Origin of the sequence: Paenimyroides ummariense (assembly GCF_900115115.1) — a bacterium.
Classification (GTDB): domain Bacteria; phylum Bacteroidota; class Bacteroidia; order Flavobacteriales; family Flavobacteriaceae; genus Flavobacterium; species Flavobacterium ummariense.
Window position 1 is genome coordinate 1 of the sequence record NZ_FOVI01000012.1, and the last position, 57671, is coordinate 57671.

General features: G+C 35.6%; 50 protein-coding genes and 1 tRNA gene (1 of these 51 running past the window's edge). 35 read left to right on the top strand and 16 right to left on the bottom strand.

Annotated elements, in window-relative coordinates; all coding sequences use genetic code 11:
• Nucleotides 1–158: 158 nt before the first annotated feature.
• Nucleotides 159–1475, bottom strand: coding sequence for an adenosylhomocysteinase (gene ahcY / locus BM253_RS09825; RefSeq protein ID WP_091523414.1), 1317 nt, complete (start codon nucleotides 1473–1475; stop codon nucleotides 159–161).
• An 88-nt stretch (nucleotides 1476–1563) separates the two neighbouring features.
• On the opposite strand from ahcY, the gene BM253_RS09830 reads away from it, so the two are divergent.
• The 4 genes from BM253_RS09830 (at nucleotide 1564) to BM253_RS09845 (ending at nucleotide 3506) form a co-directional block, all read left to right on the top strand.
• Nucleotides 1564–2199: a 4'-phosphopantetheinyl transferase family protein gene (locus BM253_RS09830; RefSeq protein ID WP_091523123.1), complete on the top strand. Its 636-nt coding sequence runs from the start codon at nucleotides 1564–1566 to the stop codon at nucleotides 2197–2199.
• Nucleotides 2200–2334: 135 nt separating this feature from the next.
• Complete coding sequence (gene arfB, locus BM253_RS09835; protein WP_091523127.1) at nucleotides 2335–2733, top strand: alternative ribosome rescue aminoacyl-tRNA hydrolase ArfB; 399 nt, start codon at nucleotides 2335–2337, stop codon at nucleotides 2731–2733.
• A 13-nt stretch (nucleotides 2734–2746) separates the two neighbouring features.
• Nucleotides 2747–3268 (top strand): hypothetical protein, encoded by a 522-nt coding sequence (locus BM253_RS09840; protein WP_091523130.1) that lies wholly within the window; start codon nucleotides 2747–2749, stop codon nucleotides 3266–3268.
• A gap of 49 nt (nucleotides 3269–3317) precedes the next feature.
• Nucleotides 3318–3506, top strand: a complete 189-nt coding sequence (locus BM253_RS09845) for a hypothetical protein (protein ID WP_091523133.1) — start codon at nucleotides 3318–3320, stop codon at nucleotides 3504–3506.
• Nucleotides 3507–3546: 40 nt separating this feature from the next.
• On the opposite strand, the gene BM253_RS09850 is transcribed toward BM253_RS09845, so the two are convergent.
• On the bottom strand, nucleotides 3547–6789 hold the full coding sequence (locus tag BM253_RS09850; protein WP_091523137.1) for a choice-of-anchor Q domain-containing protein: 3243 nt from the start codon (nucleotides 6787–6789) through the stop codon (nucleotides 3547–3549).
• Nucleotides 6790–7077: 288 nt separating this feature from the next.
• Here BM253_RS09850 and BM253_RS09855 point away from each other — a divergent pair, with 288 nt between their 5' ends.
• The 3 genes from BM253_RS09855 (at nucleotide 7078) to BM253_RS09865 (ending at nucleotide 9851) form a co-directional block, all read left to right on the top strand.
• Nucleotides 7078–9258: a TonB-dependent receptor gene (locus BM253_RS09855; RefSeq protein WP_091523139.1), complete on the top strand. Its 2181-nt coding sequence runs from the start codon at nucleotides 7078–7080 to the stop codon at nucleotides 9256–9258.
• A 129-nt stretch (nucleotides 9259–9387) separates the two neighbouring features.
• Nucleotides 9388–9579, top strand: coding sequence for a hypothetical protein (locus tag BM253_RS09860; RefSeq protein ID WP_091523142.1), 192 nt, complete (start codon nucleotides 9388–9390; stop codon nucleotides 9577–9579).
• Nucleotides 9558–9851 carry a type II toxin-antitoxin system RelE/ParE family toxin gene (locus tag BM253_RS09865; protein ID WP_091523146.1) on the top strand — a complete coding sequence of 98 codons (294 nt, stop codon included), beginning with the start codon at nucleotides 9558–9560 and terminating at the stop codon, nucleotides 9849–9851. The genes BM253_RS09860 and BM253_RS09865 overlap by 22 nt, the downstream gene beginning before the upstream one ends.
• Nucleotides 9852–9889: 38 nt before the next feature.
• On the opposite strand, the gene BM253_RS09870 is transcribed toward BM253_RS09865, so the two are convergent.
• Complete coding sequence (locus tag BM253_RS09870) at nucleotides 9890–10315, bottom strand: Rieske (2Fe-2S) protein (protein WP_091523149.1); 426 nt, start codon at nucleotides 10313–10315, stop codon at nucleotides 9890–9892.
• 135 nt (nucleotides 10316–10450) lie between these two features.
• Between BM253_RS09870 and greA the strand changes: the two genes are divergently transcribed.
• The 3 genes from greA to BM253_RS09885 all read left to right on the top strand — a co-directional run bounded on the left by greA (nucleotide 10451) and on the right by BM253_RS09885 (nucleotide 11936).
• The gene (gene greA / locus BM253_RS09875) at nucleotides 10451–10927 is read left to right on the top strand and encodes a transcription elongation factor GreA (RefSeq protein ID WP_091523153.1); all 477 of its coding nucleotides are present in this window, start codon (nucleotides 10451–10453) and stop codon (nucleotides 10925–10927) included.
• 11 nt (nucleotides 10928–10938) lie between these two features.
• Entirely contained in the window at nucleotides 10939–11325 is a 387-nt protein-coding gene (locus tag BM253_RS09880) for an HIT family protein (protein ID WP_091523156.1), read from the top strand.
• Nucleotides 11326–11390: 65 nt separating this feature from the next.
• A complete protein-coding gene (locus BM253_RS09885) occupies nucleotides 11391–11936 on the top strand; it encodes a GNAT family N-acetyltransferase (protein ID WP_091523159.1) in 546 nt (181 codons plus the stop codon).
• Between the two features lie 178 nt (nucleotides 11937–12114).
• On the opposite strand, the gene BM253_RS09890 is transcribed toward BM253_RS09885, so the two are convergent.
• A complete protein-coding gene (locus tag BM253_RS09890; RefSeq protein WP_091523163.1) occupies nucleotides 12115–13260 on the bottom strand; it encodes a sensor histidine kinase in 1146 nt (381 codons plus the stop codon).
• 124 nt (nucleotides 13261–13384) lie between these two features.
• Between BM253_RS09890 and BM253_RS09895 the strand changes: the two genes are divergently transcribed.
• The 4 genes from BM253_RS09895 (at nucleotide 13385) to BM253_RS09910 (ending at nucleotide 16256) form a co-directional block, all read left to right on the top strand.
• Entirely contained in the window at nucleotides 13385–14263 is an 879-nt protein-coding gene (locus BM253_RS09895; RefSeq protein WP_091523165.1) for a flavin reductase family protein, read from the top strand.
• Nucleotides 14264–14266: 3 nt separating this feature from the next.
• Complete coding sequence (locus BM253_RS09900) at nucleotides 14267–14767, top strand: DUF3127 domain-containing protein (protein ID WP_091523168.1); 501 nt, start codon at nucleotides 14267–14269, stop codon at nucleotides 14765–14767.
• 392 nt (nucleotides 14768–15159) lie between these two features.
• Nucleotides 15160–15819, top strand: coding sequence for a leucyl/phenylalanyl-tRNA--protein transferase (gene aat / locus BM253_RS09905; protein ID WP_091523171.1), 660 nt, complete (start codon nucleotides 15160–15162; stop codon nucleotides 15817–15819).
• A gap of 32 nt (nucleotides 15820–15851) precedes the next feature.
• Nucleotides 15852–16256: a putative signal transducing protein gene (locus tag BM253_RS09910; RefSeq protein ID WP_091523175.1), complete on the top strand. Its 405-nt coding sequence runs from the start codon at nucleotides 15852–15854 to the stop codon at nucleotides 16254–16256.
• 5 nt (nucleotides 16257–16261) lie between these two features.
• On the opposite strand, the gene BM253_RS09915 is transcribed toward BM253_RS09910, so the two are convergent.
• Nucleotides 16262–16825: a DNA-3-methyladenine glycosylase I gene (locus BM253_RS09915; protein WP_091523178.1), complete on the bottom strand. Its 564-nt coding sequence runs from the start codon at nucleotides 16823–16825 to the stop codon at nucleotides 16262–16264.
• A 44-nt stretch (nucleotides 16826–16869) separates the two neighbouring features.
• Here BM253_RS09915 and BM253_RS09920 point away from each other — a divergent pair, with 44 nt between their 5' ends.
• Nucleotides 16870–17334: a hypothetical protein gene (locus BM253_RS09920; protein ID WP_091523181.1), complete on the top strand. Its 465-nt coding sequence runs from the start codon at nucleotides 16870–16872 to the stop codon at nucleotides 17332–17334.
• A 46-nt stretch (nucleotides 17335–17380) separates the two neighbouring features.
• Here BM253_RS09920 and BM253_RS09925 read toward each other — a convergent pair whose 3' ends face one another.
• The 5 genes from BM253_RS09925 to rplM all read right to left on the bottom strand — a co-directional run bounded on the left by BM253_RS09925 (nucleotide 17381) and on the right by rplM (nucleotide 22709).
• Nucleotides 17381–19762: a TonB-dependent receptor domain-containing protein gene (locus tag BM253_RS09925; RefSeq protein ID WP_091523184.1), complete on the bottom strand. Its 2382-nt coding sequence runs from the start codon at nucleotides 19760–19762 to the stop codon at nucleotides 17381–17383.
• Between the two features lie 136 nt (nucleotides 19763–19898).
• Nucleotides 19899–20864, bottom strand: coding sequence for a translation elongation factor Ts (tsf, locus tag BM253_RS09930; RefSeq protein ID WP_091523188.1), 966 nt, complete (start codon nucleotides 20862–20864; stop codon nucleotides 19899–19901).
• A gap of 103 nt (nucleotides 20865–20967) precedes the next feature.
• Nucleotides 20968–21711, bottom strand: coding sequence for a 30S ribosomal protein S2 (gene rpsB, locus BM253_RS09935; RefSeq protein ID WP_091523191.1), 744 nt, complete (start codon nucleotides 21709–21711; stop codon nucleotides 20968–20970).
• A gap of 156 nt (nucleotides 21712–21867) precedes the next feature.
• Nucleotides 21868–22254: a 30S ribosomal protein S9 gene (gene rpsI / locus BM253_RS09940; RefSeq protein ID WP_091523194.1), complete on the bottom strand. Its 387-nt coding sequence runs from the start codon at nucleotides 22252–22254 to the stop codon at nucleotides 21868–21870.
• Entirely contained in the window at nucleotides 22254–22709 is a 456-nt protein-coding gene (rplM, locus tag BM253_RS09945; RefSeq protein ID WP_091523197.1) for a 50S ribosomal protein L13, read from the bottom strand. Before rplM ends, rpsI begins: the two co-directional genes overlap by 1 nt.
• 341 nt (nucleotides 22710–23050) lie before the next feature.
• On the opposite strand from rplM, the gene BM253_RS09950 reads away from it, so the two are divergent.
• The gene (locus BM253_RS09950) at nucleotides 23051–29767 is read left to right on the top strand and encodes an Ig-like domain-containing protein (RefSeq protein WP_091523201.1); all 6717 of its coding nucleotides are present in this window, start codon (nucleotides 23051–23053) and stop codon (nucleotides 29765–29767) included.
• A gap of 72 nt (nucleotides 29768–29839) precedes the next feature.
• Here the strand turns inward: BM253_RS09950 and polA are convergent, their stop codons facing one another.
• A complete protein-coding gene (gene polA, locus BM253_RS09955) occupies nucleotides 29840–32656 on the bottom strand; it encodes a DNA polymerase I (protein ID WP_091523205.1) in 2817 nt (938 codons plus the stop codon).
• A gap of 168 nt (nucleotides 32657–32824) precedes the next feature.
• Here polA and BM253_RS09960 point away from each other — a divergent pair, with 168 nt between their 5' ends.
• The 4 genes from BM253_RS09960 (at nucleotide 32825) to BM253_RS09975 (ending at nucleotide 35195) form a co-directional block, all read left to right on the top strand.
• Entirely contained in the window at nucleotides 32825–34045 is a 1221-nt protein-coding gene (locus BM253_RS09960; RefSeq protein WP_091523208.1) for a metallophosphoesterase, read from the top strand.
• Nucleotides 34046–34100: 55 nt separating this feature from the next.
• Complete coding sequence (locus BM253_RS09965) at nucleotides 34101–34397, top strand: thioredoxin family protein (protein ID WP_091523211.1); 297 nt, start codon at nucleotides 34101–34103, stop codon at nucleotides 34395–34397.
• An 86-nt stretch (nucleotides 34398–34483) separates the two neighbouring features.
• Nucleotides 34484–34873 carry a DUF1398 domain-containing protein gene (locus BM253_RS09970; protein WP_091523215.1) on the top strand — a complete coding sequence of 130 codons (390 nt, stop codon included), beginning with the start codon at nucleotides 34484–34486 and terminating at the stop codon, nucleotides 34871–34873.
• Between the two features lie 34 nt (nucleotides 34874–34907).
• Nucleotides 34908–35195: a hypothetical protein gene (locus BM253_RS09975; protein WP_091523218.1), complete on the top strand. Its 288-nt coding sequence runs from the start codon at nucleotides 34908–34910 to the stop codon at nucleotides 35193–35195.
• A gap of 26 nt (nucleotides 35196–35221) precedes the next feature.
• On the opposite strand, the gene yihA is transcribed toward BM253_RS09975, so the two are convergent.
• Both yihA and BM253_RS09985 read right to left on the bottom strand, forming a co-directional pair.
• Complete coding sequence (yihA, locus tag BM253_RS09980; RefSeq protein ID WP_091523221.1) at nucleotides 35222–35842, bottom strand: ribosome biogenesis GTP-binding protein YihA/YsxC; 621 nt, start codon at nucleotides 35840–35842, stop codon at nucleotides 35222–35224.
• A gap of 2 nt (nucleotides 35843–35844) precedes the next feature.
• Complete coding sequence (locus BM253_RS09985) at nucleotides 35845–36612, bottom strand: alpha/beta fold hydrolase (RefSeq protein ID WP_091523226.1); 768 nt, start codon at nucleotides 36610–36612, stop codon at nucleotides 35845–35847.
• Between the two features lie 341 nt (nucleotides 36613–36953).
• Between BM253_RS09985 and mraZ the strand changes: the two genes are divergently transcribed.
• The 15 genes from mraZ to BM253_RS10060 all read left to right on the top strand — a co-directional run bounded on the left by mraZ (nucleotide 36954) and on the right by BM253_RS10060 (nucleotide 53190).
• Nucleotides 36954–37415 (top strand): division/cell wall cluster transcriptional repressor MraZ, encoded by a 462-nt coding sequence (gene mraZ, locus BM253_RS09990; protein ID WP_091523228.1) that lies wholly within the window; start codon nucleotides 36954–36956, stop codon nucleotides 37413–37415.
• On the top strand, nucleotides 37405–38316 hold the full coding sequence (gene rsmH, locus BM253_RS09995) for a 16S rRNA (cytosine(1402)-N(4))-methyltransferase RsmH (protein WP_091523231.1): 912 nt from the start codon (nucleotides 37405–37407) through the stop codon (nucleotides 38314–38316). The genes mraZ and rsmH overlap by 11 nt, the downstream gene beginning before the upstream one ends.
• A 1-nt stretch (nucleotide 38317) precedes the next feature.
• Nucleotides 38318–38656 (top strand): FtsL-like putative cell division protein, encoded by a 339-nt coding sequence (locus tag BM253_RS10000; protein ID WP_091523233.1) that lies wholly within the window; start codon nucleotides 38318–38320, stop codon nucleotides 38654–38656.
• Nucleotides 38647–40641, top strand: coding sequence for a penicillin-binding protein (locus tag BM253_RS10005; protein WP_091523236.1), 1995 nt, complete (start codon nucleotides 38647–38649; stop codon nucleotides 40639–40641). The genes BM253_RS10000 and BM253_RS10005 overlap by 10 nt, the downstream gene beginning before the upstream one ends.
• Nucleotides 40638–42101 (top strand): UDP-N-acetylmuramoyl-L-alanyl-D-glutamate--2,6-diaminopimelate ligase, encoded by a 1464-nt coding sequence (locus BM253_RS10010; RefSeq protein WP_091523237.1) that lies wholly within the window; start codon nucleotides 40638–40640, stop codon nucleotides 42099–42101. Before BM253_RS10005 ends, BM253_RS10010 begins: the two co-directional genes overlap by 4 nt.
• 1 nt (nucleotide 42102) lies before the next feature.
• Complete coding sequence (gene mraY / locus BM253_RS10015; RefSeq protein ID WP_091523240.1) at nucleotides 42103–43311, top strand: phospho-N-acetylmuramoyl-pentapeptide-transferase; 1209 nt, start codon at nucleotides 42103–42105, stop codon at nucleotides 43309–43311.
• Nucleotide 43312: 1 nt separating this feature from the next.
• Complete coding sequence (gene murD / locus BM253_RS10020; protein WP_091523242.1) at nucleotides 43313–44644, top strand: UDP-N-acetylmuramoyl-L-alanine--D-glutamate ligase; 1332 nt, start codon at nucleotides 43313–43315, stop codon at nucleotides 44642–44644.
• Between the two features lie 5 nt (nucleotides 44645–44649).
• Nucleotides 44650–45921, top strand: a complete 1272-nt coding sequence (locus BM253_RS10025; protein ID WP_091523245.1) for an FtsW/RodA/SpoVE family cell cycle protein — start codon at nucleotides 44650–44652, stop codon at nucleotides 45919–45921.
• 3 nt (nucleotides 45922–45924) lie between these two features.
• Nucleotides 45925–47019 (top strand): undecaprenyldiphospho-muramoylpentapeptide beta-N-acetylglucosaminyltransferase, encoded by a 1095-nt coding sequence (murG, locus tag BM253_RS10030; RefSeq protein ID WP_091523248.1) that lies wholly within the window; start codon nucleotides 45925–45927, stop codon nucleotides 47017–47019.
• Nucleotides 47019–48374, top strand: a complete 1356-nt coding sequence (gene murC / locus BM253_RS10035) for a UDP-N-acetylmuramate--L-alanine ligase (RefSeq protein ID WP_091523251.1) — start codon at nucleotides 47019–47021, stop codon at nucleotides 48372–48374. The genes murG and murC overlap by 1 nt, the downstream gene beginning before the upstream one ends.
• 4 nt (nucleotides 48375–48378) lie before the next feature.
• Nucleotides 48379–49104 (top strand): cell division protein FtsQ/DivIB, encoded by a 726-nt coding sequence (locus BM253_RS10040; RefSeq protein ID WP_091523253.1) that lies wholly within the window; start codon nucleotides 48379–48381, stop codon nucleotides 49102–49104.
• Nucleotides 49105–49110: 6 nt separating this feature from the next.
• Nucleotides 49111–50532, top strand: a complete 1422-nt coding sequence (gene ftsA, locus BM253_RS10045) for a cell division protein FtsA (RefSeq protein WP_091523256.1) — start codon at nucleotides 49111–49113, stop codon at nucleotides 50530–50532.
• Nucleotides 50533–50553: 21 nt separating this feature from the next.
• Complete coding sequence (ftsZ, locus tag BM253_RS10050) at nucleotides 50554–52569, top strand: cell division protein FtsZ (RefSeq protein WP_091523259.1); 2016 nt, start codon at nucleotides 50554–50556, stop codon at nucleotides 52567–52569.
• A 91-nt stretch (nucleotides 52570–52660) separates the two neighbouring features.
• The gene (locus tag BM253_RS10055; RefSeq protein ID WP_091523265.1) at nucleotides 52661–53110 is read left to right on the top strand and encodes a GatB/YqeY domain-containing protein; all 450 of its coding nucleotides are present in this window, start codon (nucleotides 52661–52663) and stop codon (nucleotides 53108–53110) included.
• A gap of 7 nt (nucleotides 53111–53117) precedes the next feature.
• Nucleotides 53118–53190 (top strand) — tRNA-Arg (locus tag BM253_RS10060).
• A 100-nt stretch (nucleotides 53191–53290) separates the two neighbouring features.
• Here the strand turns inward: BM253_RS10060 and BM253_RS10065 are convergent.
• The 3 genes in view from BM253_RS10065 to BM253_RS10075 are tightly spaced (each overlapping or abutting the next) and all read right to left on the bottom strand, a layout consistent with a single transcriptional unit that may run on beyond the window.
• Complete coding sequence (locus BM253_RS10065) at nucleotides 53291–54343, bottom strand: phytase (protein ID WP_091523268.1); 1053 nt, start codon at nucleotides 54341–54343, stop codon at nucleotides 53291–53293.
• A complete protein-coding gene (locus tag BM253_RS10070) occupies nucleotides 54340–55335 on the bottom strand; it encodes a metallophosphoesterase (RefSeq protein ID WP_091523271.1) in 996 nt (331 codons plus the stop codon). Before BM253_RS10070 ends, BM253_RS10065 begins: the two co-directional genes overlap by 4 nt.
• On the bottom strand, nucleotides 55335–57671 hold the 3' portion of the coding sequence (locus BM253_RS10075) for a TonB-dependent receptor (RefSeq protein ID WP_091523276.1). Its footprint extends 462 nt past the window's final position; 2337 of the gene's 2799 nt are visible here — the last part of the coding sequence; its start codon lies beyond the right edge, outside the window — the gene reads right to left on this strand; its stop codon occupies nucleotides 55335–55337. The genes BM253_RS10070 and BM253_RS10075 overlap by 1 nt, the downstream gene beginning before the upstream one ends.

Below are 57671 nucleotides of genomic sequence, written 5' to 3' on the forward strand. Positions count from 1 at the left end.
AAAAATTAGTTGCAAATCTGGTGTGGAAACTAAAATCAAACAAATGAGAAGTCTTGAACTTCTCGCTGCTTAATAAAAATAGATATTATAAAAAAATCGTTATAAACAAAAGAAGGTGACCTTTTTAGACACCTTCTTTAATTTTATTAAATATCAGATTAGTATCTATAATACTCCGGTTTAAATGGTCCTTGAACCTCAACACCAATATAATTTGCTTGTTCTGTTGATAACGTTTCTAACTCAACACCTAATTTAGCCAAGTGTAACGCAGCAACTTTTTCATCTAAATGTTTTGGTAACATATATACATCGTTCTCGTATTTATCAGCATTGTTCCATAATTCTATCTGAGCCAATGTTTGGTTTGTAAACGAGTTAGACATTACAAACGATGGGTGACCTGTTGCGCAACCTAAGTTTACCAAACGACCTTCAGCCAAAATAATGATATCGTTTCCGTTTACATTGTATTTATCAACCTGCGGTTTGATTTCAATTTTTGAAGCACCATGGTTTTTGTTTAACCAAGCCATATCAATTTCGTTATCGAAATGACCAATGTTACAAACAACGGTTTTATCTTTCATTTTTTCGAAATGACGACCAACAACAATGTCTTTGTTTCCAGTAGTTGTAATAATGATATCTGCATTACCAACCACAGTATCTAACTTCTTCACTTCGTAACCGTCCATAGCCGCTTGTAACGCACAAATTGGATCAATTTCGGTAACTGTAACTATAGATCCAGCTCCGCGGAAAGATGCTGCCGTTCCTTTACCAACATCGCCGTAACCACAAACAACCACGCGCTTACCAGCCAACATTAAATCGGTAGCACGACGAATAGCATCAACAGCCGATTCTTTACATCCGTATTTATTATCGAATTTAGATTTAGTAACCGAATCGTTTACGTTAATCGCCGGCATTGGCAAAGTTCCTGCCTTAACACGCTCGTACAAACGGTGAACACCTGTAGTAGTTTCTTCAGATAAACCTTTGATCCCTGGAACTAATTCCGGGTAACGATCAAAAACCATGTTTGTTAAATCACCACCATCATCTAAAATCATATTTAACGGTTGGCGATCTTCACCAAAAAACAACGTTTGCTCAATACACCAGTCAAACTCTTCTTCGTTCAAACCTTTCCAAGCATAAACTTGAATTCCTGCTTCGGCAATTGCAGCTGCAGCCTGATCTTGTGTAGAAAAAATGTTACAAGAACTCCAAGTAACTTCAGCACCCAAAGCTTTCAACGTTTCAATTAACACCGCCGTTTGTATGGTCATGTGCAAACATCCTGCAATACGCGCACCTTTTAAAGGTTGTTCGCTTTTATATTCTTCGCGAAGCGCCATTAATCCTGGCATTTCAGCTTCTGCTAACTCAATTTCTTTTCTTCCCCAAGCCGCTAATGAAATATCTTTCACTTTATAAGGCACGTAAGCTATCGTTTTTGTACTCATGTATTCTGTATATTTGTATATCAAATTGTTTGCAAATTTACGCATTTCATTTTAAAACATTGCAAACGAAATCATAAACCGTTACAATATGCCCTTATTTAAAACTATTTCGTACGATATTGATACGCAGCTATTTATTTGGAAGATTTTAGAAAGCGAAACCGAATTGAATGCTGCGGTTGAGTTACAAGACAAACATTTACACAGATTGAACGGAATGCTTTCTGAACAACACCGTAAGGGATTTTTAAGTGTTCGGAAATTATTGATGGAAGCCGGTTATACCGATTTTGATTTGAATTACGATACCAACGGAAAGCCGAGTTTGGCAGATGGAAAGCAAATTTCTATTACCCATTCGTATGATTTTTCTGCGATTATTGTCAGTTCTCAAAATGTTGGGATCGATCTGGAAAAACAGCGCGAAAAGATCATTAAAATTGCCGATAAGTTTGTTGGATCTGAAGCCGTTTTTTTAAACACTGAAAGAAATTACAAGGAAGATTTAAGTGTGATCTGGGGTGCGAAAGAAGCGTTGTATAAAATGTGCAATTCGCGCAGTTTGAGTTTTAAACAAGATATGCATATTCACGATTTTTCCAAAAACACCAACCAAGGTACAGCGACAGTCAGTTGTAAAGAATTAGATTTCGATTGTCAATTTACGTTTCATTTTGAAACATTTGAAAATTACACCTTGGTTTACGCATTAGAGAATGAATGATTTTTTGTTTTTCACCATATAGATACATAGAATTCAATTATTTTGAACTCGTTGAAACTATGTAATCATTAATATTTTGTCAAGATAAAAAGAACTATGTGGTAAAAAAAAATCACTAAATGAAAACCAAAAACTATGAATAAAGAAATTATACAAACCGAAATACAATACAAAGCCGTACGCAGTTCGGGTGCCGGCGGACAAAATGTAAACAAAGTCGCAACAAAAGTGCAAATTCAGTTTTTTGTGGAGCAAAGCAACGGTTTAACTGCCGATGAAAAATCAACACTATCCGAAAAATTAGCCAACCGCATTACCAAAGAAGGTTTTATTATGGTGGAATGTGGTGAAACCCGCAGTCAACTTAAAAACAAAGAACTATGTACCCAGCGTTTGTTTCTATTGTTAGAAAATGCTTTAAAGAAAGATAAAAAACGTATTGCCACTAAAATTCCAAAAGCAGTTATTAAAAAACGCTTGGAAGACAAACAGCGCAACGCAGATAAAAAAGAGAATAGAAATTTTAGGTTTTAAATTATAGTAAAAAATGAGACAATTATATTTATTTGCCATATTCTATTTGTTTATAAATAATATCCAAGCACAAGAATTAAAGGCTACTATGATTTCACAGAACGAAGTAGAATTAGAAATTAGTAATCCTGAACAATTATTATTCTTTATTCCTTACACAGAAAAAATTTATTATTCGCTAGGAAATTATGGGTTAATGTTTAGTATATATGAAGGGGACAAAATATTAGAATGCGATATTATTATAGAACACATTTATTACGGTCCCTTTTGGATTAGAGAAAAAATTGAAAGATTTGGAAGCGGTTACTTTTCGCGAGAAAAAATCATAAAACGGAAATATAAGTTGGATTTTAATTCATGTGAACGTGAAGTTTTAAAGAAGAAAAATATTTCTATTGAATTCACTTTAGGTCAATATGATCTACATAAAATACGCTTATTTAAAAAGGAACTTAAATCATATTATAAACAAGGTGTAATATTTGACGGAGAGTTAACCAGTAATAAAATTCCGATAGGTACATCTAATTAACTCATTAATTTTGTATTTTTACTTTAATAAAATAATAAAAGATTAGGTTATGCAATTCCATTCAAAAGCTCAAGAGCAAGCGTTAATGCGTTTACAGGTACAGCACGAAATTGCTGTTGCTGGTATTAAAAATAACAACCAATTAACCGATGAAGAAAAACAAATAGCTTTAAAAGAAGAAAAAGATCAATTCAATCAAAAGAAAAAAGGATTACAAGGTTCTTTATTTATAGGATAATGCATATAAAAGATCAGTAATTTCTTACCGATCTTTTATTTTACTTCTTAATCAATTTTACACTTGCTTCAAACTGATCTCCAAGCCATTTCACAATATATGTTGCTGATTGCAAATTTTCTACATTAATTTTTATAGGCTTACCTGTATTAACCTCTGTTCGGTTTATTTCTAAAACTTTTTTTCCTTGTAAATTATAAATTACAACATTTCCTTTTTGATATTCATCAAATTGTAAAAACACTTCTCTTTCTGCTGGATTAGGATACAATACAAACTGTTTATTCTTAGTTTGCTCGGTTATTGAAACAGTTCCTTGATATTCCAAAGCCCCCAAATCAACAATGCTATTGTAAATTCTGTTGTTTGAAACAGCATCTAAATTTGGACTTAATGTTAAAAAGCTATTATTTCCAGCATCAATCGCAGGACTATTTGGCTGTAAATTATAATTACCATTTGTTTTATTTACAAACAAAGGATTTGTATTTGACAAATTGTTACCAAGATTTACCATTTGAGTAGGAATAGATTTAGTAAACAAGCTGTTTTCGACAGAAACAGAATAATTAGTAGCCCAAGAACCCGCAAAAACATCTGGTAAGCTGTTGTTAGAATAATCAATAATAGAATTTTTTATTGTTACAACACCATTTTTATCTAGCGTTAAGAAATTCCCATCTTTAAAATTCACGTCCTGATTTTGTCCACCTATATTATTTACAAATGTACAATTTGTAATGTTTAAGTTTCCTTCCCAAATAGCCATTGTTGTTCTTGATGTGGTGTTGTTGCTAAAAACTACACTCTCAAAATTTACAATATTAGGTATAGAATTTGGGTTAGAATAACTCTGTACAGCGTAATTATTCCAGCCTTGCTTAACAACTTCCTTATTACCATCTATCTTTCCTCTTTTAAAATTAATAGTTGAACCTCCATTATTACTTATTTCAATTGCTGATCTACCTGCTGCTTCATTGTTTGAAATAGTAAAATCTTCAAAATCAATATTAAATCTCCCATCAACAAAAACACCTCCAGCCGTAGCCGCATGACCATCGGTACGTATAGATTTATTTCCTGAGATTTCAACATTTTTAAATTTAGACACTAAGTTATTTACTGGGTTACTACCAACCGAATTTTGCCAAAATGCAAGACCAGCACCTTTACCACCAGATGTATTATTAGCTATTTTGGTATTTTCAACATGAACCCCCGCTTCTACAATTGGAAATGTATAACTCCCATGACCATCGGCTCTATAAACAAATATCCCACCACCCCAATAAGTAATTGGAGAGAACCCTGAGGGATCATGATGACCATCTGCCTTATTATTTCTTATCAATAAATTTTTAAGTGTAGCCTGTCCACGAACATAAATACCCGCACCTGCATTATTTTCATGCCCTCCATTATTAGCATTTGATAAAGATTGTCCGTCTTGTACTATAAATGAGTTTAATTCAGTATCAATATAAGTAAATAAAGAGGACACGACATGCATAGCATGCTTACCTGTTTCATATTTACCACTTAAAATAGTTTGCTGTGTTAAAAGAGTCGAATCTCTTTGAATTAATTGTGTATCTCCACTTTTAAAGCCTCCGTAAACTTTTTGTCCATTATTTAAAAAAAACGAATCTTCAGCTTTTTTTCCTGTTCTATAAGTTCCTTCTGCAACCCATATTTCTGCGGGCATTGTAACATTGTTTAAACTATCTGTGCATTTACAATTTAAAGCTTCTTGAAGTGTACTAAATGCAGTATTCCAACTTGTACCTTCTTTTACAGCATTTGTATTTGCTTGATTCACATAAACTCTGTTGTAAGTTCCCAAATTTTGAAGTTCAACCGCACCTGGATCAGAACTAGATCCGACAACACGGGGCTGACCATTAATATCAACTGTGGACGAAACATGAGTACTATCTCCGAAGTTTAAATGTTCTGAACAATAAAGTGGTGTATAGTTTCCTTCTATGGCATTTACAAATTCCATTTCAATAATACGAACATTAGGGTCGTTAGCATACCCAATTCCGTATTTTGAAACGCAGCGATTGTAATTGTAAATAGAAGTTCCTACGCTAGCGCCAGTAACTCCTTCTAAAAACACACAATTATTATACGAAAGGTTACCAATTCCTGAACTATAAATTCCACTTGCAGCATTCCCCGAATTGTGCATATGCTCTGGCAGTGAATTTCTTCCAAAAGTAATATTGTTAAAAGTACCGGAAGAACTGCTAAAATACACAGCACTTGCAATACCATAAGAATTTATTGGTGTACTGCTATTTTGGGGCATTGTTAAATAAGAGGCATAATTTCCGTGAAAAATATTGGTATCCATTAAGATATTACTACAAGAAGAAAAGTAAAACGCACCACCTTCTGGATTAGATGCAGACAAAGTAGATATATTTTTCATTGATACCTTATTGTGGTAAACAAATAAATTTTTTAAGGAAATAGAGTTCACACTTTTAAAGTAAGCGGCACCACCATAACCTTTAATACCTTCGTATGTATATTCATTATTTTCTATCCTACCTTTATGATACTCGAAACTTCCTCCACTTGCATATACAGCTCCACCCTCTACAATTCCGATTCCTCCATTATTAATCGTTTTTATATTATCTAAACTGTTATTGATAATATTTACGTTTTCTAAAATTAAATTACTTGAGGAACTGTGAATTGCAGCTCCTCCAGCTTTACTACTTAAAGCAGGTGTATAATTAACTAACTCTGTTCGGTTTTCTTTAATGATACAGTTTTTTAATTTTATGGTTGAGTTTAAAATTTGTAATCCTGCTCCTCCTATACCTCCGTTGCTCATTATTCGCTTAGCACCACTAATCGTAAAACCGTCAATTAAATTATTAATATTAGAAGCGTTATTAATTTTAAACAATGTTGCTGTTTGAACAGAACTAGACAAAATTCCACTCAATATAGTAGTAGTTCCGGAAGTATCCGCTCTGGAAGTCAAAAAGGTTTCATTTCCTAAGAAACCTCCATATAATTTCACACCATCTTTAAAATTGAATGACTCTGTAGCGTTTAGTGTAGATGAAGGAAAATAAGTTCCTTGTGCAACCCAAATTTCATCACCAGAAATTGCATTTTGCAAAGCTAAGTTTAAAGATCCGTAAGCCTGTTGCCAAGAAGTTCCGTTACCAGCACTACCATTTTTAACATAAATAATAGCTGCATTAGTATTAAAACCACATATAATTAAAATAATCAAAAGTAATCGTTGTATCATAATTTTGCTTTTTAGTTAATTTTCATAAAAATAATTAAAATTTTAACCAAATAAAAATTTTTCAAATTATATCACAATATTATTCAATAACTTATGTAAATTTGCCCCGTCTCAAAGGGGTGCCGTACGGCTGAGATCATACCCGTTGAACCTGGGCAGGTAATGCTGCCAAGGGAAATGAATAGTTCACTTATAGAGTGCACGCTTAAGTTGCTGTTCGTAACGAAAACATTTTTATTAATCTAAACAAAATAAATGCCCCTTTTATTTGTAAAATTATTTTTACGAATGAAAACTCATTTTTTGTTTGCAGGTTTTTGTCTTTCGGCAATTTCCATGCAGGCACAAACGCAAACCGAAACTAAAAAAGACACTATTTCAGCAGAAACTTTAGATGAAGTTTTAGTACAAGCCGTTCGCGCAACCAACAAAACGCCTATCGCTTTTAGCAATTTAAGCAAAGAAGAACTGGCAAAACGCAATCTGGGTCAGGATATTCCTGTTTTAATGAATTTTATGCCGTCTGTTGTTACAACTACCGATGCCGGTAACGGTGTGGGGTACACCGGAATTCGCGTACGTGGTAGCGATGGTACTCGAATTAATGTTACCATTAACGGTATTCCGTATAACGATGCCGAATCGCACGGAAGTTTTTGGGTAAACATGCCCGATTTTGTTTCAAGTGTGGAAAATCTGCAATTACAACGCGGTGTGGGTACATCGACCAACGGATCGGGTGCTTTTGGAGCGAGTTTAAACTTATTAACCGACAAATTTTCGTACGATGCCAATGGAGAAATCGCAAATTCTATCGGAAGTTTCAATACAAGAAAACATACGGCAAAATTCAGTACCGGATTGGTTAACAATACCTTTGAATTAACTGGTAGATTATCAAATCTGTATTCAGACGGATATATCGACCGTGCGTCATCTAAACTAAACTCGTACTTTTTACAAGGAACTTTCGTTAACGAAGGAACTTTATTGAAAGCTTTGGTTTTTGGTGGAAACGAAAAAACGTATCAAGCTTGGAATGGTATCGAAGATAAAGAAGTATTGAAAAACAACCGAACGTTTAATCCATCCGGAGCATATATCGATGATAACGGCGTACAGCGATTCTACGATAACGAAACCGATAATTACAAACAAGACCACTATCAGTTGCATTGGAACGAAAAATGGAACAGCAATTGGAATTCTAACGTAGCCGTTCACTACACCAAAGGTTTTGGCTATTTTGAAAATTATAAAACAAATCAAAAATTATTAGCTGATTACGGTATTACACCTGTAGAAGTGAATGGTGAAACCCAAGAAAGATCTGATTTAATCCGCAGAAAATATTTAGATAACGAATTCTACGGCGTTACTTTTTCTACCCAATACACCAACGATAATTTAGAAGTACTTTTTGGTGGAGCTGCCAATAAATACACGGGCGATCATTATGGCGAAGTTTTGTGGGTGCGTTCACAGCCTCAAAATCAATTTAAGCAAAATTTCTATTTCGATAATTCTACCAAAACCGATGTCAACGGATTTTTAAAGGCAACCTATACTTTTAACGACCAATGGATTTTATTTGGAGATGTGCAGCTTAGAAATGTATCGTACAAAGCCAACGCTATTGAAACAGGTTTGGTGAACGAAAAATTCAATTTTGTAAATCCAAAAGCAGGATTAACCTATAAAATAAACGATTTTAATCATGCTTATTTTTCGTACGCTCGTGCCCAGAGAGAACCTAATCGTACCGATTTTGAAGGTGAACGTCCGAAAGCAGAGAAGTTGAACGATTTTGAATTAGGTTACAGATATGCTTCAGAAAAATTATCGGTAAACGTAAACGGATATTATATGCAGTACAAAGATCAGCTGGTTTTAACGGGTGGATTAAACGATGTAGGTGCATCAAAACGTATTAATGTTGGTAACAGTTACCGTGCGGGTATAGAGATCGATGCATCGTATCAGCCAATAAAACAATTAATTATTGCCCCAACTATTACGTTAAGTTCCAATAAAATAAAAGAATTGACTGTTGATGTTGACGGTGCACCAAAAACGTTTAAAAACACAAACATTTCGTTTTCACCGGATATTGTAGCTGCAAATGCATTAACGTATATTCCTGCGAAAAATGTTCAAGTATCGTTATTAACAAAATTTGTGGGCGAACAATACATGGGAAATACCGATTCTGAAGCATCAAAATTAGATTCGTACCTAACAAACGATATTAATGTGGTTTACGAAATGCCCTTGAAGAAATGGTTTAAATCAATATCATTCAATTTGCTGGCGAATAATATTTTTAACGTAAAATATATTTCAAACGGATATTATTACACTTACAATGACGATTGGTCAAACCCGGGCAGTGTAAAAACTTTAGAAGGTACAGGATATTATCCGCAGGCACAATTCAACATTTTGGGTGGTGTAAGCTTAAAATTCTAACCTAATCAACCTTAATAATCAATAACCAAGGACGAGCATCTTTTACAGGTGCTCGTTTTAATTTCAACCCAATCTATAATCAAAACCTTACATTTTTTTTTGTAAATTAGCTTTACTAATTAATTTGTTATGATTTCTAAAAACGATTTACAAAGATATATAGACGATTTTCCTGAACAACTTTCTATAGACGAGCTTATTGATCGCTTGGTGTTTATTGATAAATTAGAAAATAGAATGAAAGAATCGGAAAACAATGAGGTTATGACTGATGAAGACGTTAAATTGGAAATGAAGAAATGGTTCGAATCAAATGGTTAATATCTGCCCAAATCGATCTACAAGAAATTCATGATTACATTTCATTAGATTCAAAAAGATATGCAAAATTACAAGTTGAAAGGATTTATCAAAAAATTCAGATTTTAAAATTTCAACCGTTAATTGGCAAACAAGTCAAAGAAATAAAAAATACAGCCATACGAGAACTTGCAGAGGGAAATTATAGAATTATTTATAAAATTGTTTCTTATGATTCTATTCATATCTTAATGATACACCATGGAGCAAGAGATTTATCAAAAAGAATATAAACCAAGAACGAGCGTCTTTTACAGGTGCTCGTTCGTTTTTAATTAAAAACCGTAATCATAGTTCCACTTTGCGAAACACGGTATTCTTTCAGCGGATATTGCGCTTCTGTTGTTGCCAAACCTAAATACAAATTATACACTAAGGCATCACTGCAACCACAAGTAGCTTCCACCCCATCTAAGCTTAATTTAGAGCAGTTACTTATTCCGTGATTGGCACAAGTGGCATCAAAAGCACGCACACCGGTACCTGTATTAATTACTAAAATCCCATTGATTCCGTAAGTTGGTATATACACGGCATTGCCCGGATACTGTAATTTATTGTAGGTTGGCAGCGAAGTATTTATAGGTGCATTCACAGCAATTTCAGGCAGATACGGGTTGCGGTTGTCCCAATCGTCTTTAGAACACGACAGTAAAAATAAAACCGAACATATTGTTAACACAAACAGCTTTTTCATTATAAAACATTTGGAAAACAAATTTAATTATTTAACTTTGACTAAATAATAATGTAACGAATATTAACAAAATAAACGCATAAGAACAAAATCCCGTTGTCTGGGATTTTTTCTGTTTTATAAATTGAATTGAAAATGAGTAACGTATCCTATTATACTGCCGAAGGTTTAAAGAAATTGAGAGATGAAATCGATCAGTTAAAAAGTGTGGAACGTCCAAAAGCATCACAGGCAATCGCAGATGCACGCGATAAAGGTGATTTATCTGAAAACGCAGAATACGATGCAGCCAAAGAAGCACAAGGCTTATTAGAATTAAGAATAGCTAAAATGGAAGAAATTTTAGCCAATGCCCGTTTAATTGATGAATCGCAATTAGACACTTCAAAAGTATTGGTGCTTTCTACCGTGCGTATTAAAAACCAAACCAACGGTATGGAAATTAAATACAAACTGGTTGCAGAAAGCGAAGCCGATTTAAAAGCAGGAAAAATTTCGGTAACATCGCCAATTGGTAAAGGTTTGTTAGGAAAATCGGTAGGAGAAATTGCTGAAATCAGCGTACCAAACGGAACATTAAAGTTCGAAGTTTTAGAAATAACAAGAGACTAAACTTTTAAGCCATGAGTATTTTCACTAAAATCATCAACGGAGAAATTCCATCGCACAAAGTAGCAGAAAACGATGAGTTTATTGCTTTTTTAGATATCAATCCAAACGCAAAAGGTCATACATTGTGCGTTCCAAAACAGGAAATCGACAAGATTTTTGATATGGAAAAAGGTTTGTACACCCGATTAATGGATTTTTCGTACGATGTAGCAAAAGCCATAGAAAAAACGATTCCTTGCAAGCGTGTAGGTGTTGCTGTTGTTGGGTTAGAAGTACCACATGTGCACGTACATTTAATTCCGCTACAAGATATGGACGATATGCGTTTCCAACGCAAAGCATCGTTAACACAACAAGAATTTGAAGAAACAGCCAAGCAAATTGCTGCGAATTTATAAAATGAATCCCTTTGAAATTTCAAAGGGATTTTTTGTATTTTAGATGTAATTAGATTTTTGAGATAATGAAATTCGAACCAAAACAAATCACGCTGAAAAATGCAAAAACAGTTTTTATACGACAGGCAAAAGTTTCTGATGCCGAAGATCTTTTAAATTGTGTAAAAATCTATATTCCTACCAGCAAGTATATTCCAAAACTGGAAAATGAAATTAAATTAACAGTTGATCAGGAAAAAGATTGGATCAACTCCTTCATAATTAACGACAATTCTTTGCTATTAGTTGCCGAATATGAAGGCAAAATTATAGGAAATATCGATTTAACCGGAAGTCGCAGAAAAATCATGGAACATACCGCTGTAATTGGTATGGGTATGCTGCAAGAATGGCAACACATTGGTTTGGGTACAGCTTTACTTTCAATGGTTATTGAATGGGCAAAGAGTAACCCAATTTTAGAACTGATCTGGTTGCAGGTTTATACCGAAAATGAATCCGGATTGAATTTATATCGAAAAATGGGATTTACAGAAAACGGAATTATTAAAAACTTCTTTAAACAAAACAACAGATATTTTCATATTCTTACAATGAGCTTAACAGTGTAAAACGTTTAAATTTCTTCAAAAATTTTCTGAAAAATTATACAGATAGAACTTATTAAGCTTCGTCAGTTCGAGCTTGTCGAGAACTTTCAAAACTTCTCGATACGCTGCACTTTGTTACGCTACGAAGTGACTATTTATTTAAATTTGCATAATAATTTTTAGTTCAGAATAAAGATAATTAAATCTTTTTATATTGAATAGAAAAAACAGTTCCCTTGCCAATTTCAGATTTTAAAACTCGGATTGATCCTTTATGGTATTTTTGAACAATACGCTGGGTAAGTGAAAGTCCTAATCCCCAACCACGTTTTTTAGTCGAAAAACCAGGCTCAAACACTTTTTTAAATTGATTTTTAGGAATTCCCTTACCAGTATCGCTTACTAAAATTTGTATGGTATTTTCGCTGTTTTTTATCTCTACTTCAATACTTCCTTTTCCTTTAATGGCATCAATGGCATTCTTTACAAGATTTTCAATAGTCCAACTGTGTAAGGTAGGATTCAACATTAAATTTACAATATCGGTATTGGTTTCAAACTTAAAATTAATCTGTTTAGAACTACGCGATTGTAAATAATCAAACGATTTTTTGGTTTCTTCCACAATATTCAGTAGTTCCAAATTAGGCTCAGATCCTATCTTAGAAAAACGGTCGGCAATAGTTTGCAATCGATCAACATCTTTCTGAATTTCGCCAATGATATTTTCATCCATATCATCCAACTTCATAATTTCGATCCAACCTAAAAGCGACGAAAGCGGTGTACCTATTTGATGTGCCGTTTCTTTTGCCATACCTGCCCACAACTTATTTTCAGACGACATTTTACTGGCACGAAAATAACTGTACACCAACAAACCAAACAACACCAAAATAGCAACCAACGCCAAAGGATAGTATTTTAACTTGTTTATAAGGGATGAATTTCCATAATAAACATATTGATTTCCACTTGGATGAATAATCTCAATAGGTACATTTTGAGATTTTAAATCTCTCAACAAGCTTTTTTGTAAAGCGATGTCATTTGTGGCTTCTTCAGGTAAATTTGAGAAGTTACTGATACTGTCAGTATCAAACGTTAATATAATAGGTATGGTTGTATTCTTGCTTAGTATGCTTAAAGGCAAAGAAATATCTGTATTTTTACCTGCATCATTTATACTTTTGTATGATTCCGCCCAAATCTCCATTTTCACACGTTCCTCATGCTTAAATGTCTGGAAAAGCAAATACGTATTCCAAAGAATTAAAATTAAAATTCCCAACGAAAAAATCAAGAAAAACCAACGGGTGTACAAACTTCTTTTAAGTATTGACATGCAGTAAAATTTGAAATGCGTTTAGCAAGATACTGCTTTATAACGTTATTTTGTTGATAATATTTTGAAAATTGAACCTTAAATTTTCAGTGCAATACTTATATTTGTTTAAACCAATTTATGTATGTTAAGCATTAATCCAACCGATTTAACTCCGGTTCAAGTTCAGGCATATTTGCAGGGAGCTGTGGGTCCGCGCCCAATTGCTTTTGCCAGTACGGTTGATGAAGAGGGAAATCCGAATTTATCGCCTTTTAGTTTTTTTAATTTGTTTAGTTCTAACCCGCCAATTCTGGTTTTTTCGCCGGCACGCAGAGTTCGCAACAACACCGTAAAACACACGCTGTTAAACTGCGAAGCTACTAAAGAAGTGGTTGTAAACATTGCAAATTACGATATGGTGCAGCAACTTTCGTTATCGTCTACAGAATATGGCGACGGGGTTGATGAATTTATAAAATCGGGCTTTACAAAACTACCTTCTGATGTGGTGAAACCATTCCGAGTTGCCGAAAGTCCGGTACAGTTAGAATGTAAAGTGAACGATATTATTGCTTTGGGCGATCAGGGTGGTGCCGGAAATATGATTATTTGCGAAGTAGTAAAAATTCATATTTCTGAAGATGTTTTAGATGGTAAAGGTGGTATCGATCAGCATAAAATTGATTTGATTGCTCGTATGGGCGGCAACTGGTACACACGCGCCACACCGGGAATGTTCGAGGTTGAAAAACCATTGACCACTTTAGGAATTGGCGTTGATGCGATACCCGAAAATGCAAAAAAAAGTGGTATATTTGCAGGGAACGATTTAGGTATTTTAGGCAATGTAGAAGTACTGCCAACTACCAATGACGTTGAAGCATTTTTAAATGAAAACCCTGAAATTACAGATTGGGTTAACAATAATAACAGCGAATTAATTTATAAAAAAGCTAAAGAATTTTTAAGTCTGAATGAAGTAACATTGGCTTGGAAAACAATTTTAGCAGCAAAAAAATAGCAAATGGAAGTTTTAGGAAGAATTAAAATGGTTGGTCCTGTACAAGATGTAAGCCCAACATTTAGAAAAAGAGAAGTGGTTGTAACAACCGAAGAGCAATATCCGCAACATATTTTAATTGAATTTACGCAAGATAAATGCGATTTATTAAACAGTTTTCAACCAGGCGAACAAGTTCGCGTAGGAATCAATTTACGCGGTAGAGAATGGGTTAATCCGCAAGGAGAAACACGTTATTTTAACTCGATCCAAGGTTGGAGAATCGATCGCCCACAAGCGCAACAAGGCTACAACCAACCACAACAAGGTTATGGCGCTCCACAAGGTGGTGGTTACGGTCAACCGCAACAAGGCTACAACCAACCACAACAAGGTCAAGGATACGGGCAACCAAATCCGTTTGAAAACCAAGGTGGCGGTTATGCAAACAACAACAATTCAGGCTTCCCTCCTGCTCCGAATTTTAATCAAAATCAAGAAGCAGAAGACGATTTGCCTTTTTAATATTGAAAGAAAAACGATAATTTTGAATCCTGATTACATTTGTAATCGGGATTTTTTAATTTATAACCACAAAGAAATTTAAGCATCGTAAAAACCACAGATTCACAGATTTTAATTTAAAAAATCTTACAAAGAATTCACCACATAGAAACATAGATTTTTCTTATGTTTTAAAAGATTATGACAGACGTTTTACTTTTCGCATAGCAAACTATATGAAAAATCATAAAATTTTCTATTCTATCTTTAACAATTAGTTATAATTCTATTCGCCTATGTTGTTAATTTTTATTTATTTTGAATTACATCCAACGGTTTAAGTTAATTATTAAATATACACCTGTGAATCTGTGGTAAAAGCTATGTGGCTATGTGGTTTCAAATATCATAAAATGTACAAACTTACCAAAGAACTCTATTTTCCTAATGTTGAAACAGCCCATTCGTCGGGCATTGTTGCTTTTGGTGGTGATTTATCAACCGAACGATTAATTTTAGCTTACAAAAGCGGAATTTTCCCTTGGTTTGAAGATGGTGAGGAAATTACCTGGTTTGCTCCCGAAGAACGCATGGTTTTGTTTTTAAATCAGTTGAAGATATCAAAATCTACTCGAAATATCATCAATAGAAATATCTTTAAAGTAACATTCAATACTGCTTTTAAAAAGGTTATTACAAATTGCCAGCAAGTAAAACGCAACGGACAATTAGGAACTTGGATCACCGATGAAATGCTGGAAGCCTATGCCAAATTACACGAATTAGGTTACGCAAAATCGGTTGAGGTTTGGCAGGATAATGAATTGGTTGGCGGTTTGTACGGTATTGATTTAGGACATATTTTTTGTGGCGAAAGTATGTTTTCTATAGTATCAAACGCTTCTAAAATTGCATTTATACATTTAACCAATAAATTAAAAGCAGATAATTATCAACTAATTGATTGCCAAGTTTATAACGATTATTTAGCACAATTAGGTTGCGAAGAAATTCCGCGTGATTTGTTTATGCAGATTTTGAATAAGGAACTTCTTGTAACTTATAATGAGTAATTTTTGTATTTTTATTTCTAATTCAGAAAAGAATGGAATTGATAACATTAAAAACTTTTGACAATTATATTGAAGCTCACCTTTTAAAAACAAAATTAGAAAGTGAATCTATATATTGCTTTTTACAAGATGAAAGTGTTGTAGCAACCAATCCCCTTTATTCTTTTGCTGTTGGTGGAATTAAATTAAAAGTTAAAAAAGAAGATTTTGATACCGCTTTAAAAATAATCCAAGAAGAAAACATTTATTTAGAGCAAAATCAATCCAATATCACTTGCGAGAATTGCGGCAGTAATACTTTTTATAACAATTATAAATCTGTCAAAAATATAAAAGGATTTTTTGCAATGATTATTTCGTTTATGTTTCAAACCTATCCCATATACTATAAAAATGTTCGAAAATGTAAAGCATGTGGCTTTGAAAAAGAAACATAAATTAATCACACCTTTTTATAACAAAAACACGAAGTAATATGATCGTTTACCATACCAATCGCCTGCATAAAAGCATAAACGGTAGTTGATCCCATAAATTTAAAACCGCGTTTTTTTAGATCTTTTGCCAAAGCATCGGATATTTCTGTTTTGGCAACAACATCTTTAATACTTTTTAGTTTATTGTCAATCTGTTTTCCGTTAACGTATTTCCATAAATAATCAGAGAAGGAACCAAATTCTTTTTGAATTTCCTGAAAAACTCGTGCATTGTTTATGGTAGCTTCAATTTTACCGCGATGACGAATAATACCTTCGTTTTGCAACAATTCTTCAATTTTAGCATCATCATATTTCGCAATTTTTTTATCGTTGAAATTATCAAATGCTTTGCGGAAATTCTCGCGCTTTTTTAAAATCGTAATCCAGCTTAAACCCGCCTGAAAAGATTCCAACACTAAAAATTCAAACAAAACTTTATCATCATAAACGGGTTTTCCCCATTCTTCGTCGTGATATTTTATATACAGTTCATCGTTTGATACCCAATTGCAACGTGTTTTTTCCATAGTTTTTTTTACTAAATTTATCTTTTACAAATATAAATCATTTTATGAGGGTAATAATAACCTTTTTTCTTTGCACTATTTTATTTTCATGCAATGGAGGATATGGAATTGATAATAAAATTCAAACTGAAAATGTACAATATTCAAAAGAAGATGTATTAGGAAAATGGAAACTTGATAAATTTTCTTATAAATATTTATTATTGGAAGAAGGTTTAACTGATAGTATTTACATCATTTTTAATAAGGATGGTTCTTTCCAATCAAATAAATCTATTGATTTATTTAATCCTTCAGCTTTATCAAATAATGATGATAAGATTCAAAAAGGGAATTGGAAAATTAATATGTTAGAAAACAAATCAGAACTTATTTTAACATATGAAAAACAAGTCGCTCTTTCTGGCTTAAATGTCTTTAAGAAAGGTACTGAATATCAAATATGGTATTTTTTGGGTGATCCAGACGCAGGAGAGCGTTTAAGATTTCTGAAAGAGAGCGAAAAGTAAATCAAAACCCCAAATTCTAACAAATTTGGGGTTGTTTTTTATAATTCTAATTCGTTTTAAAAGGTGGTGTTCCTTGCGGAAACATTTGTTGGTTTTGATCTTTAAACGACCCAAAGTTAAAGGTTAATCCTACTTTAAACATACGGCGTTCGTTTAAGGTTTCGGTGCGCATTTGCAAACCATTTCCAAAAACATTTACATCAAAACCATCGGTATTCAATACATTATCAACACCCACATTTACATTCAGCTTATTATCCCAAAACTTTTTATTAAAGGTAATACTTAAATTTTGTGCCGGTTTGTTTAGTTCGTACAAATTCATCACTCCTTTAAACATGTTGTAATACGTAACAAAAATGCGCGAATTGTTTCCTAAATAAAACTGCGAATAGGTAAAAATGTAAAACGCTCCTTTTTGAAATCGATTCGGAATCACATCATCATACCTTGTTTTAAAATATCCAGCATTTAAATACGTAAACGACAATTCATCAATATTCAATCCGTTTCTATCGTTAATCATGTTTTTAATTCCTTTGGTAAACATGGCGTAAGGAATCGGCACACCCATATTGAAACTTTGCGAAATTCCGTTTTCGATATTATGCGATTTAGATTCCAACGTACCATTTGGCGTAATTTCGTAAAAAACCACATTTTGATTGGGCATTTTAGATAGATTGTAACTGAAATAAATATAATCGAACACCGTTAACGTAGCATTCATATTATGACTAATTTCTGGTTTTAGGTTGGGATTTCCTGCGTTTGAAACCAACAAACTGTTTTGCGAAGTTACGTTTGGATTGAACGATTGCGCTCCCGGTAAATTCATACGTTTGCTGTACCCCGCGCTTAAATAAACGCCCGACATTACAGGATATTTCAAGGTAACCGTAGGAAAAAGATTAGTGTAATCTTGCTTTAAATTTAAAGAATCGACAGCAGTTTCGGACTGATACGTTAGATTTTCTAATCGCAAACCTGCCGAAATCATTAACGAACTAATATTGCTTGATACACTTGCATAAGCGGCTTTGTTGGTGTATTTAAAATCGTACGGAATGTAGTTTCGCGCCTGATCCCAAATGTACGATCCGTTATTGGTTGAAACCGAATGTGTGTAATGCGCACCCAGCGATAAATTGCCGTTAATAGTTTTAAAAGGTGTTTCAAAATCTGCTTTGGTTTGGCTGTACACAAAATTGTTATCAGCCAAAATAGTCGATGCCATTTGATCTTCCACAAACAACTGATTGCTATTGGTATTATTCTGGAATTCGGTGTTCGATGTCAGCGTAAAATTGGTTCCAACGGTATCTAACTTTTGCGAATAAACAAACTGCAATTCGTGCATATTATTATTGCTTTTTCCCAAAGTTCGCTGTTTGTAAGCCGTTTCGGTATCGCCAAAGGCGTTAAACATATTGCCGAGCGTTTGTGGTTTGCTGTACGTGTGGTTAAAGTTGTATTTAAGCGTTAAATTGGCTAAATCGCTCACTTTATACTGCCAATTATTTCGTAAATAATAATTTTGATACCATTGATTGTTCCAGTAATTTTCGCGTGCTTTAATCTGCGTGCCGTTGCTCATATAACTAAATTCGTTTAACGAATTGGTATTGCCCTCGTGATGCGTGTAACCGGTATTCATGTTCCAGCTGAATTTGTTCTTTTTGAACATAATTTGTGCCGATGTAGTATTTTTAATACGACTATTTATTGTGTTTTGTTGCATGAAACTCCCGCTGACACCTTCGATTTTAGCCGATTTGGTAATGACATTTATAATAGTTCCGTTGAAAGTCGCACTATATTTTGCTCCCGGTCGATCAATGATTTCGATACTTTTAACCGTATTTGCCGGAAGGTTTTTAAGAAAGTTTGTCAGTTGATCGCCATTCATTCCCGTTGGCTCGCCATCTAAAAAGATAGTTGCCAATTTTCCGTTATGCGCAATTTGCCCATTAGCCGTAACCAAAACTCCGGGTAATTTATTAACCGCATCAAACACACTTCCCGAATTTAAAACGGTCAAATTCTCTACATCAACCACCGTTTTATCTGCAAATCTGCGAATATTTTTATTGGTTTGATCTATCACGATTGCGTCTAAAACTTCATCTTGCTGTTCGGTAAACTGCAAATCTAACTTTTGATCTGCGATGTATTTTAATGATTTTGTTTGAGCCTTAAATTGTGAATGCTCCCAAGTAATGGTGTAGTGCGTTACATTTTCAGGAATTTCGACAGAGAAATATCCTTCCTCGTTTGTAGTAGCATTATAAACCTGACTGGTTTTAATGGTAATAAAGGTTTCGGGGATTGGTTCACCTTCAAATGTTACAACTCCTTCAATTTTTATGTTTTGTGCGTTTATCAACCCTGTAAAGAACAAGGACAATAGAAGTATTATGTTTTTCATTAATATTTTTTTATATTAGTATCATAGGACAACATTTTGTTACATTGAAATCATAAAAATATTAGATAAATCTACTATAAAACAAAACCCCAAATTCATTTGATTTGGGGTTTTTAGTATTAATAAAAATTGTAAATTATCCTAAAGATACACGTTTAAATCCTGCGATTTCAACATTGTGTCCTTTAACGTAATCACCAACTTTTTTAGAATCGTCTTTAATAAAGTTTTGGTCTAATAACGCTTTTTCTTGATCTAAAGTAGTGTTATCAGAAATAAAACGAGCGATTTTACCTGGTAAAATTTTATCCCAAATTTGTTCTGGTTTACCTTCTGCTTTTAATTCTGCTTTAGCATCTTCCTCTGCTTGAGCCAAAACGGCATCAGTTAACTGTGCGTAAGAAATGTATTTAGGTACATTTTTCAATGTTTTACCTAAACGTGCTAATTCTTCGTTTTCTTTTTCGATCACAGCAATACGTGCAGCTGTTTCGTTTGCTACGAATGTAGGATCAAAATCTTTGTAAGATAATGTATCTGCACCCATAGAAGCTACTTGCATAGAAACATCTTTTGCTAACGCTTCTGCACCATCAATTTTAGAAGATAAAGCTGTTAAAGCAGCAATTTTGTTTCCGTGAACGTACGTTCCAACGAAAGCACCTTCTAAGATTTCGAAACCACCGATTTCGATTTTCTCACCAATAACTCCAGTTTGCTCGATTAATTTCTCAGCAACTGTCATTGAATCGTTGTATTGAGAAGCTAAGAAAGCTTCTTTAGAATCGAAATTGATTGCTTTTTCAACTAATTCTTTAGCCAAAGCAACGAATGCTTCGTTTTTACCAACGAAATCAGTTTCGCAGTTTAAAGTAATAATAGCACCTTTAGTGTTATCTGCGTTGATAAAAGAAACAGCAGCACCTTCGCTAGACTCACGGTCTGAACGGTTAGCAGCAACTTTTTGTCCTTTTTCACGTAAGATTTGGATTGCTTTATCAAAATCTCCTTCAGCTTCAACTAAAGCTTTTTTACAGTCCATCATTCCGGCACCTGTAACTTGTCTTAATTTATTTACGTCTGCAGCAGTAATATTTGCCATTGTATAAGAATTAAATGAATTATTATTAAAAAGAAAAAAGTCGTTAGTGATAGATCCAAAGATATGAAACCATCAGCATAACGACTTTAAGATACTGTTAAGATTACTCCTGTGCAGTAGTTTGTGCTTCAGTTTTTACAGCTTCTTCTTTTTCAGATTTTCTTTCAGAATTTCCTTCAATGATAGCTGTGGTTACTAAAGATAATACTTTATCGATTGATTTAGAAGCATCGTCATTTGCTGGAATTACATAATCAACCTCGCGTGGGTCAGAGTTTGTATCAACCATTGCAAATACTGGAATGTTTAATTTTTGAGCTTCTTTTACTGCGATGTGTTCAGCTTTGATATCAACTACAAATAATGCAGCCGGTAAACGTGTCATATCAGCAATAGAACCTAAGTTCTTTTCTAATTTAGCACGTAAACGGTCAACTTGTAAACGCTCTTTTTTAGAAAGAGTCATAAATGTACCGTCTTTCTTCATACGATCGATAGAAGCCATTTTTTTAACAGCTTTACGAATAGTAACGAAGTTAGTTAACATACCACCTGGCCAACGCTCAGTAATGTAAGGCATGTTTGCTGCTGCTGCTTTTTCAGCAACGATATCTTTTGCTTGTTTTTTAGTCGCTACGAATAATACTTTACGACCTGATGCTGCTATTTTCTTTAAAGCTTCGTTAGCTTCTTCGATTTTAGCTGCTGTTTTATATAGATTGATAATGTGAATACCATTACGCTCCATATAGATGTAAGGAGCCATGTTTGGATCCCATTTTCTAGTCATGTGTCCAAAGTGTACACCTGCTTCTAGTAATTCTTTAACTTCTACTTTGTTTGCCATTTTTGTAATAGTTTACGTTCTTGTGTTAGCAATGTTCCATCAAGCTTTAAGCCATAAGCCTTTTGCTATTAGGCCTCATTTAGATGCTAAACTACCTCTGACCTCGGCCAGCGACAACAAAAACTTAGATTTTTTATTAAATAATAATATAAAATATTAACGTTTAGAGAATTGGAATCTCTTACGAGCTTTCTTCTGACCGAATTTTTTACGCTCAACCATACGTGGGTCACGCGTTAATAAACCTTCTGGTTTTAAGATTGCTCTGTTTTCAGCGTCAACTTCACACATTGCACGTGCAATAGCCATACGTACAGCTTCTGCCTGCCCTGTTGTTCCACCACCGTAAACATTTACTTTTACGTCAAAGTTTTCTGCATTTTCTGTCATAGAAAGTGGTTGCATAACTTTGTACTGTAATGTTGCCGTTGGGAAATAAGTTGCGAATTCTTTTTTGTTCACTGTGATGTTACCAGAACCTTCTGTAACATAAACACGAGCTACTGCGGTTTTTCTTCTACCGATTTTGTGAATAACTGCCATTACTTAATTTCGTTTAAATTAACGGTTTTAGGTTTTTGAGCCTCGTGTTTGTGCTCTGAACCAACATTTACATTTAAATTACGGAATAATTGCGCACCTAATTTGTTTTTAGGTAACATTCCTTTTACAGCTTTTTCTACTAATAATGCAGGATTTTTTTGTTGCATTACTTTTGCTGTTAATTCTCTTTGACCACCTGGGTAACCTGTGTGACGAATGTACGTTTTGTCATTCAATTTGTTACCTGTTAAGTTGATCTTTTCTGCGTTGATAATAATTACATTATCACCACAGTCTACGTGAGGTGTATAACTTGGTTTGTACTTACCTCTAAGTAACATTGCTACTTTTGATGCAAGACGTCCTAAGTTATGACCGTCAGCGTCTACAACAACCCATTCTTTCTGAACGGTTGCTTTGTTTGCTGATACTGTCTTGTAGCTTAAACTTTCCACAATAAATTAATTTTAATTAAACATTCCATTCCCAATAAAGGGAGTGCAAAATTAAACAATTTATTTTACTATACAAATTTGTAGGGTTTATTTTTGAATTGCATAAATTTTTGAACCTTTTAGTAAATCTATACTAAGGTTAACTTGACTAATTAGATGTATTGACAAAGTAAAACATCAGCAACACAAAAATATATCTCTTAAAATCAACACAATTACGAAAATATCACTAAAAGCGACATTTTTAATGTTAAAAAACAGAAAAAGTGCCGTTTTGTTTATTTTTTTAAATTAAATATTTTATTTTTATAAATTACTAACAACATATAATAATCTAAAAAATGAAAAAGAAACTAACCCTTTTTCAACGTCAGATTAGTTGGCTGCTGCCCAAAGCCTTCTTAATTTTGGCGTTATTAGCGTTCAATGAAACGCATGCGCAACCTACATGTACTGCAATAGCAGGAAACTTTAGTGAAAATTTTGACACTACGCCTACCGGTGGCACAACAAATCCTTCTGTCCCCGATTGCTGGAGTTACATTGACAATATGTCTACAACAGGTTACGGATACACTGCTTCTTCAACAACAACCGTAACATCACCTCCAAATTTTTTCAGGTTTTACAGAATGTGTTCTACAGCAAATGTAAACGAAGATTTAACGCTGGTGTCTCCCGAAACAGTTAATTTAGGAAACGGTACAAAACAAGTACGTTTCTACGCTCGCGGAAACTCAACAACCGTTACAAGTATATTAGAAGTTGTGCGGTTAAACGGAAACACTTCTGCAGCCACAGCTACCGTTTTAGCTACATTTGATATTACAGGTAACACCTATTCTGAATATATCGTTCCATTACCTGCTACAACTGATGATTATTTTGGATTTAGGGTTCCGCATAATGGTTCTACCACTACAAATTATCCTTATGCTTTTATAGACGATGTTTTTTATGAAGATTTAGAAACCTGTTTTTTCCCTACAAATGCAACTGTTTCTGCTATTACCCAGAATACAGCTACTATCTCATGGACTGCTTCAATAGATCCAAATGTTACTGGTTATGAATACGAGGTACGATCAAGCGGTGGTGCTGGTTCAGGAGCAACCGGCTTAGCAGCATCAGGTAATACTGCTGGTGTTTCAGCTAACATTACAGGTTTGTCACCATCTGTAAATTATACAGTTTATGTACGAAGTGTTTGTGGAACTTCAACGGGTAGGTGGAATCCACAATCATTAACTTTTCAAACACTATGCGGTGTTGTTACAGGTAATTTTTATGAGGGATTTGATACTACCGCTACCGGAACAGCATCAAATAATAATTTCCCAAATTGTTGGAGCTATGTTGACCAAGTTACAACTACGGGTTATGGTTATGTTAATGCCGCAAATGCACAATCGGGAAACAATTCGTATCGTTTATATAAAACCAATTCTACTGCCAATCAAGGACAGAATTTAATTTTAATTTCGCCCGAAACCGATAATTTAGGTAACGGAACCAAACAATTACGTTTTTCTGTTCGTGCCGGCACAGCTACGAATGTGAACAATTTAGAGATAGTAACCGCAAACGGCGACGATGCAAACGCTACCTTTACTGTGATACGAACTATTAATGTTGATTATCTTACCTATCAAGAATATATTATTCCGTTACCTGCGACTACAGACGATTATTTTGGTTTTAGATTGGCGCATAACGGAACAACAACACTATCTACCATTCATTTAGATGATATTTATTACGAAGATTTAGCAGATTGTTTTTTCCCTACCGCGTTAACAATAGGTAACATAACCCAGACGGGGGCAGATTTGTCTTGGACTGCGTCGGTTTCAACAAGCGTTACAGGATATGAATACGAAGTTCGTTCTTCTGGTGCACCAGGATCGGGAACAACCGGATTGGGTGCAACCGGCATTGTTACAGGGACTTCTACTACAGTAACAGGTTTATCGCCTTCGGTAGAATATACCGTTTATATACGCAGTATATGCGGAACTACAGAAGGAATTTGGAATCCTGTATCACAGATTTTTAATACCTTGTGCGGTGTTATTACCGGAAACTTCTATGAAAGTTTCGATACAACAACGGCAGGATCTACATCTAACGCAACGTATCCTTATTGCTGGAGTTACATAGACGATGTTACTACAACAGGCTATGGGTATGTATTGAATAGTACTACCTATGCACAATCGCCAACACAATCGTTTAGGTTATACAGAACCAATTCTACAACAAATGCTGCCCAGGAGCTTGTTTTAATTTCGCCCGAAACAGATAATCTTGGAAATGGAACCAAACAGTTGCGTTTTTCGGTTAGATCTTACTTAGCAAGCTATACCAACAAATTAGAAATAATATCGTTAGCAGATAATACTACATCTGCAAATGCTACAGTTATAGCTACAATATATAAAGACGATACTGCTTATCAGGAATACATTGTTCCGCTACCTGCAACAACTGATGATTATTTTGCTTTTAGAATGGCATATAATGGTCTTACAGCGACATCATCGGTAGTAATAGACGATGTTTACTACGAAGATTTATCGCCTTGTATTTTCCCAATGAATATTGATGCAAGTGCTATAACCGGAAACACTGCAACCATATCTTGGGACGCTTCTTTAGCAACCGGAGTTACTGGTTACGAATATGAAATACGTACTTCTGGCGATGCTGGTTCAGGTACAGTTGGGTTAGAAACAACTGGAACAACAACCGGAACATCTGTAAACATTACCGGGTTGGATCCTGCTACCCAATATGTTGTATACGTACGAAGTATTTGTGGATCAACCAACGGAATATGGACTACTTTTCCATTAACCTTTTATACGTTATGCGGAATAGTTACCGGAAATTTCTATGAAGGTTTCGATACTACTGAAACAGGCACCACATCAAACAATAATTTCCCGTATTGCTGGAGCTATGTTGACGAAGTAGTTACAACAGGTTATGGCTATGTAAATGCGGCAAATGCACAATCACCAAGCAATTCGTACAGAATGTACCGTACAAATACAACTACGAACCAAGGTCAAAATTTAAGATTAATTTCCCCGGAAACAGATAATTTAGGAAACGGTAATTGGGTTAAACAAGTACGCTTTTCAGCAAGAAGCACAGGTACCAATCCACAAATCCTAGAAGTATTTACATCTAACGGTACTACATCATCAGCTAATTTTACCGTGTTGGATACTATATTGGTAAGTGGTACAACGTATCAGGAATATACTATTTATTTCCCTCAAACAACCGATGATTACTTTGGTTTCAATTTACCACATAACGGAACAACATCGGCAGGTACGGTACATATTGACGATGTATATTACGAAAATACTCCCTCTTGTAAACCTTTACTACCTGAAAATATTACAATAAGTAAAGTTCTTAAAGACGGCGCAACAATTAGTTGGACAGACCTTATGAACGTTAGTGGCGTAGCTTACGAAGTAGAAGTACGTGAATCAGGTAATCCAGGCGATCCGGGTGCCGATTTTGTTGGAACAACAGCTCCTGGCGTTACGACTATAAATGCTATAGGGTTAAATCCTACTACCAGATACAGCGTTTATGTAAGAGTCATTTGTTCTACTACAGACGAAAGTACATGGACTTCTGGCGGAGATCTACAAACATTATGTGATTATCCTGATTTAATTGCTGCTCCACCAGCTGTAGTCTGCGGCTATGGTCCGGTAGAACTAACGGCAATTTTCGATTCAGGAATTGTACAATGGTTTGATGCCGAAGAAGACGGAAATTTAGTACACACCGGTCCAACATTCACAACACCCTCTTTATCTGCAAATACCAGTTATTGGGTTACTGCGGGTGATACTATTTCAAATTCGGTTAGTCTTGGACCTACAGATCTATCAATTGGAAACTATTCTACTTGGAACTCTACTGCACAATGGTTAAATTTTGAAGTATATAGCAACACTACTATCAGTTCTGTTGATATGTTTTTTCAACCATCAGCAATGGGAAATAATTTCAGTATTGTAATTAGAGATGCTTCAACACAAACTATAGTTCATACACATAACGATGTAGTTACTATTACAGGAGAAACTAATCCACAGACCGTTCCCATTATGGCTACATTACCTCCGGGGAATTATCAAATGAATTTTGGTTCATCTGCTGGAACTTGGAGAAATGGTAGTGGCGGAGTATATCCATACAGCATTCCTGGTCAGATTGCAATTACAGGTAACACCTTTAATACTTCTTACTACTACATGTTTTACAATTGGCAAATTGGCGGCGGTGGTTGTACAACTCCAAGAATTGAAGTCCCTGTTACCATATCACCTAAACCTGCTTTTGAATTATCAACAGATAAAATTATTTCATGTGAAGGGGATGCAACTGAAGCAGTAACAATTACAACTAATTTAGGCGGATACAACACTTTTGTATGGACACCAAGCACAGGAGTTAGTGGCGATGAAGTAAACGGATGGACATTCAGCACCAACCAAGAGCAGGAATATACTTTAGTTGCAAGCCAATCGAACGGAATTTGTGAACACATAAAAACAGTTTTGGTTACTTCGGGTATCAAACCAGAACCAAATCCTAATTTAGCAACGGTTCACGATGTATGTAAAAATACCGTTACTGAACTTAACGTTTTGGAAGATTTACCTGGGACAATTACAATTGGTAACCTTGCAACAACAACAGCTCCAACAAGCGAAGTATCGGCTTTTGTGCAAAGTGCAGAATTCTCTAAACAACAGTATATTTACAGTGCTGCCGAATTATTAGCGCAAGGTTTAACAACTGCAGGATACATTACCGAGTTGGCTTTTGAAACGATAAATTCGGGTGCAAGTTTGACCAACGATAATTATACTATAAAAATGATGCTGACAGCAAACACCACTTTCCCTGACAATAATTTTGTTACCGGAAATTTCCATACGGTTTACTCTGCAGCAACACACACGCATACCTTCCAAGGTATTCAGAATATGGTATTAAACACCCCTTTCTATTGGGATGGTCAGTCGAACATCATTGTTCAAATAACACAAGAAGGAATAGGCAGCGGTAACAATGCAGAAACCTATTTTACATCTGTTACAGGCAATAATGTTGGATTGCATGGTTCAAGCGCTACCGATCCGGATCCTATAAGCGGAACAAGAACAACAAACCGTCTTGATTTAAGATTCGGTTTAGAACAATCAAAAGTAACATGGTCGCCTGCTGCAAACTTGTACTTAGACGCAGCTACAACAATTCCATATACGAGTGGAACAAATGCCTTAACGGTTTACACCATACAAAGTTTAGGTGGAACACAGGTTTACACCGCATTACTTACGGCTCCGAGCGGTTGTTCAACAAGTGTAGATTATACTATTAATGTTGCAGATGTTGGAACACCAATTGTTCAAGGTCAAACATTTTGTGATGTGACACCTGTAACCGATGTAGTTGTAACGGGACATCAAGGTGCAACATTAGTTTTTTATGATGATGCTACAGCAACTACCCCAATCACCACTATTTCGCAAACAGGTACTTATTACGTAGAAGCAGTTTTAGGTTCATGTAATTCGGCACGTATTCCGTTTACAGCTACCATTACACCGTTAGGTTTACCTACAGCATCATTTACCCAGGTAATTTGCGGTGCCGGAACAATTGCCGATTTAACTGCAACAGGTATAAGCGGATCTCAAATAAACTGGTATGATTCTGCGACTTCTACAACTGCTCTGCCAAGTACACATCCTTTAGTAGATAATACTACCTATTATGCAGCACAACAATTAGGAAATTGCGAATCGGGAAGAATCGCCGTATTAGTAACGATCAACACAACAGCACTTCCAGCATTAACAGCGCAAACAATTACCGTATGTGGAGATTTAACTTATGGAAGTATCGATCTAAATCAAATAAGCGGTTCAGAATTAGTATGGTATCCGTCTGCAACATCGCAAACACCTATACCTAATACCGATGCTATTGTTAGCGGAACTTATTACGTATCGCAAAAATTAAACAATTGTGAATCTGTGCGCGTACCAATCACCGTATCAAGTGCACAAAGTACTGTTCCTGCTCCAACAGCGGGTGTTCAAAACATTTGTGGCAGTGGAACTGTGGCTCAATTATCGGCAAACATTTTACCTAATGCCACAGCACTTTGGTATAGTACTGCTGCATCAACTACGCCATTACAACCAACAGATGTGTTAGTAAGCGGCACGTATTATTTGGCTCAGCAAGAAGGTAACTGTATATCGCCAAAAATTCCGGTTGCTGTACGTGTAACAAACATATCAGCTCCGGCTGTAGCTCCATTTACATTATGCGAAGGATCAACAGTGGCAGATTTAACTGTTTCTGAACCTACGGGAGTATCGCACAAATGGTTTATCAACAGTAGTTCTACGACCGAATTGCCATTAACCGATATTTTAATCAGCGGATATTATTTTGTGGTTCGAGTTGAAAACGGATGTGAATCTGCAAGAACGCAAGTACAAGTTACCATTAACAGCAGACCCAACAGTCCAACAGGTGCATCACCACAGACTTTTACAGATTATGCTGAAATAAGCAATTTAATCATGGATGAACCTAATGTAATCTGGTACATTACTTATGAAGATGCATTAAATGGAATTAATCCTTTAAGTCAGGATATGCCTTTGGTGAATGGAACAACCTATTATGCAGTGATTATCGGTGCAAACGGATGCCCAAGTTTACCAACACCTATTGAAACAATTATTGTTTTAGGTGTAAACGATTTCGATTTAAGCAAATTGAAATACTACCCTAACCCGGTAAGTGATCTTTTAACAATTACTTATGCAGATGTTATTACAAATGTAGAAGTGTTTGATTTAAACGGAAGAATGGTCATTAAACGTGATTTTGACAATCAAACTGTTCAGTTAGATTTTAGCAGTTTAAGTTCTGGAACTTATATGCTGAATATTAAAACGAAAGAAAACAGCCAGTTTGTGAAAATTGTGAAAAAGTAATTTAGTTTTAAAATCAAATAAAAAGCCGCTCGTTACGAGCGGCTTTTTTATGTTTTATAAACTTCAATTTTATTAATGCGCATCTAACCAATTGCTTCCCTCGCCTATTTCAACTTCTAACGGAACGGCTAATTTAAAAGCATTTTCCATTTCTTCTTTAATAATTGGCTTCACTTTTTCTAATTCGGTTTTAGGAACATCAAAAACCAATTCATCGTGTACCTGCAACAACATTTTGGTCTCCAAATTCTCTTTTATCAATCGGTTGTGAATATTAATCATGGCAATTTTAATGATATCGGCAGCCGATCCTTGTATAGGCGCATTTACCGCATTACGTTCTGCACCGCCGCGAACCACAGCATTTTGCGAATTAATATCTTTTAAATACCTGCGACGCCCCGAAACGGTTTGTACATATCCATATTCACGAGCAAATTCAATTTGCGTGTTAATATATTCGCGCAATTTTGGATAGGTTGCGTAATACGCATCAATTAATTCTTTACTTTCGGCACGACTTAAACTTGTTTGCTGACTTAAACCAAATGCCGAAACGCCGTAAATAATTCCGAAATTTACCGTTTTTGCATTGCTTCGTTGTTCACGTGTAACCTCATCTAACTCCACATTAAAAACTTTTGCAGCGGTTGATCTGTGAATATCCTCGTGTTTATTGAACGATTCAATCATGTTTGGTTCTTCGCTTAAAGCAGCAATAATACGCAGTTCAATCTGAGAATAATCGGCAGAAACCAACACATGGTTTTCATCTCTTGCAACAAACGCTCTACGAACTTTTTGTCCGCGTTCGGTACGAATTGGGATATTCTGCAAATTCGGATTATTAGAACTCAACCTTCCCGTAGCTGCCACCGCCTGCATATAATCGGTATGTACTCGACCCGTTTTGGGGTTTATCTGTGTTGGCAATGCATCAACATACGTATTTTGTAGTTTCACAATTTGGCGCCATTCTAAAATATCGCGAACAATTTGGTTGTCTTTCGCTAAATCGCTCAAAACCTCTTCGCCTGTTGCGTATTGCCCTGTTTTGGTTTTTTTAATTTTACCAAAACCTACTTTTAATTTTTCGAACAGAATAACTCCCAACTGTTTTGGCGATGCCAAATTGAATTCTTCTCCGGCTGTTTCAAATATTTTTGATTGAAGATTTTGTGCTTCTGTTGATAATTCTATCGAAAGTGCTTTTAAATAATCAACATCTAATCGAATACCTTCCGATTCCATTTCGGCTAAAACAGACACCAACGGGCTTTCGATTTTATCAAACAATTCTCTCGTTTTGCTTTGATCTAATTTCGGAGCAAAAACTTCTTTTAATTGATAGGTAACATCAGCATCCTCACCTGCATATTCCTTTACATCTTCAACCGAAACATCACGCATAGATTTTTGACCTTTGCCTTTTTTACCGATTAATTCTTCGATCGATTTTGGCTGATATTGCAAATACGTTTCCGACAAAACATCCATATTATGTCGCATATCCGGATTTATCAAATAATGCGCAATCATGGTATCGAACAAAAAGCCTTTAACTTCTACGTTATAATTTTTAAGGACTTTAATATCGTATTTTAAATTCTGACCGATTTTTATTATCTGATCATTCTCTAAAAACGGACGCAAAATTTCGATCAATTCTTGTGCTTCGGTTTGATTTTCCGGGAACGGAATATAATAAGCCGAACCTTTTGCGTACGAAAACGACATGCCGACCAATTCTGCCAAATTCGCATCAATACTGGTGGTTTCGGTATCAAAACAAACTTCGGTTTGCTCTAACAAGGTTTTTACGAATAACTGTACAGCAAATTTCCCTTGAACCAACTGGTAAAAATGATCGGTGTTCGATAAAGTTTTGTAGTAACCTTCATCGGTAATTTTAATTTCGGTATCGCCCGTTTCAAAAAGCGAAAACTGATCGATGCTTTTCACAGGTTGCTTGCCAATTGGTGTTGGTTGCGTCATTGCAACTTCATCTGCAAAAATCTTCTCGAACTGTTCTTTCATTCTACGGAATTCCAGTTCTTGAAAAATCGCTTCGGTTTTTTCCACATCGGGCTTATCTAACCTAAAAAATTCTTCTTCAAACTCTACCGGACAATCTAAAAAGATACGAGCCAGCTTTTTTGAAAGTAATCCAAGCTCTTTATTCGCTTCAATCTTCTCACGCATTTTACCGGTTAACTTATCGGTATTTTCCAACAAATTTTCCATTGAACCAAATTCTGCCAAAAACTTTTTTGCTGTTTTTTCGCCAACGCCTGGTAATCCCGGGATATTATCAACAGCATCGCCCATCATTCCCAAGAAATCGATTACCTGTAACGGATCGCTCACCTCAAACTTTTCCTGCACTTCTTTAACGCCCCAAATTTCTATGCCGTTGCCCATGCGTGCCGGGCGGTACATAAAAATATTTTCGGAAACCAGTTGGGCATAATCTTTATCGGGTGTTACCATGAAAACCTGAAAACCTTCCTTTTCTGCTTTTTTAGACAGAGTTCCAATTAAATCGTCGGCTTCAATTCCCGGAACTTCGATAATCGGAATGTGCATCGCACGCAAAATCTCATGAATATAAGGTATTGCAATTTTAATAGCTTCGGGTGTTTCATCGCGGTTTGCCTTGTATTCCGGGAAAATTTCGCATCGTGCTTGGCTTCCATCCTTATCAAAAGCTACCGCCAAATAATCGGGGCGTTCGCGTTTTATAACATCCATTAACGAGTTCATAAAACCCATAATTGCCGATGTATCTAAGCCTTTGGAATTGATGCGGGGATTTTTTATAAATGCGTAATACCCACGAAAAATAAGCGCGTAGGCATCTAAAAGAAATAAACGTTTCTGGTTGTTCATACTAACTGTTTCAAGAGCATCAAAAGTACAAAAAAGTTGTGAGTTGTAGGTTTTTAGTTTCGTTTGTGTTGGAAAGCTACAGCTAAAAACCAAAAACTGTTAAAGTATTAAAAACGGTATTCGATAAAAAATCAAATTAATGTACTTTTGATAAACTAAAAATCTAAAATGATTCAAAAATTTATATACATTATTCTCCTTTTTATAGTATTGGGCGAAGTTTACACCTGCCACCTTATTTATAAATTCACAAAGAAAAGATCAGTTGTTTTTGCTTACCTGCTTTTGCTAGTTACTATAATTGCAAGTTTGTTTTTTTATTTTAATGGAGCCGATAAATCTAAAGGACAAACTGCAGAAAGCATGCATGTAATGGCTTTGTTGCTGCTTTTTCTGCTACCCAAAATACTTATAAGCATTCCGTTGTTTTTTGAGGATATGTTCCGATTTACCCGATGGACAAGCAATAAATTCATTTATAAAAAGATCATTACAAATTCGCGTAGCAGTCTGTTAACTAAAATTGTATTAGTAGCTGCAGGTTTGCTTACTATTTCTATAATTTACGGCGTTTTTGTAGGGAAATATAACTTTAAGGTACGCGAAGAAACCATTGTTTTTAAAGATTTACCTAATAGTTTTGACGGATTGAAAGTTTTACAGATATCAGATTTACATGTGGGAAGTTGGGATAACAAAGCGGCTATTGAAAAAGGGATAGAAATGATCAATGCTCAAGAATACGATATCTTACTTTTTACAGGCGATTTTGTAAATACACTGGCTACTGAAGCCGATCCGTGGATTGAAGTATTACAAAAAATCAAAACACCTAAATATGGTAAATTCGCTGTTTTAGGAAATCACGATTATGGCGAATACGTTAAATGGGATACCGAAGCTGATAAAGAAGCAAACTTTACAGCCATTAAAAATAATATTGAAAAAAGTGGATTTAAGCTGCTTTTAAATGAGAACGTGGTTCTAAAAAGCAACAACGATTCTATTTATTTGTTAGGCGTTGAAAATTGGGGATTGAACTTTAAAAAAGCGGGCGATTTACAGAAAACATCAGAAAATGTTCCTGCCGATGCCTTTAAAATTGTAATGACACACGATCCGTCGCATTGGGATGCTGAAATTGTGAATCATCAGCAGAAATATCAGCTTACGTTATCGGGACATACGCACGGAATGCAGTTTGGTTTTGATATTCCAAGGGTTTTAGAATGGAGCCCGGCAGAATATATTTATCCCGAATGGGGCGGTTTGTACAACAAAGGACACCAATATATTTATGTGAACCGTGGTTTTGGTTTTCATGCGTATTCGGGCAGAGTTGGTATTTGGCCTGAAATTACCGTTTTAGAACTAAAAAAAAGTAAATAATAAAAGGTTAATTACCGAAAAATTATAATTTTGTATTGATAGAAAAAAGAGTGATATGTCGAAATTTGGTGATTTAATAAACTCAAACATTCCGGTTTTAATTCAGTTTACCGCTGAACATAATCCCGAATGCGAGCAAATGCAACAAATTATAGAAGAGGTAGCAGTAGAAATGGGCGAAAAACTGACCATTATTAATATTGATACCATAAAAAATCCGGAATTGGTTGAAGCCCTGCGCATAAAAACAGAACCAACACTAATGGTTTATAAAAACGGCGCAATGGTTTGGCGACAATCGGGCATTACCGATAAAAATTCATTGGTAATGATTGCAAAAGCGTTTAATTAAAAAGAATAAATAATTTATAAAATACGCAACATCTCAATTTTTGGGATGTTTTTTTATTTGTAGTTTTACAGCATAAAATTTAGAAAATGTTTACAGTAAACGAAATTCACGAAGCACACACAAAAGTAAAATCGGGTGCCGATTTCCCTAAATACATTCAGGAAATCAAAAAAATGGGCGTAAAAAGTTTTGAAACTTGGGTAAAAGACAGTCATACCAATTATTTTGGATCGAACAACTTCTCTACTCAGTCAGAAGCGCAATATCCCGATTTATCAATACAAGAAATAAGTAACAAAGAGGAATTCGCTCGTTTGTTGAAGATTCACCAACAAGGCGAAACAGATTATTTTACTTTTTGCCATCATTGTGCAGAAACAGGCGTTGAAAAATGGGTTGTTGATTTAGATGCTTTAACCTGCACCTATTATGATAAAAAAGGAAATGAAGTTTTAACAGAGCAAATTCCGGGTTAATTTTTTATCTTTATAGATATCAAAAATAAATCCTATGAAAAACATTGCACAAAACAAAAAGACAGCAAATGCCATTTTAACAGTAAGTTTTTTAATTCTATTGTATTGGAATATTGCACACAACATCGATGTTTATAAATATATTGTTGTTGGTGCTTTATATGAAATGAGCGCTTTGCTTGTTGCAGCCGGCACTTTTATTTTGCCGTTGTTTATTTTAATAGTGGCTTTGGTTAGTAAATTCAACCTAAATAAAAAATATTATATTGCTTTAGGTATTTTGGCACTTACCATTACACTTTTATTTACGATTTATAATTAAAAAGAGTTCCAAATTTGGAACTCTTTTTATACAAAACTGTTATTTTTAAATATTTCCTGATTTATCTGGTCAATGTAGTTCAACACCTCATCTTTACCAAATTCATTTTCAGACGATGTTACAAAAAACGGAGGCACTTCTTCCCAACCATTAGCGTGTAATGCTTTTGTGTAAGCTGCCGTATGTTTTTGAATGCTTCCTTTACTTATTTTGTCGGCTTTTGTAAAGATGATCCCGAATGGAACACCGCTTTCGCCTAAATAATTGATAAATTCTAAATCGATCTTTTGCGCTTCGTGACGAATATCAACCAAAACAAAGGCACTTACCAATTGCTCGCGTTTTTCAAAATATTCGGTAATGAATTTCTGAAAGATCGCTTTGGTTGATTTGGAAACTTTTGCGTATCCGTATCCAGGTAAATCGACTAAAAACCAGTTGCTGTTAATTTTAAAATGATTTATTAACTGTGTTTTTCCCGGACGGCTTGATGTTTTTGCCAGATTTTTATTGTTGGTAAGCATATTAATCAGTGAAGATTTTCCAACGTTCGATCTTCCTATAAAAGCATATTCAGGAATAGGTTCGGTTGGACATTTCTTTACATCCGAATTACTTATAATAAATTCAGCAGTATTGATCTTCATAATTACTTAATATTTCTTTTTTCAAACCATTGGTCTAAAATTTCATTAAACTCGTTTGGTTTTTCCATCATTGCAGCGTGCCCGCATTTATCAATCCAAAAAAGATCTGAATCTGGTAACAGCTCGTGAAACTCTTCGGCAACATCGGGTGGTGTTACAATATCGTTTCTACCCCAAATAATACAAGTTGGTGTATGCATTTTAGGTAAATCTTTTGCCATGTTATGACGAATGGCACTTTTTGCAATGGTCAATGTTTTTATAAGCTTCATACGGTCGTTTACTGTTGCGTAAACATCATCAACTATTTCTTTGGTTGCAACCGCCGGATCGTAAAAAACATCTTCTGCCTTCTTTTTTATAAACTCGTAATCGCCACGGCGCGGGTAAGAATCGCCCATTGCACTTTCGTACAAGCCAGAACTTCCGGTAATAACTAATGCTTCAACAAATTCAGGGTGCATTTTGGTGTAATACAACGCAATATGTCCGCCTAACGAATTTCCCAATAGAATAATTTTCTCGTATTTTTTATGTTTTACAAAATCGTGTACAAATTTTGCAAATGCTTTTATGTTGGTCTTTAGTATGTTTAAAGTATAAATAGGTAATTCTGGCAGTACTACTTTATATCCTTTTTTAGGAAAGTAATCCGATACTCCATCGAAATTACTTAAGCCGCCCATTAAACCGTGTAAAATAACAATTGGTGTTCCTTCACCAATTTCAACGTACCTAAACTTTCCTTCTTCTTTTATGTTTCGCTCCATATATGCGATTTCAATTCGTACAAATATACGATATTAATAAAAAATCGTGTAAAGTTAAAGTAGTTTAATTACTAATTGCTGTTTAAGCTATCTAACCTTACTCTTTTAGTTATTTAAATGTTTTGCATTTTTACTTGATAAATGCCCATTTATTTTGAAAGATACTTATATATTTTTTATGCTTGCTTAAAAATCTTTAAAAATTATTTTAATCCTTATAATCAATTACTTACAAAAACTTAGTGCGTAATTAAAAACTTATCAACAAAGTGGTAAAAAGTGGTAGAAAGTGGTAAAATTTACTTACTTTTGTTTTGTAAATAATCTAATGTAGAAATTTAATGCAACCAATAGTAGGTACATACGAATGTAAAATTGACACCAAAGGAAGGGTGTTGATACCTGCTGCATTAAAAAAACAACTGATTTCTATTGGCGATGGTTTTATTCTAAAACGCTCTGTATACGAGAAATGCGTAGAGCTTTGGCCAATGAACGAATGGAACAAAATGTTAGAAAAGTTAAACGAATTAAACCGTTTTAACCGCAAGGCAGACACCTTTATTCGCAAGTTTATGGCAGGCGTAAAGATAGTTGATATCGATGACGCCGGACGTTTGCAAATGAGTAAAGATTTGGTTGAATTCGCAAATATTTCTAAAGACGTGGTGTTTTCATCGAAAATTAACCTAATTGAAATCTGGGATAAAGATTTATACGAACAAATTGTAAACGACGAAGAAATGGACTTTGGCGATTTAGCCGAAGAAGTGATGGGAACAATAAATAATTATGGAGCATAACGAATACGAATATCACAACCCCGTACTTTTAAAAGAAACGGTTAACGGTTTAAACATAAAGCCCGATGGAGTTTATGTTGATGTTACTTTTGGCGGTGGCGGACATTCAAAAGAAATTATGCGCCATTTGGGACCCAACGGAAAATTGTTTGCTTTTGATCAGGATACCGATGCGTTGAATAATGCAATAGACGATGATCGTTTTGTTTTGATTAATGAAAATTTCCGATTCATAAAACGATTTCTACGTGTGTACGGAATTAAGCAGGTTGATGGAATTTTGGGCGATTTTGGTGTGTCATCACATCAGTTTGATGTTGCCGAAAGAGGCTTTTCTACTCGATTTGATGCCGATCTGGATATGCGTATGAACCAAAACAACAGTCTTTCTGCATACGAAGTAATTAATGATTACGACGAGGTCGCATTAAGCAAAATGTTTTTCTCTTACGGCGAATTAAACAATGCACGCGGTTTGGCTGCAGCAATTGTAACCGCAAGAAAAGAACAACCGATAAAAAATTCAGAACAGTTAAAAAAAATATTGTCACGTTTTTTACCGGCACATAAAAGCAATAAAATTTTAGCGCAGATTTATCAGGCAATACGTATCGAAGTAAATCAGGAAATGGATGCTTTAAGAGAATTCTTGGAGCAATCGTTAGAAATACTAAAACCGGGCGGGCGTTTAAGCGTAATATCATATCATTCGTTAGAAGATCGTTTGGTAAAACGCTTTATAAAAAACGGAATGTTTGAAGGCGAACCAGAGCGCGATTTTTTCGGAAGATTTGAAGTTCCTTTTGAAACCATAGGAAAATTGATCGTTCCAACCGAAGAAGAAATTAAACAGAACAACCGTGCACGAAGTGCCAAATTAAGAATAGCAGAAAAAAAGTAAAATGGGATTAAACAATATAATAAAAGCAAAATTTTTGGTTGAAGGGCAATCGTTGAAAAATTGGCTTTTTATAATCTATATTGTTTTTTGGACCTTAGTTTTAATTGCAAACAACCACTTTTACGAACAAAAAATGATGAAAGTGAAAGATTTAACCGAACAGGTTAAAGAACTTCGATCTGAATTTGTTGATAAAAGATCAGAATTAATGCAATTAAGAATGGAATCGAATGTGGCAAAACAAATGGAATTTTACCAGATTTTACCGTCTTCGACTCCGCCAAAAAAAGTAAAAGTTGTTATCGAGAAAGAAAAAAAGTGGTATGAGATATGGGATTAGCGAAGAAAACCGAAAATAACAGAATTTACTTTGTTTTCTTTGGAATGCTTGCCATTGGTATTGCCATTTTTTTAAAAATGAGCATAATTCAGTTTAAAGAAGGCGAAGAATGGCGCAGCAAAGCAGACAGTTTAACTATTAAAGACGAGATTATTCCTGCAAATCGCGGAAATATCTATTCTGCCGATGGTAGTTTGCTGGCAACATCTATTCCAAAATACACGGTTTATTTTGATCCTTATTCACCATCAAACGAACATTTCGAACAAAACATACGCGGTTTTTCAGATTCATTAGCCAAGTTCATTCCAAAAAAATCGGCAGGCGAATATGAAGCTTATTTCCGCAAAGCACGTTCAAACAAAAAGCGTTACATCCATATTGCCACCAAATTAAGCTACACACAGTACATGAAACTAAAATCGTTTCCGCTGTTTAATCTAGGCAAATACAAAGGCGGAATGATTGTGAACCAGGTGCATGTACGCGAATATCCAATGGGAATGATCGCTAACAGAACCATAGGTTACGAACGTGTTAACGACGATAAAACAATTACAAGAAAAGGTATAGAAGCTGCTTTTACTGATTATTTAACGGGTAAAGAAGGCAAGCGTAAGGTACAGAAAATGTCTAAAAACCTTTGGAAACCAATTCACGACGAAAACGAGATTGATCCGCAAGATGGTTACGACATTACCACTACAATTGATGTTTACATTCAGGATATTGCACATCACGCCTTATTAAGTTCTTTGGAATATTACGAAGCCGATCACGGAACGGTGGTTGTAATGGAAACAAATACCGGACAAGTAAAAGCGATATCGAACCTTGGAAAAATTGACGATGGATCGTACCGTGAAACAGTAAATTATGCCGTTTTAGAACGCCATGATCCGGGTTCTACCTTTAAACTGGCATCGTATATGGCGTTGTTAGATGACGGAAAAGCCGATACTGCAACTATTTATGATACGCATGGTGGAATTGTAACATTTTCGGGCAGACAGGTTCGCGATTCTAACCGTCGTGGTTACGGAAAAATTTCTTTAGGTCGTGCGTTTGAAGTTTCATCGAACACGGTGGTTACGCAAGCGGTTAATCAGGCTTATAAAGACAATCCGAAAGATTTTACAGATAAAATGAAAGATTTTGGCTTTAACGCCACTTTAGGATTGGATCTTAAAGGCGAACCAAAATCGTACATTCCTGTCCCTGGCGACAGAAACTGGAGTAAAATCGCCTTACCGTGGATGGCTTACGGATACGGTATTTTGGTAACACCCTTGCAAACGTTAACGCTATATAATTCTATAGCAAACGATGGCGAAATGGTAAAACCACAATTTGTAAAAGAAATTCGCGATGTAAATCATGTTATTAAAACATTTGACAAAGAAGTGATTAACCCGCAAATCGTAAAACCAAAAGTGGTTAAAGAAATGCAGGCAATCATGAAAAACGTGGTTTTAAGAGGAACAGGAAAAGGTTTGCAATCCAAAGATTTTTCAATGGCTGGTAAAACGGGAACAGCGCAAATGAATTACGGAAACCGAGGCGGAATGTATTATGCATCGTCTTTTGTAGGATATTTTCCTGCCGATAATCCTAAGTATTCTTGTATCGTGGTAATCCACCGCCCAACAAAACACAGTTATTATGGTGGCGATGTTGCCGGACCGGTTTTTAAACGTATCGCCCAAAAGATTTTTACCGATGTGCCTTCGTTGAAAGAAATTAAAAATATTGAAACTCCGTCACAAGCGGCAGTAAAAAGTTATAAAAAATATTACGCAAACGTAAAACATTCAGGTTCTGCAATGCCTAACGTAGTTGGTTTACCTGCAATGGATGCAGTTGCTATATTAGAAAACTTAGGTTTAAAAGTACAAATTATAGGGTTTGGTAAAGTAAACAAACAATCGGTACCAAACGGAGAAAAAATTACAAAACAACAAACAATTACATTAGAATTAAGTTGAAAAAATTAAAAGACATATTATATAAAGTGTCGATAGATGCTGTTAGAGGTTCTACCAATATAGACATCTCTGATATTGTCTTTGATTCAAGAAAGATCACTCCGAACTGTGTTTTCATCGCACAAAAAGGAACTATTTCTAACGGACACGATTATATTGAAAAAGCGATTGAAAACGGTGCAACTGCAATAGTTTATGAAGACGATCCAGCAGTTTTTTCAGATCATGTTACGTATGTTAAAGTTGCCGATGCTAATAAAGCATTAGCGTTTATCGCAGCTAATTTTTACGATAATCCGTCAGAAAAACTGTCTTTAGTTGGTGTTACAGGTACAAACGGCAAAACCACAATCGCTACATTACTACATCAGTTATTTACAAAAGCAGGTTACAAAGTTGGTTTGTTATCAACCGTAAAAATATTGGTAGGAAGTGAAGAATTTCCTGCAACACATACCACACCCGATTCTATATCAATAAACAACTACTTAAACCAAATGGTTCAGGCGGGTTGCAGTTATTGTTTTATGGAAGTAAGCTCGCACGGAATCGCTCAAAAACGTACCGATGCCTTAGCTTTTAAAGGTGGAATTTTTACCAATTTATCACATGATCACTTAGATTATCATAAAACTTTTGCAGAGTATCGCAACGTAAAAAAATCGTTTTTTGATTCATTAGCTAAAACATCTTTTGCCATAAGTAATGCCGATGATAAAAACGGAGCTTTTATGTTGCAAAACTGTGATGCAAAGAAAACAATGTACAGCATACAGAATGTTGCCGATATAAATGGTAAAATCATTGAAAGTCAGTTTAACGGTATGTTGTTAAACGTGAACAATCAAGAAGTTTGGGTTCAATTAATCGGAAAATTCAATGCATCAAACCTATTGGCAATTTATGCAACAGCTTTAGAATTAGGCTTAACCAAAGAAGAAGTTTTGCTGCATTTAAGTACATTAAAAAGTGTTTCGGGCAGATTTCAGTGTATCGTTTCAAAAACCAAAATCACCGCAATTGTAGATTATGCGCATACGCCAGACGCGTTGGAAAATGTACTAAAAACCATAGCCGAAATTCGTACGTTTAACGAACAATTGTTTACGGTTGTTGGTTGCGGCGGAAACCGCGATAAAGAAAAACGTCCCGTAATGGCACGCATTGCTACAGAAAACAGTGATACGGTTATTCTAACATCAGACAATCCGCGTAACGAAGATCCTTTTGAAATTTTAAAAGACATGGAAGCCGGTGTTGAAGCACAAAATACCAACAAATATCTGACAATAGAAGACCGTCACCAAGCCATAAAAACAGCCTGTAAAATGGCAAAAGAAGGCGATATTATTTTAATTGCCGGCAAAGGTCACGAAGATTATCAGGAAATAAAAGGTGTGAAACATCACTTTAACGATTTAGAAGAAGTTATCAAATTTTTAAACGAATTCAATAAGTAAAATGCTATACTACTTACTAAAATATTTAGATGGTATGTTCGATTTTCCGGGATCGGCACTGTACCAGTTCATCACCTTTCGTTCGGGAATGGCATTTATTTTATCCTTATTGGTATCAACCCTATTCGGAAAAAAAATCATCAATTATTTGCGCAGACAGCAAATTGGAGAAACCGTACGCGAGTTAGGTTTAGAAGGTCAGAACGAAAAAGCAGGAACGCCAACGATGGGTGGTATCATCATTATCATGGCAACGTTAATTCCGGTTTTGCTTTTGGCTCGATTAGAAAACATCTACGTTTTGGTTTTGATTTTAACCACAATCTGGATGGGTGTTATTGGTTTTTTAGACGATTACATCAAGGTTTTTAAGAAAGATAAAGAAGGTTTAAAAGGAAAATTTAAAGTTGTAGGACAAATTGGTTTAGGAGTTATTGTAGGAGCGATCTTCTATTTCCATCCGAATATTACTGTGCGCGACACACCGAGTATTTTGTTGGAAACCGGCGTAACAAGTAAGTTCGATATTAAATCAACTACTACAACCATTCCGTTTTTTAAGGATAACGAGTTTAATTACGGACAGTTGATTTCATGGATGGGCGACGGATACGAAAATTACATCTGGTTAATTTTTATACCAATTGTAATTTTTATTGTAACGGCAGTTTCAAACGGAGCCAATTTAACCGATGGAATCGATGGTCTCGCTGCGGGAACATCTGCCATAACCGTTGTCGCTCTTGGGATTTTTGCATTTGTGTCGGGTAACTTTGTTTTTGCAAACTACCTCAACATTATGTACATACCCAATTCCGGTGAAATGACGGTTTTCATCGCCGCCTTTGTAGGTGCGCTCGTCGGTTTTCTCTGGTACAACGCTTTCCCGGCACAGGTTTTTATGGGCGATACCGGAAGTTTAACTATTGGTGGAGTGATTGCTGTTTTGGCAATTGCAGTTCGTAAGGAAATGTTGATTCCTGTTTTGTGCGGAATTTTCCTTGCAGAGAACCTTTCGGTAGTAATGCAGGTTGCTTATTTTAAATATACCAAACGAAAATACGGTGAAGGCAGACGCATTTTATTAATGTCGCCCTTGCATCACCACTACCAGAAAAAAGGATATCACGAAAGTAAAATTGTAACCCGTTTTTGGATTGTAGGTATCTTTTTGGCGATTTTCTGTGTTGTATCATTAAAATTAAGATAGCATGCGATTGGTAATTTTAGGTGCAGGAGAAAGTGGTGTTGGAACAGCACTTTTAGGAAAGAAAGAAGGTTACGAAGTATTTGTTTCTGATTTTGGATCGATTAGTGAAAAATACCAAAAGATATTAAATGAAGAAAAGATCGAATGGGAACAGCAACAGCATACCGAAAGCAAAATTTTAAATGCCGATGTTGTTGTAAAAAGTCCGGGAATTCCAGATAAAGCACCCATCGTGAAAAAGTTGCACGAGAAAGGCATCAAGGTAATATCCGAAATTGAATTTGTGTATCAGTTTGCAAAAAACACATCAATAGCAATTACGGGTAGCAACGGCAAAACCACCACCACCATGCTAACCTATCATTTGTTAAAGCAAGAAGGATTGAATGTGGGGTTGGCAGGAAACATTGGCGAAAGTTATGCAAAACAAGTTGCGATAGATCCTGAAAAATTATTTGTGTTAGAATTAAGTAGTTTTCAGTTAGACGGAAATATCGATTACAACCCGCACATTGCCATTATTACAAACATTAGTCCCGATCATTTAGATCGATACGAATATAAATACGAAAATTACATTGCATCAAAATTTCGTATCACAATGAATCAAACCGAGGAAGATTATTTGATTTACGATGCAGACGACGAAGCCATAAACAACTGGCTAAAAAATAACCAAACAAAAGCTCAATTAGTTCCTTTTTCATTAACAAAAAAATTCGAAAAAGGTGCTTATTTAGAAGATAACAACATTATAGCAATGATAAACAACGAAAAAATTACGGTTCCTGTAGCCGAAATTGCAATAGAAGGTAAACACAACGTAAAAAATGCCATGGCTGCTACATTAGTTGCGCAAATGATGCGCGTACGCAAACAAACAATTCGCGAAAGTTTATCAAATTTTCAAAATGCAGAACACCGTTTAGAAAAAGTTGCTAAAATTAATAAAGTACAATACATAAACGATTCTAAAGCAACCAATGTAAATGCAACATATTTTGCTTTGGAAAGTATGAATACGCCAACCGTTTGGATTGTTGGTGGTGTTGACAAAGGAAACGATTACGACGAATTAATGACGTTTGTTCACGAAAAAGTGAAAGCCATTATTTGTTTGGGAATTGACAATACAAAAATCATCAATGCGTTTTCGCCAATTGTAGATTTAATTGTAGAAGCTTCATCAATGGAAGAAGCCGTAAAACTGGCATCAAAAGCTTCAGAAGAAGGTGATACGGTTTTATTGTCGCCTGCTTGTGCAAGTTTTGATCTATTCACAAGCTACGAAGACCGCGGAACTCAATTTAAAAACGAAGTACAAAAATTATAAAACAAATGAGAAAGTTATTATCCCAATTTCAAGGCGATAAAGCTATATGGGCGTACGTTGTGCTACTTGCCCTATTCTCGTTTATGCCTGTATTCAGCGCAAGTACCAACTTGGTACACGTTGTTGGAACAGGTTCTATTGTAGGTTTGTTGTTTAAACACTTCGGACATATTTTTGTGGGAATCGTGATCATCTTTTTTGTACACCGCATTCCGTTTGATCGATTAAAATATATTGCTCCGGTAGCCTGGGTGCCTGTTTCGGCATTATTACTAATAACCGCTGCGCAAGGAATGATGATTGGTGGGGCAAATGCCAGTCGTTGGTTAAAAATTCCGTTGTTAAATATCTCATTTCAGCCATCATCGTTGGGTTGGATTGCGCTAATAGCTTATATTTCGTGGTTTCTATGGCGCTTTGCCGATGAAAAATACACCTTTGGTTGGTCGTTATTATGGTTAGGTGTTCCAACATTATGTATCATTGGTCCGGTATTACCATCGAATTTATCAACAGCAGCAATTATTTTATTTACCATTGCTTTGTTATTGTTTGTTGGTAAATATCCAATGAAATATATGACCAAAATTATAACCGCTTGTGCCATCATGATTGCGTTGGCAATTGGTATGTTTAAAGCATTTCCAGATATGGCTCCTTCTCGATACAAAACTTGGGAAGCTCGTTTTAGCAGATTTGGTTCTGAAGATAAAGACGAAGACCGCTATCAGATCGAAAACGCTAAAATTGCCATTGCACAAGGTCAAATGATTGGTGTTGGACCAGGAAAAAGTGTTCAAAAGAATTTTTTACCACAATCATCATCAGATTTTATTTATGCCATTATTGTAGAAGAATTCGGTTTTTTAGGTGGAATGGCTATTTTAATTGTTTACATATTATTACTCTTCCGATTTTTAGTTGTCAGCAACAAAGCACCCAATTTGTTTGGAAAATATCTCGCCTTCGGGTTAGGTTTTTCGATCATTTTTCAGGCATTCATCAACATGGGAGTTGCAGTTGAAATTTTCCCAACAACAGGTCAGCCTTTGCCATTGGTTAGTTCCGGTGGTACATCAATCTGGATGACATGTGTATCGTTAGGAATTATTTTAAGTATTTCCAGAAAAGAAGAACAGGTTAAAGAACAATTGGCAAATCAACAGAAAAAACAAGACGAATTTAAACGGATTTTAGAAGAACAACAGGCAGAAGACGATTTAAAGAATGAAAACGATTCGGACGACAATCCGATTTATGCAGTTTTAAACAAATAAATTATGAAACCAAATCCAAGATTCATTATTAGCGGCGGCGGTACAGGCGGACACATTTATCCGGCAATTGCTATTGCAAACGAAATTAAGGCACAGATTCCTGCTGCCGAAATTTTATTTGTAGGCGCACAAGATAAAATGGAAATGCAGAAAGTTCCTGCGGCGGGTTACGAAATCAAAGGGTTATGGATTGCTGGTATTCAAAGAAAAATAACGGTTGATAACGCACTTTTTCCGGTTAAGTTTTTATCAAGCTTAATGAAATCGCGCAAAATCATCAAAGAATTTAAGCCCGATGTTGTTATTGGAACCGGCGGATTTGCAAGCGGTGCGGTTGTAAAAGTGGCACAGCAAATGAACATTCCAACGGTTATTCAGGAACAAAATTCATATCCGGGAATCACCAATAAAATGCTGGCATCAAAAGCAGATGCCATTTGTGTGGCTTATGACGGATTATCGACCTATTTTAAATCGAACAAAATAATTAAAACAGGAAATCCCGTTCGTCAAGATCTATTAACGATTGATACCAAACGCAGCGAAGCGCAAGAGTTCTACGGATTAAATCCGAACAAAAAGACAGTTGTTATTTTAGGCGGAAGTTTGGGTGCTCGCAGAATAAATCAATTGGTAGAAAAAGAATTATCTTTTTTTAAAGAACAAAACGTTCAGGTAATCTGGCAGTGTGGTAAATTTTACATCAACGATTACAAAAAATACCACAACAACGAAGATGTTTTTGTGTACGATTTTATAGAACGAATGGATTTGTTGTTCGCAGCAGCCGATGTGATTGTTTCGCGTGCCGGAGCATCATCTGTTTCAGAACTGGCAATTGTAGGTAAACCGGTTATTTTTATTCCGTCGCCAAACGTTGCCGAAGATCATCAAACAAAAAATGCCAAAAGCATTACCGATAAAAACGCAGCGGTTTTGTTGAAAGAAGCCGATTTAGATAATCAGTTTCAAGAACAAATGCTACGCTTATTAACAAACAATCAGGTTGCCGAAGCATTGTCAAAAAACATTAAAACATTAGCATTACCAAATGCTACAAAAGATATAGTAAACGAAATTTTTAAGTTGGTTAAGTAATGAATTTAAAAGACATACATAATGTATTCTTTATAGGAATTGGTGGTATTGGCATGAGTGCCATTGCCCGATACTTTAAGCGTATTGGTAAAAACGTTGCCGGTTACGACAAAACGCCTACGCAGTTAACGCACGAGTTAGAAGCCGAAGGGATTGCCATTCATTACACCGACGATTTAGAAAACATTACAGCAGATTATCAAAATACCGAAGACACGTTGGTGGTTTACACTCCGGCTGTTCCAAAACATCATGCCGAACTTAATTATTTTCAAAATAATGGTTTTGCAGTAAAAAAACGTGCCGAAGTTTTAGGCATTATTACTCAAAACAGTTTTTCGTTAGCTGTTGCAGGTACACATGGAAAAACAACAACATCGAGCATGTTGGCACATATTCTGGTTTCTGCAAACGCTCCGGTTACTGCATTTTTAGGCGGAGTTGTTGAAGGATACGACACCAATTTAATTGGTAACGGAACGGACGCTACGGTTGTAGAAGCCGATGAGTTTGATCGATCTTTTTTACACCTGCATCCAAATATTGCCTGCGTAATTTCAGACGATGCCGATCATTTGGATATTTACGGAACCAACGATGCCATTAAATCATCGTTTGCAGAATTTGCATCAAAAATAAGTGATAAAGACAAGTTGTTTATTGCTCAAGGAATTGAAAACATCAACGGAACAGAAGTTTCGGTAAACGGAACAGCTGTTATCAATGCTTATAATTTAAGATTCGAAAACGGTAAACGAGTTTTTGATTTAGATTTTAAAGGCGAAAAAATTACCGATATAAAATTGTTAATGCCCGGAGAACACAATGTATTAAACGCTTCACTGGCATTTGCAATGGCGAAAACCTATGGTTTAAACAACGAAGAAATAAAATCGGGTTTAGACAGTTTTAAAGGAATCCGACGTCGTTTTTCTTTTAAAATCAATACCGAAAAATTAGTGATGATTGACGATTACGCACATCATCCAACCGAAATAAAAGCGGTAAGCCAGGCAGTGCACGAAATGTATCCAAATAAGAAGATTACAGCCGTGTTCCAACCTCATTTATTCTCTAGAACAAGAGATTTTATGGATGGTTTTGCCGAAAGTTTATCAACATTCAACAATGTGGTTTTGCTTGAAATCTACCCAGCACGCGAGTTGCCGATAGAAAACATCAATTCTACAGTGTTAATAAATAAGATAAAATCGCCTTTTAAAATTTTGTTGCCTAAAGAAGAATTAGTATCTTTTTTAACCAAAAATACACCCGAAGTTCTTTTAATTATCGGCGCAGGCGATGTAGGCGAAATGGTAGATGAAATTAAAACAGAATTAGAAAAAAATAATTGACAAAATGATTAAAAAAATCAATTGGTTCGATGTATTTTTGGCGCTTGTAATTGCCGCCCTGTTTGCTTTGGTAGCCTTTGCTAACCAACGAAACAACGCACGCTACATTGAACAGATTGATGTAAAACTTTTAAGTTCTAACAATCACTTTATTACGCAGGAAATGGTAGAAAAATCGATCATTCAAACCTTTCCCCGCGATTCTAAAATTGTAAACAGCGAATTGAACTTAAAAAAGATCGAAGACAAGCTGAACAAACATCCAATGATTGCAAAATCGGAAGTGTTTGTTGATGTAGACGGAAAATTGCACGCCCAAGTTACCCAAAAAAAGGCAATGGCAAGGGTAATGAATGGTACCGGATCGTTTTATATTGATGAAAACGGCAATAAAATGCCTTTATCTAACCAGTTTAGCGCACACGTGCCGGTGGTTTATGGCGAATTAAAACCAAAAAACAAAAAAGTTTTTTCTGATTTGTTGAATACGATTAGTAACGACGAATTTTTAAAAACAACTATAACGGGCATCAAGATAAATCCTGATCAGTCATTGATATTAACCGTTCGCGATTACAATTACATGATTGAATTTGGGTATTTAAAAGAAATTGAGAAAAAGTTTGACAATTACAAAGCTTTTGTACATTACTCTAAAAACGATACCCTTATAGGTTATTACAAAAACGTTAATTTAAGATTTACAGAGCAAGTAGTTTGCACGAAATAAAAGGATATGAATAAAGAAAACATTGCTGTAGGATTAGATATTGGAACAACAAAAATTGTTGCAATGGTAGGTAAAAGAAACGAGTATGGCAAGCTCGAAATTCTTGGTATTGGTAACGCTAAAAGTTTAGGTGTAAAACGTGGTGTGGTTAACAATATTACGCAAACTATACAATCAATTCAACATGCGGTGGCACAGGCATCGGCAGAGTCGGGCTGTAAAATCAACGATGTAGTTTTAGGAATTGCCGGGCAGCACATTCGCAGTATTCATCACCAAGAATACATTACGCGCGATAAGCCGGAAACAGTAATTTCAGAAATTGATATTGACAAGTTAATTGCGCAGGTACAAAAATTAAACATGTTACCGGGCGAAGAAATAATACACGTATTACCGCAAGAGTTTAAGGTTGATGAAGAAGGCGGAATAAAAGAACCAATTGGTATGTACGGTCGCCGTTTAGAAGCAAGTTTCCACGTAGTTGTTGGGCAATCGGCTTCTATTCGTAATGCAGGTCGTTGCGTAAAAGATTCGGGATTAGAATTATCAGGATTAACATTAGAACCTTTGGCATCGTCAGACGCGGTTTTAAGTCAGGAAGAAAAAGAAGCTGGTGTAGCATTGATCGATATTGGTGGCGGAACAACAGATTTAGCCATTTTTAAAGACGGAATTATTCGTCACACAGCTGTAATTCCTTTCGGTGGAAATGTTATTACAGAAGATATTAAAGAAGGTTGTTCGATCATTGAAAAACAGGCAGAACAATTAAAAATACGTTTCGGATCGGCTTGGCCAGGCGAAAACAAGGATAACGAAATTGTTTCAATTCCGGGTTTACGCGGTCAGGAAGCAAAAGAAATTTCATTAAAAAACCTTTCAAAGATCATTCATGCACGTGTTGTAGAAATTATCGATATGGTTTTTTCTGAAATTAAAGCATACGGATACGATAATCCCCGCAAAAAATTAATTGCAGGTATTGTTTTAACCGGTGGTGGATCAGAACTAAAACACATTAAACAATTGGTGGAATATATTACGGGAATTGATACGCGTATTGGCTATCCTAACGAACATATTTCGGGCGAATCGGCAAAATTGGTTTCTCGTCCGTTATTCGCAACAGCAGTTGGTTTGATGATGGAAAGCGATATTAACAACTCACGCAGTCGTTTGTATGTACAAGAACATCCAGGCGTAAAAATCCAACCAAAAGCAGAACCTATCGGTACACCGGTTGAACCAAAAAGCAGTATTCAAATGAATACCATTACCGATAAACCACAACAAAACACAGAACAAGAAGCTAATTCAAACGAACAACAAGTTGATGTGGAACAAGGAACATCGGCTTACATTGAGAACCGTTTCTTGGGGAAATTTATAAAGAAGTTTAAAGATTTTATTGATAAAGCAGAGTAAAAAGAAAAACACCGCAAACATATGGATCAGGTATTTGAAAATTTAGCATTCTCTCCAGATTTGCCAAAAAACAAATCGAATGTAATTAAAGTAATTGGAGTTGGTGGTGGTGGTAGTAATGCCATTAATCACATGTACAATCAAGGCATTAAAGGCGTTGACTTTGTAGTTTGTAATACCGATGCGCAAGCATTAAGCAACAGTCCGGTGCCTATTAAAATTCAGTTAGGTTTAACTTTAACTGAAGGATTAGGTGCAGGTGCAAACCCAGAAGTTGGTCAACAGTCTGCTTTGGAAAGTATCGAAGAAATTGAACAGTTTTTAGATTCTAACACGAAAATGGTTTTTATAACTGCCGGTATGGGTGGTGGTACCGGTACAGGTGCTGCACCAGTTATTGCTCAGTTAGCGAAAGACCGTGATATTTTAACTGTTGGTATTGTTACGATTCCTTTTCAGTTTGAAGGAAAAGTGCGCCAGGAACAAGCATTACGCGGAGTTGAAAACCTTCGCAAAAATGTAGATTCGTTAATTGTAATCAACAACAATAAATTACGCGAGGTTTATGGAAACCTTGGTTTTAAAGCAGGTTTCTCTAAAGCAGATGAAGTTTTGGCAACAGCATCTCGCGGAATTGCCGAAGTAATTACACACCACTACACGCAAAATATCGATTTAAAAGATGCTAAAACCGTATTATCTAATTCGGGAACAGCAATCATGGGATCGGCAGAAGCAAGTGGCGAAAACCGTGCAAAAGAAGCAATTGTAAGCGCTTTAGATTCGCCTTTATTGAACGATAATAAAATTACCGGAGCTAAAAATGTATTATTATTGATTGTTTCTGGTGAAAACGAAATCACGATTGATGAAATCGGTGAAATCAACGATCACATTCAAATGGAAGCAGGTCACAACGCAAACATCATTATGGGTGTTGGTGAAGATACTGCTTTGGGTGATGCTATTTCGGTAACAATTATTGCTACAGGTTTTAATGTAGAGCAACAAAAGTTGATTGTGAACGCAAACGATGAAAATAAAAGTAAAATTATTCATCATTTAGGCGAAGAACAAAAAGCAACTGCAGATTTATCTGGAAACAATGCACCAACTTTCACAAGTGCACCAACACCAGAACAACCGTTGCTAAGTAATTCGGGATTTCAGGCGGCTCCAAAAATCGTTTACAATTTAGACGATGATATGGGAAACCAGCCAAATAACGAGGTTGAAAAAAAAACAATAGTTCAAACTCAACCTACTAATATCGTTCAAACTGTGGTTCAACCTGTTCAAAAAACCAGTTATGTAACAGAAAATCAACCACAAAGCGTTCAACAAACAACAGAAGTACCGCAAAACATCGTTAAAACGGTTGATATTCGCAATATTGTTGTAAACGAACCTACGTTTGTCATTGTAAAGCCAAAACAAATTGTTTCTGAAACGCAAAATATTATGGCAAAACAATTTACGTTTGATTTACAACAACAAGAAACTGAATTTGAATCGGTTGGAAATGAATTTTCGTTTGAGATTCAGCAGAACAATGTTCAAGAAAATCATGTACAGCAAAATCAATCGATCGAAAAATCAGAAGAGATCATTCGATACGATTTAAGCGATTATATGGAAGTTGAAGAGCAGTTGATGAATTCAAAACAAACGGTTGAAGAACCTGTTAAAGAAGACGAATCGTTTTCGTTTACCGTTAGAACAGAAGAACCAGCGTTTGTTTCGCAGACTCAACGTGTGATTGTTGATGAAAATTCACCAATGGAAACATCTATCAACGATATTTTACGTGAAAGAGCCGAAGAGCGCAAACGCAAAATGAAAGAGTTTAACCATAAGTTTAATACCGCTACCAACCAGATCAACGATTTGGAAAAAGAACCGGCATACAAACGTATGGGTGTTGATTTAACACAGAATAACGCAAGTAATGTATCGCGTACATCGGTTTCAGCCGACCGAAACAATGATTTACAATTGCGTTCTAACAACTCATTTTTACACGACAATGTAGACTAATTAAATTAGATTTATATTTACCTTAACCTCAAAAAGAGCATTTCTTTTTGAGGTTTTTTAATTATATTTGTCACTCTTAAATTTTAGCAAAATGAGTTTACAAACAAATATAACAGCCGCTTTAAAAGAAGCAATGAAAGCAAAAGACCAAGTAGCTTTAGAATCTTTAAGAGCAATTAAATCGGAATTGTTGTTGGCACAAACATCAGGAAATTCAGCAGAATTAACAGAAGCCGATGAAATTAAATTGTTACAAAAATTAGTAAAGCAACGTAAAGATGCTGCTGCTATTTTTGTTGAACAAGGCAGAAACGATTTAGCTGAACCAGAATTGGCACAAGCAGCAGTTATTGAGCAATTTTTACCGGCACAATTATCAGAAGCAGAAGTTGAAGCAGCAATTAAAGATATCATTGCAGAAGGAAACTTTGCAGGAATGCAATCAATGGGTCAGGTAATGGGCTTGGCAAATACCAAATTAGCAGGATCGGCAGACGGAAAAACAATTTCTACCATTGTTAAAAAGCTATTAACCGCATAACAATAATGTCTTCGTAGTTCAATTGGATAGAATGTTAGATTCCGGTTCTGATGATGCGGGTTCGAATCCTGCCGAAGACACTTAAAAAGCAATCTTTTTAGGTTGCTTTTTTTCTTATTAAACTACTCAAAGGCTGTCTAACTAAAGACAGCCTTTTTAAATTTTAAACAAAACTAAAAACTATTTAGCTTGTTTGTCTATTTCTTGTTGAATGATGTTCCAATCGTAATAGTGAAAAACCATACCGTTGCTCATTGCAACTAACATTCCGTTAGTGAACGATCCGCCGAAATTAAAATTAACAGCATCTGCCCCATCGCATTCAATGGTAGAAAACGGAATTTTAGCAATCATTTTATGATCGTTTGCATTGCCATTTTCGCCTTCTCGTTTATAAACTACAAAGTTATTCGCCTGCTGGTCTGATACTAAAATATATCCTAGCTTGTCGCTGGTTTTATATAGAGCGATGCCTTCATGATCGCGCTTAAAATCTTTCTGTCCGAAAAACGCTAATTCTTCATTTCCTTTTGCAGGATCGGCATAATATTTTCTTATTCCTTGGGTTTCATCGGCATAATAAATATATCCCAACTCATTATCAACCATAATGGCTTCAATTTCCTTTTTGCCCGAATAGTTTCCGAATTTACGCACCAAATTAGCCGTAACTGTTCCTTTGTTATCCGTTAATTCATATTGATACAAATATTCCCCGGAAACGCCTTCTTTTCTGCCGACAATCGCATATATTTTTCCGTTAGAAGGATTGGTGTAAAGCGAAATTCCCATTGGATCTTTATGTTCAGAATCTGCAAAAACTGCAATTCCACCATTATCAATAGGTTTTAAATCTGGTAACGAAAATATGCGGATTTGATCTTTCTTACGTTCGGTAACTACTGCGATATCAACCTTTTTTCCGTTTAACGTTAATCCGTATGCGATATCCACGTTATTTGGGCGATCCATTGGATATACTTTATTTACAATTTTTCCTTGTAAATCGAACGCATACAAACCACCGGTTTCTTTTTCTTTATCGGTTCCGATGATTAATGATTGTGACGGATTTGCTTTGTTTATCCAAATAGCCGGATCGTCGGTATCATGCGGAGTTGCCTGTGTAACAACCGTTGGTTTTATTGCATTTTTGGCTACCGGAGCCAATTTTGAAGAATTACAAGAGGTTACTAAAGCGGTTACCGCTAAAAGATATAGTACTTTTTTCATTTTTTAATTTCGGTTTGATAAATTACTTTGAAGTCTTTTTCGTTTGATTGAATTACATAAGCTTTCAAAATGTTATTGGTTAAAGTAAATGCCATAAAACCTGGAACGGCTTCTGCAAAAAGAGATCCTTCAATTTTTCCGGTTTCGCGCAATTCACTGCCTGCACCAGATAAAAATTGCATTACTTTTTTGTTGCTTTTTTTTATGATCTGCAAATCGTGCTCGTGTCCGCAAATGTAAGCGTCAACCTTATACTTTTCTAAAATTGGTTCAAAAATCAACTCGGTATCTTTGGTTTCCTGCTCGTTTTTGCGTTTTCCACCCGAATAAAGCGGATGATGCCCTACGACGATTTTCCAAACAATTTTAGGATCGTTATTTGCTAATTTGGTTTGGATCCACTTTAATTGTTGGTTCGTGTCCTGATCGTTTATTCCTAAATATTTTTCAGGATTTGCTTTGTATTTTGTAACAAACGGATTAGTATCAATAACCAACAATTGTAAAAATTTGCCTTTATCAATTTCTATTAATCGTTCAAAATAACGATCGGGCATTTCCCATCTTCTTGAAATCTTACTGTAATCGATCTGTGCCTGAACACTTCCTTCATAATCATGATTTCCCAAAGCAACAAACCAAGGTTCGTGCAGTAAATGGTGCGTATAAATGTTTTCGAACGATGAAAACCACTGATAATCCTGTGTGCTTTGAACTCCCGTAGGATAAAAATTATCGCCGACAGAAATGGTAAAATTCATATCTAAAATTTCGGCAATTGTTCCCATATCTCGAGCAACTTCTTTCTGTGTGAAAGCGCCGTGACGACCAAAATCGCCGATAGCCAAAAACGCAATTCCGTTTTTTGCAGCCTGAATATCTGCATGTTGATGAACTGTTTTATTAAGCGTATGATCAGGACGCTCCTGACCATACGAATAAAAACTAATGACTAATAAAAATAATATGTAGAATGGATGTCTATTCTTCATTAAAAATCATATTTAACTCCCAATGTAAATCGAGATTGATAATATTCCATTTGTTTCATGCGGTTGCTTTGCCCTTGATAGTAACGCAACGGTTGGTTGGTTAAGTTGTTTGCCTCAAGGAACACGCGCCAGTTTGGAGTAAACTTGTACGAAGCATTAAAATCTAAAAAGAATTGCTTATCGTAATAACTGTCTTCAAATTCGTTTCCACCAATTTCATCTAAATAAGCCGATGTAAAGTTAGCCGATATACGTGCAGAGAATTTGTTGTTTTCCCAAGCCAATGATCCGTTAACCATGTGCGGTGCGGTGCGTGGTAAACCTAAACCTGTACGCGCGGTTCCGTCTTCGTTTGTAATTCCTTTCGCCTCAGATTTTGTGAAGGTATAGTTGGCATATAAACCAAAGTTTTTAAAGAATTTCCCCGGTAAGAAATCTAACTGACGTTGAAAAGCAACTTCGAAACCGTAAACACTAACTTTATCTCCGTTTCTTGCCTGTGTAAAATCCCAGTTTTCGCCTGCAGGAATCGGGTTTGATACATTAGGAAACTGTGCAGCAAAATCGCTTGATGTAAAAATAGTGTTGTTATACGTATAGATGAAGTTATCTAAATTTTTGTAGAACGCACCCGCAGACACAATACCAATGTTTTCAAAGTAATTTTCTGCCATTACATCGAAGTTGGTTGCATAGGTTGCCTTTAAGTTCGGGTTACCCGCGGCAATTTCTGTATCGGCAGGAATTACATTAACGTAAGGTGCCAAATTGTAGTAATTAGGACGTGCAATGCTTGTGGTTACCGCAGCACGTAAAATAAAATTATCGTTTACCTTATGCTTCAACGTAACACTTGGAAGTACGTTTAGGTAATCGTTTTCGTTTTTGATCTCGCCTACCAAATCTTCCTCGTCCATAATATAATTTCCGGTGTATTCAATAGCGGTATGCTCTAAACGAACACCAGCAATTAACGATGTTTTCTCGTTAAAATCTTGATCCCAACGTAAATATCCTGCAGTGATGCGCTCTTTCGCTGTGTAGTTTGATGAAAGGAATTCCGAAGGTTGTAAAGATGATTCAAACAAATTAGGATTTGTTAGATCTAACGATCCTAATAAAGCACGGTCAGGGAAATATCCCGGTGCGTATTGCGATCCCGGATTGTATCCGCTACCACTCCAATTTACATTTGGCGTTTCAGCCAAGCTTCCAAACGGAGTTAATGGTTCGTATTCGTAGAAAATATTGTCACGTTTTTTATCTTTCAAACGTAAACGCGCCCCAAAACGTAAACGTCCTTTCTGATCTTGAATAATTGACATTGGTACACGGAAGTTTAATTTCGCTCCGATTTCTTCTTCCTGTGTATAATCGTGGTTTTCTGTGATTTTTCTTAATTCGAAATTATTAGGATCTTCGCCACCAACAGCATAAACCAACGGTTGGTTTCCATCGCCGATATTTTGTCCCATTACCACATCTTGCTGACGGAAGTCGATGTATCTTTCATTTGGACGATCTTCACTTGCTTTTGAGTAAGAAACTGCCCAGTCCATATCTAATTTTGGCGACAATAAATGTTCTCCACGCAACGAAACATTCATTACACGCTGATCTTCTAAACGCGTATTTTTGTTTCTATCGTTATCAATACCACCTTTTGTTTCTCTACGAATTTCTCCAATATACGTACCATCGTCTTGTAATTCCAAATCACGGTAACGCGCTCTGTAACGGTTTTCGCGATCATCGCGCCAGTTGTACATTGCAGTGAAATCGATTCTATTATTCTCGTTAAAAACGTAATCTGCACTTAACGATGCACTTCTACGAACACGCTGCACATCGTACTTACGAATATCCATTTCGGTTAAATACGCATTGCCGTTATCGTCTTTATCCCAAACAGCCTCTACGTTATCAGAACCGAAGTTTTGCGACTGCCACGTTCCCGAAGCGATAATTCCTAACTTATTATCTGCAAAACGATTACCGTAAATAAACGCTGCGTTGTATAAACCTTTATCGCGAATTGGCGCATAACCACCAGATAATGTCGCAGAAATACGCTCACGGTTTGGTACGGCACGGGTAATAAGGTTTACCGAACCACCAATAGCATCGGCATCCATATCCGGAGTTAAGGTTTTATTTACTTCGATAGATGAAATCATATCAGACGGAATTAAATCCATTTGAACATTTCTGTTATCTCCTTCGGCAGACGGAATACGGTCGCCATTCAACGTTACCGAGTTTAATTCTGGCGATAATCCACGTACAATGATGTTACGCGCTTCACCCTGATCGTTCTGCATCGTGATTCCAGGCAC

Bases quoted from the DNA above. Each gene is read 5' to 3' on its own strand.
- ahcY (WP_091523414.1), bottom strand. From the start codon at position 1,475: ATGAGTACAAAAACGATAGCTTACGTGCCTTATAAAGTGAAAGATATT.
- BM253_RS09830 (WP_091523123.1), top strand. From the start codon at position 1,564: ATGCCCTTATTTAAAACTATTTCGTACGATATTGATACGCAGCTATTT.
- arfB (WP_091523127.1), top strand. From the start codon at position 2,335: ATGAATAAAGAAATTATACAAACCGAAATACAATACAAAGCCGTACGC.
- BM253_RS09840 (WP_091523130.1), top strand. From the start codon at position 2,747: ATGAGACAATTATATTTATTTGCCATATTCTATTTGTTTATAAATAAT.
- BM253_RS09845 (WP_091523133.1), top strand. From the start codon at position 3,318: ATGCAATTCCATTCAAAAGCTCAAGAGCAAGCGTTAATGCGTTTACAG.
- BM253_RS09850 (WP_091523137.1), bottom strand. From the start codon at position 6,789: ATGATACAACGATTACTTTTGATTATTTTAATTATATGTGGTTTTAAT.
- BM253_RS09855 (WP_091523139.1), top strand. From the start codon at position 7,078: ATGAAAACTCATTTTTTGTTTGCAGGTTTTTGTCTTTCGGCAATTTCC.
- BM253_RS09860 (WP_091523142.1), top strand. From the start codon at position 9,388: ATGATTTCTAAAAACGATTTACAAAGATATATAGACGATTTTCCTGAA.
- BM253_RS09865 (WP_091523146.1), top strand. From the start codon at position 9,558: ATGGTTCGAATCAAATGGTTAATATCTGCCCAAATCGATCTACAAGAA.
- BM253_RS09870 (WP_091523149.1), bottom strand. From the start codon at position 10,315: ATGAAAAAGCTGTTTGTGTTAACAATATGTTCGGTTTTATTTTTACTG.
- greA (WP_091523153.1), top strand. From the start codon at position 10,451: ATGAGTAACGTATCCTATTATACTGCCGAAGGTTTAAAGAAATTGAGA.
- BM253_RS09880 (WP_091523156.1), top strand. From the start codon at position 10,939: ATGAGTATTTTCACTAAAATCATCAACGGAGAAATTCCATCGCACAAA.
- BM253_RS09885 (WP_091523159.1), top strand. From the start codon at position 11,391: ATGAAATTCGAACCAAAACAAATCACGCTGAAAAATGCAAAAACAGTT.
- BM253_RS09890 (WP_091523163.1), bottom strand. From the start codon at position 13,260: ATGTCAATACTTAAAAGAAGTTTGTACACCCGTTGGTTTTTCTTGATT.
- BM253_RS09895 (WP_091523165.1), top strand. From the start codon at position 13,385: ATGTTAAGCATTAATCCAACCGATTTAACTCCGGTTCAAGTTCAGGCA.
- BM253_RS09900 (WP_091523168.1), top strand. From the start codon at position 14,267: ATGGAAGTTTTAGGAAGAATTAAAATGGTTGGTCCTGTACAAGATGTA.
- aat (WP_091523171.1), top strand. From the start codon at position 15,160: ATGTACAAACTTACCAAAGAACTCTATTTTCCTAATGTTGAAACAGCC.
- BM253_RS09910 (WP_091523175.1), top strand. From the start codon at position 15,852: ATGGAATTGATAACATTAAAAACTTTTGACAATTATATTGAAGCTCAC.
- BM253_RS09915 (WP_091523178.1), bottom strand. From the start codon at position 16,825: ATGGAAAAAACACGTTGCAATTGGGTATCAAACGATGAACTGTATATA.
- BM253_RS09920 (WP_091523181.1), top strand. From the start codon at position 16,870: ATGAGGGTAATAATAACCTTTTTTCTTTGCACTATTTTATTTTCATGC.
- BM253_RS09925 (WP_091523184.1), bottom strand. From the start codon at position 19,762: ATGAAAAACATAATACTTCTATTGTCCTTGTTCTTTACAGGGTTGATA.
- tsf (WP_091523188.1), bottom strand. From the start codon at position 20,864: ATGGCAAATATTACTGCTGCAGACGTAAATAAATTAAGACAAGTTACA.
- rpsB (WP_091523191.1), bottom strand. From the start codon at position 21,711: ATGGCAAACAAAGTAGAAGTTAAAGAATTACTAGAAGCAGGTGTACAC.
- rpsI (WP_091523194.1), bottom strand. From the start codon at position 22,254: ATGGCAGTTATTCACAAAATCGGTAGAAGAAAAACCGCAGTAGCTCGT.
- BM253_RS09950 (WP_091523201.1), top strand. From the start codon at position 23,051: ATGAAAAAGAAACTAACCCTTTTTCAACGTCAGATTAGTTGGCTGCTG.
- polA (WP_091523205.1), bottom strand. From the start codon at position 32,656: ATGAACAACCAGAAACGTTTATTTCTTTTAGATGCCTACGCGCTTATT.
- BM253_RS09960 (WP_091523208.1), top strand. From the start codon at position 32,825: ATGATTCAAAAATTTATATACATTATTCTCCTTTTTATAGTATTGGGC.
- BM253_RS09965 (WP_091523211.1), top strand. From the start codon at position 34,101: ATGTCGAAATTTGGTGATTTAATAAACTCAAACATTCCGGTTTTAATT.
- BM253_RS09970 (WP_091523215.1), top strand. From the start codon at position 34,484: ATGTTTACAGTAAACGAAATTCACGAAGCACACACAAAAGTAAAATCG.
- BM253_RS09975 (WP_091523218.1), top strand. From the start codon at position 34,908: ATGAAAAACATTGCACAAAACAAAAAGACAGCAAATGCCATTTTAACA.
- yihA (WP_091523221.1), bottom strand. From the start codon at position 35,842: ATGAAGATCAATACTGCTGAATTTATTATAAGTAATTCGGATGTAAAG.
- BM253_RS09985 (WP_091523226.1), bottom strand. From the start codon at position 36,612: ATGGAGCGAAACATAAAAGAAGAAGGAAAGTTTAGGTACGTTGAAATT.
- mraZ (WP_091523228.1), top strand. From the start codon at position 36,954: ATGCAACCAATAGTAGGTACATACGAATGTAAAATTGACACCAAAGGA.
- rsmH (WP_091523231.1), top strand. From the start codon at position 37,405: ATGGAGCATAACGAATACGAATATCACAACCCCGTACTTTTAAAAGAA.
- BM253_RS10000 (WP_091523233.1), top strand. From the start codon at position 38,318: ATGGGATTAAACAATATAATAAAAGCAAAATTTTTGGTTGAAGGGCAA.
- BM253_RS10005 (WP_091523236.1), top strand. From the start codon at position 38,647: ATGGGATTAGCGAAGAAAACCGAAAATAACAGAATTTACTTTGTTTTC.
- mraY (WP_091523240.1), top strand. From the start codon at position 42,103: ATGCTATACTACTTACTAAAATATTTAGATGGTATGTTCGATTTTCCG.
- murD (WP_091523242.1), top strand. From the start codon at position 43,313: ATGCGATTGGTAATTTTAGGTGCAGGAGAAAGTGGTGTTGGAACAGCA.
- BM253_RS10025 (WP_091523245.1), top strand. From the start codon at position 44,650: ATGAGAAAGTTATTATCCCAATTTCAAGGCGATAAAGCTATATGGGCG.
- murG (WP_091523248.1), top strand. From the start codon at position 45,925: ATGAAACCAAATCCAAGATTCATTATTAGCGGCGGCGGTACAGGCGGA.
- murC (WP_091523251.1), top strand. From the start codon at position 47,019: ATGAATTTAAAAGACATACATAATGTATTCTTTATAGGAATTGGTGGT.
- BM253_RS10040 (WP_091523253.1), top strand. From the start codon at position 48,379: ATGATTAAAAAAATCAATTGGTTCGATGTATTTTTGGCGCTTGTAATT.
- ftsA (WP_091523256.1), top strand. From the start codon at position 49,111: ATGAATAAAGAAAACATTGCTGTAGGATTAGATATTGGAACAACAAAA.
- ftsZ (WP_091523259.1), top strand. From the start codon at position 50,554: ATGGATCAGGTATTTGAAAATTTAGCATTCTCTCCAGATTTGCCAAAA.
- BM253_RS10055 (WP_091523265.1), top strand. From the start codon at position 52,661: ATGAGTTTACAAACAAATATAACAGCCGCTTTAAAAGAAGCAATGAAA.
- BM253_RS10065 (WP_091523268.1), bottom strand. From the start codon at position 54,343: ATGAAAAAAGTACTATATCTTTTAGCGGTAACCGCTTTAGTAACCTCT.
- BM253_RS10070 (WP_091523271.1), bottom strand. From the start codon at position 55,335: ATGAAGAATAGACATCCATTCTACATATTATTTTTATTAGTCATTAGT.